Annotated in this window: 46 protein-coding genes, 4 tRNA genes and 1 riboswitch (1 of these 51 running past the window's edge); of the genes, 37 read left to right on the top strand and 13 right to left on the bottom strand. The window is 59.4% G+C overall.

Features of this window, described 5'->3' with window-relative positions:
- The 7 genes from acs to argR form a co-directional block, all read left to right on the top strand.
- On the top strand, positions 1-911 hold the end of the coding sequence (acs, locus tag KGB25_RS21145) for an acetate--CoA ligase (protein WP_008034880.1). The gene continues 1,045 nt to the left of window position 1, outside the view; only the last 911 of its 1,956 coding nucleotides appear in the window; the start codon falls outside the window, past its left edge; it ends in the stop codon at positions 909-911.
- A gap of 680 nt (positions 912-1,591) precedes the next feature.
- The gene (locus KGB25_RS21140) at positions 1,592-2,365 is read left to right on the top strand and encodes an ABC transporter substrate-binding protein (protein ID WP_008034882.1); all 774 of its coding nucleotides are present in this window, start codon (positions 1,592-1,594) and stop codon (positions 2,363-2,365) included.
- A gap of 90 nt (positions 2,366-2,455) precedes the next feature.
- Complete coding sequence (locus KGB25_RS21135) at positions 2,456-3,145, top strand: ABC transporter permease (RefSeq protein WP_223436537.1); 690 nt, start codon at positions 2,456-2,458, stop codon at positions 3,143-3,145.
- Positions 3,142-3,840 carry an ABC transporter permease gene (locus KGB25_RS21130; protein WP_223413662.1) on the top strand — a complete coding sequence of 233 codons (699 nt, stop codon included), beginning with the start codon at positions 3,142-3,144 and terminating at the stop codon, positions 3,838-3,840. The genes KGB25_RS21135 and KGB25_RS21130 overlap by 4 nt, the downstream gene beginning before the upstream one ends.
- A 1-nt stretch (position 3,841) precedes the next feature.
- On the top strand, positions 3,842-4,954 hold the full coding sequence (locus tag KGB25_RS21125; protein ID WP_192227962.1) for a M14 family metallopeptidase: 1,113 nt from the start codon (positions 3,842-3,844) through the stop codon (positions 4,952-4,954).
- Positions 4,955-4,981: 27 nt separating this feature from the next.
- Positions 4,982-5,746, top strand: a complete 765-nt coding sequence (locus tag KGB25_RS21120; RefSeq protein WP_008034888.1) for an ABC transporter ATP-binding protein — start codon at positions 4,982-4,984, stop codon at positions 5,744-5,746.
- Between the two features lie 246 nt (positions 5,747-5,992).
- Positions 5,993-6,973: a transcriptional regulator ArgR gene (gene argR / locus KGB25_RS21115; protein ID WP_008033121.1), complete on the top strand. Its 981-nt coding sequence runs from the start codon at positions 5,993-5,995 to the stop codon at positions 6,971-6,973.
- A 1-nt stretch (position 6,974) separates the two neighbouring features.
- On the opposite strand, the gene KGB25_RS21110 is transcribed toward argR, so the two are convergent.
- A complete protein-coding gene (locus KGB25_RS21110) occupies positions 6,975-11,690 on the bottom strand; it encodes a dermonecrotic toxin domain-containing protein (RefSeq protein ID WP_223436535.1) in 4,716 nt (1,571 codons plus the stop codon).
- Between the two features lie 287 nt (positions 11,691-11,977).
- On the opposite strand from KGB25_RS21110, the gene KGB25_RS21105 reads away from it, so the two are divergent.
- The 7 genes from KGB25_RS21105 (at position 11,978) to astE (ending at position 19,793) form a co-directional block, all read left to right on the top strand.
- On the top strand, positions 11,978-13,198 hold the full coding sequence (locus KGB25_RS21105) for an aspartate aminotransferase family protein (protein WP_008033117.1): 1,221 nt from the start codon (positions 11,978-11,980) through the stop codon (positions 13,196-13,198).
- Between the two features lie 196 nt (positions 13,199-13,394).
- The gene (aruF, locus tag KGB25_RS21100) at positions 13,395-14,414 is read left to right on the top strand and encodes an arginine/ornithine succinyltransferase subunit alpha (protein ID WP_008033116.1); all 1,020 of its coding nucleotides are present in this window, start codon (positions 13,395-13,397) and stop codon (positions 14,412-14,414) included.
- 71 nt (positions 14,415-14,485) lie between these two features.
- A complete protein-coding gene (gene astA, locus KGB25_RS21095) occupies positions 14,486-15,511 on the top strand; it encodes an arginine N-succinyltransferase (protein ID WP_207285408.1) in 1,026 nt (341 codons plus the stop codon).
- Positions 15,508-16,977 carry a succinylglutamate-semialdehyde dehydrogenase gene (gene astD / locus KGB25_RS21090; protein ID WP_192227969.1) on the top strand — a complete coding sequence of 490 codons (1,470 nt, stop codon included), beginning with the start codon at positions 15,508-15,510 and terminating at the stop codon, positions 16,975-16,977. The genes astA and astD overlap by 4 nt, the downstream gene beginning before the upstream one ends.
- A 138-nt stretch (positions 16,978-17,115) precedes the next feature.
- On the top strand, positions 17,116-18,462 hold the full coding sequence (gene astB / locus KGB25_RS21085) for an N-succinylarginine dihydrolase (protein WP_008033110.1): 1,347 nt from the start codon (positions 17,116-17,118) through the stop codon (positions 18,460-18,462).
- Between the two features lie 20 nt (positions 18,463-18,482).
- Positions 18,483-18,770 (top strand): hypothetical protein, encoded by a 288-nt coding sequence (locus KGB25_RS21080; RefSeq protein WP_008033108.1) that lies wholly within the window; start codon positions 18,483-18,485, stop codon positions 18,768-18,770.
- 12 nt (positions 18,771-18,782) lie between these two features.
- Positions 18,783-19,793, top strand: coding sequence for a succinylglutamate desuccinylase (gene astE, locus KGB25_RS21075; protein WP_008033106.1), 1,011 nt, complete (start codon positions 18,783-18,785; stop codon positions 19,791-19,793).
- Positions 19,794-19,914: 121 nt separating this feature from the next.
- Here astE and KGB25_RS21070 read toward each other — a convergent pair whose 3' ends face one another.
- On the bottom strand, positions 19,915-20,424 hold the full coding sequence (locus KGB25_RS21070) for a 6,7-dimethyl-8-ribityllumazine synthase (protein ID WP_223436533.1): 510 nt from the start codon (positions 20,422-20,424) through the stop codon (positions 19,915-19,917).
- 102 nt (positions 20,425-20,526) lie between these two features.
- A riboswitch (FMN riboswitch) is annotated at positions 20,527-20,698 on the bottom strand.
- 197 nt (positions 20,699-20,895) lie between these two features.
- On the opposite strand from KGB25_RS21070, the gene ltaE reads away from it, so the two are divergent.
- From ltaE to KGB25_RS21035, 7 genes are all read left to right on the top strand, one after another.
- Positions 20,896-21,900, top strand: a complete 1,005-nt coding sequence (gene ltaE, locus KGB25_RS21065) for a low-specificity L-threonine aldolase (RefSeq protein WP_223436531.1) — start codon at positions 20,896-20,898, stop codon at positions 21,898-21,900.
- Positions 21,901-22,046: 146 nt separating this feature from the next.
- Positions 22,047-24,665: an alanine--tRNA ligase gene (gene alaS / locus KGB25_RS21060; protein ID WP_223436529.1), complete on the top strand. Its 2,619-nt coding sequence runs from the start codon at positions 22,047-22,049 to the stop codon at positions 24,663-24,665.
- Between the two features lie 91 nt (positions 24,666-24,756).
- Positions 24,757-25,998, top strand: coding sequence for an aspartate kinase (locus KGB25_RS21055; RefSeq protein WP_008033100.1), 1,242 nt, complete (start codon positions 24,757-24,759; stop codon positions 25,996-25,998).
- A gap of 187 nt (positions 25,999-26,185) precedes the next feature.
- The gene (gene csrA / locus KGB25_RS21050) at positions 26,186-26,374 is read left to right on the top strand and encodes a carbon storage regulator CsrA (protein ID WP_002554426.1); all 189 of its coding nucleotides are present in this window, start codon (positions 26,186-26,188) and stop codon (positions 26,372-26,374) included.
- A 62-nt stretch (positions 26,375-26,436) separates the two neighbouring features.
- Positions 26,437-26,527, top strand: a tRNA-Ser gene (locus tag KGB25_RS21045).
- A gap of 108 nt (positions 26,528-26,635) precedes the next feature.
- Positions 26,636-26,712 (top strand) — tRNA-Arg (locus tag KGB25_RS21040).
- Between the two features lie 72 nt (positions 26,713-26,784).
- Positions 26,785-26,861, top strand: a tRNA-Arg gene (locus tag KGB25_RS21035).
- A 19-nt stretch (positions 26,862-26,880) separates the two neighbouring features.
- On the opposite strand, the gene KGB25_RS21030 is transcribed toward KGB25_RS21035, so the two are convergent.
- Positions 26,881-27,399 (bottom strand): outer membrane protein assembly factor BamE, encoded by a 519-nt coding sequence (locus KGB25_RS21030; protein WP_223436527.1) that lies wholly within the window; start codon positions 27,397-27,399, stop codon positions 26,881-26,883.
- Between the two features lie 320 nt (positions 27,400-27,719).
- Here KGB25_RS21030 and mgtE point away from each other — a divergent pair, with 320 nt between their 5' ends.
- Positions 27,720-29,162 carry a magnesium transporter gene (gene mgtE, locus KGB25_RS21025; protein ID WP_008033095.1) on the top strand — a complete coding sequence of 481 codons (1,443 nt, stop codon included), beginning with the start codon at positions 27,720-27,722 and terminating at the stop codon, positions 29,160-29,162.
- Between the two features lie 192 nt (positions 29,163-29,354).
- Here mgtE and KGB25_RS21020 read toward each other — a convergent pair whose 3' ends face one another.
- Positions 29,355-29,681 carry an Arc family DNA-binding protein gene (locus KGB25_RS21020; RefSeq protein ID WP_003178899.1) on the bottom strand — a complete coding sequence of 109 codons (327 nt, stop codon included), beginning with the start codon at positions 29,679-29,681 and terminating at the stop codon, positions 29,355-29,357.
- A 388-nt stretch (positions 29,682-30,069) separates the two neighbouring features.
- Between KGB25_RS21020 and phnN the strand changes: the two genes are divergently transcribed.
- A complete protein-coding gene (gene phnN / locus KGB25_RS21015) occupies positions 30,070-30,642 on the top strand; it encodes a phosphonate metabolism protein/1,5-bisphosphokinase (PRPP-forming) PhnN (RefSeq protein ID WP_223436525.1) in 573 nt (190 codons plus the stop codon).
- Here the strand turns inward: phnN and KGB25_RS21010 are convergent.
- Complete coding sequence (locus tag KGB25_RS21010; RefSeq protein ID WP_008038451.1) at positions 30,617-30,796, bottom strand: PA3371 family protein; 180 nt, start codon at positions 30,794-30,796, stop codon at positions 30,617-30,619. The two genes, phnN and KGB25_RS21010, sit on opposite strands and share 26 nt — an antisense overlap.
- Before the next feature lie 21 nt (positions 30,797-30,817).
- On the bottom strand, positions 30,818-31,051 hold the full coding sequence (locus tag KGB25_RS21005) for a hypothetical protein (RefSeq protein ID WP_008038450.1): 234 nt from the start codon (positions 31,049-31,051) through the stop codon (positions 30,818-30,820).
- 292 nt (positions 31,052-31,343) lie between these two features.
- Here KGB25_RS21005 and KGB25_RS21000 point away from each other — a divergent pair.
- Both KGB25_RS21000 and KGB25_RS20995 read left to right on the top strand, forming a co-directional pair.
- Positions 31,344-31,420: transfer RNA gene (locus KGB25_RS21000), tRNA-Arg, on the top strand.
- Positions 31,421-31,568: 148 nt separating this feature from the next.
- The gene (locus KGB25_RS20995) at positions 31,569-32,108 is read left to right on the top strand and encodes a hypothetical protein (RefSeq protein WP_223436523.1); all 540 of its coding nucleotides are present in this window, start codon (positions 31,569-31,571) and stop codon (positions 32,106-32,108) included.
- A 7-nt stretch (positions 32,109-32,115) separates the two neighbouring features.
- Here the strand turns inward: KGB25_RS20995 and KGB25_RS20990 are convergent, their stop codons facing one another.
- A complete protein-coding gene (locus tag KGB25_RS20990) occupies positions 32,116-36,249 on the bottom strand; it encodes a CheR family methyltransferase (RefSeq protein ID WP_223415584.1) in 4,134 nt (1,377 codons plus the stop codon).
- A 243-nt stretch (positions 36,250-36,492) separates the two neighbouring features.
- On the opposite strand from KGB25_RS20990, the gene KGB25_RS20985 reads away from it, so the two are divergent.
- The 4 genes from KGB25_RS20985 to KGB25_RS20970 all read left to right on the top strand — a co-directional run bounded on the left by KGB25_RS20985 (position 36,493) and on the right by KGB25_RS20970 (position 41,807).
- On the top strand, positions 36,493-38,097 hold the full coding sequence (locus KGB25_RS20985; protein WP_207285402.1) for a tetratricopeptide repeat-containing response regulator: 1,605 nt from the start codon (positions 36,493-36,495) through the stop codon (positions 38,095-38,097).
- On the top strand, positions 38,094-38,786 hold the full coding sequence (locus KGB25_RS20980) for a sensor histidine kinase (RefSeq protein WP_008038447.1): 693 nt from the start codon (positions 38,094-38,096) through the stop codon (positions 38,784-38,786). The genes KGB25_RS20985 and KGB25_RS20980 overlap by 4 nt, the downstream gene beginning before the upstream one ends.
- A 339-nt stretch (positions 38,787-39,125) precedes the next feature.
- Positions 39,126-40,367 carry a glutamine synthetase family protein gene (locus KGB25_RS20975; RefSeq protein WP_223436539.1) on the top strand — a complete coding sequence of 414 codons (1,242 nt, stop codon included), beginning with the start codon at positions 39,126-39,128 and terminating at the stop codon, positions 40,365-40,367.
- A gap of 69 nt (positions 40,368-40,436) precedes the next feature.
- Entirely contained in the window at positions 40,437-41,807 is a 1,371-nt protein-coding gene (locus KGB25_RS20970; RefSeq protein ID WP_223436521.1) for an MFS transporter, read from the top strand.
- Between the two features lie 62 nt (positions 41,808-41,869).
- On the opposite strand, the gene KGB25_RS20965 is transcribed toward KGB25_RS20970, so the two are convergent.
- From KGB25_RS20965 to flgA, 4 genes are all read right to left on the bottom strand, one after another.
- Positions 41,870-42,616 carry a flagellar brake protein gene (locus KGB25_RS20965; RefSeq protein ID WP_207285400.1) on the bottom strand — a complete coding sequence of 249 codons (747 nt, stop codon included), beginning with the start codon at positions 42,614-42,616 and terminating at the stop codon, positions 41,870-41,872.
- A gap of 92 nt (positions 42,617-42,708) precedes the next feature.
- Positions 42,709-43,176, bottom strand: coding sequence for a flagella synthesis protein FlgN (locus KGB25_RS20960; RefSeq protein WP_008038443.1), 468 nt, complete (start codon positions 43,174-43,176; stop codon positions 42,709-42,711).
- Between the two features lie 48 nt (positions 43,177-43,224).
- Positions 43,225-43,551, bottom strand: a complete 327-nt coding sequence (gene flgM, locus KGB25_RS20955; protein ID WP_223436519.1) for a flagellar biosynthesis anti-sigma factor FlgM — start codon at positions 43,549-43,551, stop codon at positions 43,225-43,227.
- Positions 43,552-43,718: 167 nt separating this feature from the next.
- Complete coding sequence (gene flgA / locus KGB25_RS20950; protein ID WP_207285399.1) at positions 43,719-44,480, bottom strand: flagellar basal body P-ring formation chaperone FlgA; 762 nt, start codon at positions 44,478-44,480, stop codon at positions 43,719-43,721.
- Between the two features lie 81 nt (positions 44,481-44,561).
- Between flgA and KGB25_RS20945 the strand changes: the two genes are divergently transcribed.
- The 6 genes from KGB25_RS20945 to flgE all read left to right on the top strand — a co-directional run bounded on the left by KGB25_RS20945 (position 44,562) and on the right by flgE (position 50,617).
- Positions 44,562-45,494 (top strand): chemotaxis protein CheV, encoded by a 933-nt coding sequence (locus tag KGB25_RS20945; protein WP_192227951.1) that lies wholly within the window; start codon positions 44,562-44,564, stop codon positions 45,492-45,494.
- A 46-nt stretch (positions 45,495-45,540) separates the two neighbouring features.
- A complete protein-coding gene (gene cheR, locus KGB25_RS20940; RefSeq protein ID WP_192227950.1) occupies positions 45,541-46,368 on the top strand; it encodes a protein-glutamate O-methyltransferase CheR in 828 nt (275 codons plus the stop codon).
- Between the two features lie 1,305 nt (positions 46,369-47,673).
- Positions 47,674-48,081: a flagellar basal body rod protein FlgB gene (flgB, locus tag KGB25_RS20935; protein ID WP_008041767.1), complete on the top strand. Its 408-nt coding sequence runs from the start codon at positions 47,674-47,676 to the stop codon at positions 48,079-48,081.
- Positions 48,082-48,084: 3 nt separating this feature from the next.
- The gene (gene flgC, locus KGB25_RS20930) at positions 48,085-48,528 is read left to right on the top strand and encodes a flagellar basal body rod protein FlgC (protein WP_007937507.1); all 444 of its coding nucleotides are present in this window, start codon (positions 48,085-48,087) and stop codon (positions 48,526-48,528) included.
- A gap of 15 nt (positions 48,529-48,543) precedes the next feature.
- Positions 48,544-49,266, top strand: a complete 723-nt coding sequence (flgD, locus tag KGB25_RS20925) for a flagellar hook assembly protein FlgD (protein ID WP_223436517.1) — start codon at positions 48,544-48,546, stop codon at positions 49,264-49,266.
- A 31-nt stretch (positions 49,267-49,297) separates the two neighbouring features.
- Positions 49,298-50,617, top strand: coding sequence for a flagellar hook protein FlgE (flgE, locus tag KGB25_RS20920; protein ID WP_008041765.1), 1,320 nt, complete (start codon positions 49,298-49,300; stop codon positions 50,615-50,617).
- Between the two features lie 267 nt (positions 50,618-50,884).
- On the opposite strand, the gene KGB25_RS20915 is transcribed toward flgE, so the two are convergent.
- Complete coding sequence (locus tag KGB25_RS20915; protein WP_008029373.1) at positions 50,885-53,779, bottom strand: ribonucleoside-diphosphate reductase subunit alpha; 2,895 nt, start codon at positions 53,777-53,779, stop codon at positions 50,885-50,887.
- A gap of 737 nt (positions 53,780-54,516) precedes the next feature.
- Between KGB25_RS20915 and KGB25_RS20910 the strand changes: the two genes are divergently transcribed.
- Positions 54,517-55,239: a response regulator gene (locus tag KGB25_RS20910; RefSeq protein WP_008041764.1), complete on the top strand. Its 723-nt coding sequence runs from the start codon at positions 54,517-54,519 to the stop codon at positions 55,237-55,239.
- Positions 55,236-56,846, top strand: a complete 1,611-nt coding sequence (locus KGB25_RS20905; RefSeq protein ID WP_008041763.1) for an ATP-binding protein — start codon at positions 55,236-55,238, stop codon at positions 56,844-56,846. The genes KGB25_RS20910 and KGB25_RS20905 overlap by 4 nt, the downstream gene beginning before the upstream one ends.
- A 127-nt stretch (positions 56,847-56,973) precedes the next feature.
- Here the strand turns inward: KGB25_RS20905 and KGB25_RS20900 are convergent.
- The coding region (locus KGB25_RS20900) for a 4'-phosphopantetheinyl transferase (RefSeq protein ID WP_223436515.1) at positions 56,974-57,671 on the bottom strand (698 nt) is incomplete at its 5' end.

The raw sequence follows: 57,671 nt of genomic DNA, 5'->3' as shown, positions 1-57,671 counted from the left end.
ACAAGGTCAACATCCTCTACACCGCGCCGACCGCGATCCGCGCGATGATGGCGTCGGGCAAGGCCGCTGTTGAAGGTGCTGACGGCAGCAGCTTGCGTCTGCTGGGTTCGGTCGGTGAGCCGATCAACCCGGAAGCGTGGGACTGGTACTACAAAAACGTCGGTCAATCCCGTTGCCCGATCGTCGATACCTGGTGGCAGACCGAAACCGGCGGCAACATGATGAGCCCGTTGCCAGGCGCTCATGCACTGAAGCCAGGTTCGGCGGCCCGTCCGTTCTTCGGCGTGGTGCCGGCGCTGGTGGATAACCTGGGCAACATCATCGAAGGCGTCGCCGAGGGTAACCTGGTGATTCTCGATTCGTGGCCAGGCCAGGCGCGCACGCTGTATGGCGACCATGACCGTTTCGTCGACACCTACTTCAAGACTTTCCGCGGCATGTACTTCACCGGTGACGGTGCGCGTCGTGACGAGGACGGTTACTACTGGATCACCGGCCGTGTGGACGACGTGCTCAACGTGTCCGGCCACCGTATGGGCACCGCCGAGATCGAGAGCGCGATGGTTGCGCACCCGAAAGTCGCTGAAGCCGCCGTGGTCGGTGTGCCGCACGACATCAAGGGGCAGGGCATTTATGTCTACGTCACGTTGATCGCTGGCGAAGAGACGAGCGAGCAATTGCGTCTGGAACTGAAGAACTGGGTGCGTAAAGAGATCGGCCCGATTGCTTCGCCGGATGTAATCCAGTGGGCGCCGGGGCTGCCGAAGACGCGTTCGGGCAAGATCATGCGCCGGATTCTGCGCAAGATTGCGACCGCTGAATATGATGGGTTGGGGGATATTTCGACCCTGGCCGATCCGGGTGTGGTGCAGCATTTGATTGATACGCACAAGACGATGAATGTTGCGTAAGTAGCGTTTGGCGTTATCGAAGCCCTGCCAGGTGTTGAGTCTGGTGGGGCTTTTTTATGTCTGAGGGTTTTGTGTTGGTGGCTCGGGCCTCTTCGCGGGCAAGCCTCGCTCCTACAGGGGGGGAGGTGTACCTGAATCCTGTAGGAGCGAGGCTTGCCCGCGAAGGCAATCTATCAGGCACCGAATAAACACCAGCCAATAATTATCGGCTTCCCCTGTAGTCCATTTCCCACTGTTACCCGCCACCCTTCAAGTAACTGAATGTGTAACCGCCCGCGCCGATACGGGGCATTGCGAAACGCCATAAGTCCGCATCCGTGCATTTGAGCCCCGCAAAAAAATAAGAACCCACGCTGCGCTTGCCGGATTAGAAGGCTTTGCGAATAATAGGCCCGCAATTTGCAATATAGATCGGTTAACTGTCTTTTGCTCTTGCATGAAATTGCAAGGCTGTCAACGTGCCTAAACGGCTTTCTCGGTGCTTCTGTAATTTGTTGTCGCATTGAAGAAATATCGGCTTCGGGCCTGTCGTTAGAATGCCGATCACTCGCTCGTCGTTGCTCGCGTTGAAAACAACGCCGGTTTCCCAGGACGCAGCAACCGCTTTCCGGTTTTACTCATTCGCATAATGGGCTGTTGCTCACTCTGCCGTTTTAGCCCTTTACCGATGGAGTCCCAAGATGAAGAAACTCGTGCTGCTTGGCGCCCTGGCACTGTCCGTGCTGTCCCTGCCAACCTTCGCCGATGAAAAGCCTCTGAAAATTGGCATCGAAGCGGCTTACCCTCCGTTTGCTTCCAAAGCACCGGACGGCAGCATCGTTGGTTTCGACTACGACATCGGCAACGCACTGTGCGAAGAGATGAAGGTCAAGTGCGTCTGGGTCGAGCAAGAGTTCGACGGTCTGATCCCGGCACTCAAAGTGCGCAAGATCGACGCCATCCTGTCGTCGATGTCGATCACTGAAGACCGCAAGAAGTCCGTGGACTTCACCAACAAGTACTACAACACCCCGGCTCGCCTGGTCATGAAGGCCGGCACTCAAGTCAGCGAAGGCCTGACCGAGCTGAAGGGCAAGAACATCGGCGTGCAGCGTGGTTCGATCCACGAGCGTTTCGCCCGCGAAGTCCTAGCTCCGCTGGGTGCCGAGGTCAAGCCGTACGGTTCGCAGAACGAAATTTACCTCGACGTCGCTGCCGGTCGCCTCGACGGCACCGTGGCAGACGCTACGCTGCTGAATGACGGTTTCCTGAAAACCGACGCCGGCAAAGGTTTTGCTTTCGTGGGCCCGGCCTTCACCGACGTCAAATACTTCGGCGACGGCGTAGGTATTGCTGTTCGCAAGGGTGATGCGCTGAAAGACAAGGTCAACACCGCTATCACTGCCATTCGCGAGAACGGCAAGTACAAGCAGATCCAGGACAAGTACTTCGACTTCGATATCTACGGCAAGTAACACGTCCCGGCGACAAGTCCGAATGGCGCAAGCAGCAGGATCTCTGAGGTTTGCGCCATTTTTTCATCCCAACTTTCGAGGATCTGAATCATGTTGAAAGGCTACGGGGCTGTCATCCTCGATGGCGCATGGCTGACGCTTCAGCTCGCCTTGTCGTCCATGGCCCTGGCCATCGTCCTGGGGCTGATCGGCGTTGCGCTGCGTCTGTCGCCGGTGCGTTGGCTGGCCTGGCTGGGCGATCTGTATTCCACGGTGATCCGCGGGATTCCCGATCTGGTGCTGATCCTGCTGATTTTCTACGGCGGTCAGGACCTGCTCAACCGCGTCGCACCGATGCTCGGCTATGACGATTACATCGACCTGAACCCGTTGGCCGCCGGTATCGGCACCCTGGGTTTCATCTTCGGTGCGTACCTGTCGGAAACCTTCCGTGGCGCCTTCATGGCGATTCCGAAGGGTCAGGCCGAAGCCGGTGTGGCGTACGGCATGAGCAGCTTTCAGGTGTTCTTCCGGGTGTTGGTGCCGCAGATGATTCGCCTGGCGATTCCGGGCTTTACCAACAACTGGCTGGTACTGACCAAGGCCACCGCGCTGATTTCGGTGGTGGGTCTGCAAGACATGATGTTCAAGGCCAAGCAGGCGGCAGATGCCACCCGCGAGCCTTTCACCTTCTTCCTCGCAGTGGCCGCGATGTACCTGGTGATCACCAGTGTCTCGTTGCTGGCATTGCGTCACCTTGAGAAGCGCTACTCGGTAGGCGTAAGGGCGGCTGATCTATGATCTTCGACTACAACGTCATTTGGGAGGCCCTGCCGCTGTACCTCGGCGGCCTGGTGACCACCCTCAAATTGCTCGCACTGTCATTGTTCTTCGGTTTGCTGTGCGCCTTGCCCCTGGGCTTGATGCGCGTTTCGAAGAACGCAGTCGTCAACATGACTGCCTGGCTCTATACCTACGTGATCCGCGGCACGCCGATGCTGGTGCAGCTGTTTTTGATCTACTACGGTCTGGCGCAATTCCAGGCGGTGCGGGAAAGCTTCCTGTGGCCGTGGCTGTCCAGCGCGACGTTCTGTGCGTGCCTGGCTTTCGCGATCAACACCAGCGCCTACACCGCAGAAATCATCGCCGGCAGCCTGCGCGCTACGCCGAACGGTGAGATCGAAGCAGCCAAGGCCATGGGCATGTCGCGCTTCAAGATGTACAAGCGGATTCTGTTGCCATCGGCCCTGCGCCGGGCGCTGCCGCAGTACAGCAACGAAGTGATCATGATGCTGCAGACCACCAGTCTGGCGTCCATCGTGACCCTGATCGACATCACCGGTGCCGCACGCACGGTAAACGCTCAGTTCTACTTGCCGTTCGAAGCGTACATCACGGCGGGTGTGTTCTACCTGTGCCTGACCTTCATTCTGGTGAAACTGTTCAAACTGGCCGAGCGCCGCTGGCTGGGCTACCTGGCCCCGCGGAAGCACTGATATGGAACGCATCGATCATCCATTGCCGTGGAGCCACCTGGGCAGCGAACGCCAGATTTCGGTGTTCCGCTTCGGTAGCGGCGAGCGCAAGGCCTACATCCAGGCCAGCCTCCACGCCGATGAATTGCCGGGCATGCGCACGGCCTGGGAGCTGAAAAAGCGCCTGACCGAACTCGAAGCCCAAGGCTTGCTTAACGGTGTGGTCGAACTGGTGCCGGTAGCCAACCCGCTGGGCCTCGGTCAGCTGTTGCAAGGCAGTCATCAAGGGCGTTTCGAAGCGGGCAGCGGCAAGAACTTCAACCGCGATTTCGTCGAGCTGAGCGCGCCAGTGGCCGCCCAACTCGAAGGCCATCTGGGTGACGATCCGCACGCCAACATCCGCTTGATCCGTCAGGCCATGAGCGATCACCTGGCGGCATTGCCGGAGGCGAGCAGCCAGTTGCAAGGCATGCAGCGCGTGTTGCTCAGCCATGCCTGCACTGCCGATGTGGTGCTCGATTTGCACTGCGATGCCGAAGCCGCGCTGCACATGTACGCGTTGCCGCAACACTGGCCGCAGTGGCGTTCGCTCGCCGCGCACCTGAATGTGAAAGTGGGCCTGCTGGCGGAAGATTCCGGCGGCAGTTCCTTCGACGAAGCCTGCTCGCTGCCATGGTTGCGTCTGTCCCGTCAGTTCCCGGATGCGCAGATTCCACTGGCGTGCCTGGCGACTACTATTGAATTAGGGGGGCAGGCCGATACCGCTCGCGCTGACGCCGAGGCTTACGCTGAAGGCATTCTCGCGTTCCTCGCCGAGCAAGGCTTGATCAGTGGCGAATGGCCGAAACCTGCGCAGGACGCGTGTGAAGGCATGCCGTTCGAAGGCACCGAATTGCTGTTCGCGCCGCATCCGGGCGTGATCAGTTTTCTGCGTAAACCCGGTGAGTGGATCGAAGCCGGCGACGAGATTTTTGAAGTGATCGATCCGTTATCGGATCGGGTCAGCACGGTGTGTGCTGGTACGTCCGGGGTGCTGTTTGCCATTGAACGGCTGCGTTATGCCCAACCCGGTTTCTGGCTGGCCAAGGTGGCGGGGCGCGAAGCGCTGCGTCACGGGCGCTTGCTCAACGACTGACTGACTGTTTTTGTGAGAACCGACCGCATGTACAAACTTGAAGTCCAAGACCTGCATAAACGCTATGGCAGTCACGAAGTGCTCAAGGGCGTGTCCCTGAAAGCGGCGGCTGGCGATGTGATCAGCATCATCGGCTCCAGTGGCTCCGGCAAAAGTACCTTCCTGCGCTGCATCAACCTGCTGGAGCAGCCGCACGCGGGCAAGATCCTGCTCAACAACGAAGAGCTGAAACTGGTTGCCAACAAGGACGGCGCGCTGAAAGCCGCTGACCCGAAACAGCTGCAACGCATGCGTTCGCGTCTGTCGATGGTGTTCCAGCATTTCAACCTGTGGTCGCACATGACCGCGATGGAAAACATCATGGAAGCGCCGGTCCACGTGCTCGGCATGTCCAAGGCCGAAGCCCGCGAGAAAGCCGAGCACTACCTGAACAAGGTCGGCGTGGCGCATCGTAAAGACGCTTACCCTGGCCACATGTCCGGTGGCGAGCAGCAGCGCGTGGCGATTGCCCGTGCGCTGGCGATGGAACCTGAGGTGATGCTGTTCGACGAACCGACCTCGGCCCTCGACCCGGAACTGGTCGGCGACGTGCTGAAGGTGATGCAGGCCCTGGCCCAGGAAGGCCGGACCATGGTGGTGGTGACCCACGAAATGGGCTTCGCCCGTGAAGTGTCGAACCAGCTGGTGTTCCTGCACAAAGGTGTCGTCGAAGAAAGCGGCAACCCGCGTGAGGTACTGGTCAATCCACAGTCCGAACGTCTGCAACAATTCCTCTCGGGCAGCCTGAAATAATCAAGACTGCCGTTGTGCACCGGGATAGTGCATGCTTCGCAAATTAACGGCCGCCCCCGATCCCTTGTAGGAGCCGGCTTGCCGGCGATAGCGGTGAGCCAGTTTGCATATCTGGCACAGGCATACCGCCATCGCCGGCAAGCCGAATCGTCGCACCGCGGCTCCTACAGGTTTTGAGATTTGCGTTCATTTACGGGCTAGCATTGGCCCATGCCTTCATCACTGTTTCGTTTCGGATTGCCCGCCATGACTGCCCATCGAATTGGTTTCCTGATTTGGCCCAGCACTAAAGCACTGACGCTTGCGCTGGCTGAGGAGGCCTTGCGTGTTGCCCAGCGTGTGCATCCGGACGTGGTCTACGAACTGTCGTTCCTGCAGGCCGAACCGTCGACCGAAGGCGCCTGGCAATTGCCGGGTGAACCCTGGGCCGGCAAGCTCGAAAACCTGCAGAAACTGTTCCTGCTCGCCGATGAGCCGCCGACCACATTGGCACCGGCGCTCAGCAGTGCGTTGAAACAACTGGTGCGTGCCGGTTGCGTGATCGGTGGTTTGTCCGCCGGTGTTTATCCGTTGGCGCAACTCGGTTTGCTCGACGGTTATCGCGCCGCCGTACACTGGCGCTGGCAGGACGATTTCGCCGAACGTTTCCCGAAAGTCATCGCCACCAGTCATCTGTTCGACTGGGATCGCGATCGCCTGACGGCGTGCGGTGGCCTGTCGGTACTCGACCTGTTGCTGGCGGTGCTGGCCCGTGATCACGGCGCCGAACTCGCTGGCGCCGTATCCGAAGAACTGGTGGTCGAGCGCATCCGCGAAGGCGGCGAGCGCCAACGCATTCCGCTGCAGAACCGCCTCGGTTCCAGCCATCCGAAGCTCACCCAGGCGGTGTTGCTGATGGAAGCCAACATCGAAGAGCCGCTGACCACCGACGAAATCGCCCAGCACGTGTGCGTGTCCCGTCGGCAGTTGGAGCGGATCTTCAAGCAATACCTCAACCGCGTGCCGAGCCAGTACTACCTGGAACTGCGCCTGAACAAGGCCCGGCAGATGTTGATGCAAACCAGCAAGTCGATCATCCAGATCGGCCTGTCGTGCGGCTTCTCCTCGGGGCCACATTTCTCCAGCGCCTACCGCAACTTCTTCGGCGCCACGCCGCGGGAAGATCGCAACCAGCGGCGCAGCAGCAGTCCGTTCGAGTTGTCGTCGGTGCCGTCCGAGCGCGGCTGATCTATTCGTCGATCTCGGAACCCTCAGAGGTGGATACGTTCATTTCACCTCGATTGATCACCTCTTCCACGCCAAAGTCGGCACGTGTGCGTTCGAAGTAACTGATCAGCCGCAACAGGCTTTCCTCCGTAAACGGATTGCCCCTCAGCGTAATGTTCTCGGCCACTTCCACGGGCAACTCCAACAGGTCGCTGGGTACGTTGGTGATTGCATTGCCGCTCAAGTCTGCCCAGTCCAGTTCCGCCAGTTGTAGCAGGCCATCGGGTATCTCAGTGATGCCGGTGTCGTTGAGCAGAATGGTCGCCAGGTCCGGCATCTGACTCAGGTCCGGTGTCAGCCCCAAGGGGTTGAGGCCCAGATCGAGGTATTCGAGCTGTTCCATTCCCGCCAATGCGCCGACCGACTGCACGGACAGGCCGACGCGGCAGTTGGGAATCGACAGTGACCTGAGTTGCCCCATCTTGAACACTGCATCGGGAATGTCACCGAGGTCGCAGTCGCGCAGCCTCAGGCTTCTCAGGTTCGGGAAGGATTCCAGAAAACGCCCGATGCGCGTCACGCCATCGACACTGTGCAGCTCCAGCGCCGAGACATGGCTAAAGTCAGCGCTGAGGGTCGGCAGTTCCCCGGTGATGACCGGGCGGATGGAGAGTTCATACGACGGCTCAAGCGACTCAGTGAAATCATCCAGGTCTGCGTCATGCTGCCAGCAACGTTGCAGTGCCTCTTTGAATTCATCGCGATTGGCGTGTTCGACAAACTGTTGCATGTCACTGAAGGGTTCGCCCGTTAGCGGGTGGTGCGGCGGCAGATCGGCTGTCCATGTCGTCAGATCGTTGCTCAATTGAGCCAGTTCTGCCTCCAGTTGGGTCAGCGCCTCTCGGCCCTCTTCCAGTGTGCCGGGCAGTTCGTAGACGAAGTCGCTGGCCTGCTCGACTTCCATGTTCGGGTAGAGCGCCCTGGCTCGTTCGATATCCGCCTCGGGGGCATAGACGCCCAGATCGTATGAGGTTTCGAGGTAGTGCAGCTTGACGAGTTGCCGAGCGCTGTCGACGAGCGGGTTGTCCGACAGGTGTACGCCGCGCTTGTCGTAGACCACGCTGTCGAACACCCCTTCGGGCAGCTCGGTGATCCGGTTATTGATCAGCATGAGCGTATCGAGTCTGGGGTGCGTGATAGCGCTGACGGGGATTTCAGTCAGCCCGGTTGCGCTCAGGTCCAAGTGCACGAGCTCGGTAAATGCGCCGACATCGGGTACCACATCAATCGGATTACGGAACAGGTCCAGCATCACCAGTTTGTTCAATGAGGACAGCTTCGACCACGCGTCTGCATCAATCCTGATCGCGCATTCGTTCAGCACCAATGTGTCGAGGTTGGTCATCCGTGGGATGGCGTCGGGCAGGGTGGTCAGGGAGAAGCGCCGCAAGTCGAGGCGACGAAGGTCGCTGAAATTTTGCAGGAAACCGTGAACACCTTGCTCCGCGTGACTGCCTTCGAGGGCGACCAGTGATACGTGACTGAAGTCGGCCGTCAGCACCGGCAGCTCACCCAGAATCGGCTCGGCGAACCGCAGCACATAGCGGTCACTGTGCTCCGGCGATTCGAGATCCCGTGGCGTTTGCCGACGCCAGCTCTGCTGGATCTCCTGAGCCAGCAACCGGCGGTTGTGCTGCTGGGCCTGTTGCTCCAGCTCGCTCAATGGTTGTCTGGTTTCGGGGTGGACGGTGGGGGCTTCCTTTATCCAGGTATCCAGGTCTTCATGCAGCCGTTCGAGTTCATTGCTCAGGCGCGAAAGCTCCACGCGAGCGCCATCGGGGTGGCGTTGCAAGCGGGCAACGACGACGCTGAGTTCATCCTGGGGCAGGCCTGGATAGACCTCGCGAACCCTGTCATTCAGTGTTGGGGTGGGGCGACCTGTTCGGTTGTACCCCTCCGATCCGCCGGGCAGGCGCATGGTCGCCGGGTCATAGAAGGGTTTTCGGTTGGGATGCTTCACCAGCAGCGTGCGCAATGCGGGTTTGTTCTGCGCATGCTCGGCAATGCGTTGTTTGAGTAGCTGGCCATCCTCGGTAGAAAGACCCAGTGATCTGCGCTCAGCGTCGGGCAGTGCCTGCAGGATGGCCTGATAAAAGTCGCCCGGCAGAGCCGTGTTTTCATGGACCCGATACGTGTCGTCCTCGGTGTGCACCAATGTCTTGAGGAGCGGTGCGTCGGGCTGGCCAATGCTGTCGCGCAATGTCCCCTCAGGGGAAAACTCTCTGACTTCGATGAGTAGGCGGGCAGGCCAGCCGGGCAGTGATTCAAGGCTATGCAGGGCCAGGCGATGGGTGTCCGACGTTTCCATGCCCTCCAGATAAAACCCCTCATAGGCTCTGGCGACACGCACCGCGTCCATGGCTTTCAGCGCTACATCCTTGAGGCGCTGGGGCAAGCGGCCGCTGTGCATTTGCTTCAGTTCGGTGCCGCTTGCGTTGCTCACCAGTTCTTGTGCGATGTCCGTGGGCAGTCCCTGTACTTCGCCTTGCAGTAGCAGAACGTGGCGATCATCGGTTTTTTCAAGTTCACGGTAGCGAGACTGGAACAGCGATCTGCGCTGGTTCAGCGCCTGATAGCGGTCGGGATGGTCACTGCCGGTCTGCTCGACCAGTGCCTGAATGTCGCGGTCGATCTTGAAGCGCTTGATCGTGTCGGTCAGCAGCGAAGGCGGGCGCTGATTCTCGACATGGATCTCGCGCAACACGTTGTCGTGAAAACCGCTGATCTGAAGGAGTTGCTCGCGCTCGGCAGTATTGAACGACTCGACACTTTGGCCGAGGCGGCGCAGCACGGTTTCCCGGTCCCACGTCAGCGGTCGCTCCAGCATGGTTTGCCAGGCACCGTGGTTGTTGTGTCGCAGAGCCGGCTGATAGGCGTCGGCCCGGCGCGGGTGTTGGATCTGAAAGCGGCCAGTCTTGCTGTCCGGTTTTACCGAGTAGACCTTGCCTTCAATGCGCACCAGCGTTTTGCCCTCATGCTGATACAAACCGAGAGGGTCGGGGCTGGCAGCGTCCGGCAGATTAACGGACTGTTCGTAAGGCGCGAGATCCGGTTTCCAGTATCGGGTTTTGCCTGTGGCTGTCTTGATGGGTTTGAGCGGGGAAATCAGCGTCACCGCCTCGCGAGACATAAGGCCATTGAACGCACCGGCCGCCATGACGCCGCCCACCGCGAACGTCCCGAGTTCAACCACCGTTTCGGCGATCGTCATCAAGTGTCCGAACGCTTCGGTTTTCAGGCCTTCGGCCCAGTCGATGATGCCTTCGAACGTGTCGTCGAGCACTTGGTAGGCCATGTAGGCGAGCATCAATTCGCCCAGAAACGGAACAAAGGGCAGGGCCACGAACGACGCCACTTCAAGGATCTTTTTGGCGACATTGCTGAAGGCGTCCCACGCCGCCCATCGCGCCGCGCGGTCGGCACTGGCGGTAGAAACCGCAAGGGTGCGTGCGTCATTGAGCAGTTTGTTCAATTGCTGCTGGTAGAGGTGAGTCCACAGATCGTTTCTGATCGGGCTCACCGAGAACTGCAGGTTGGGCTCGTCGATGGGGGTGTCGCGCCAGCTCGGCAGCGGATCACCGCGAAGGTGTTCATGCCAGGTCACTGTACGGAGGCGACTGTTGAGGTCGGCGAAAAAGTGGCCTCGTTCCTGATGATCGATGAACCGGCTGAAGAACGCCTGGTAAGCAGGCGAGCGCAGTTTGCGGGTCAGCTCGGTCATGAATGCCAGGGTGTCGGGGTATTGTTTGAGCGGGTGTTCCGGGTCGTCGGGGATGTAGGCGATGATTCGCGAGCGTTGGGAAGTGAGTTCAAGTCGCGGCGCGAAAATGACAATGCCGGTCAGCAATGAAGACATCAGGCTCAGGTCGTGACAGTGCAGTCGCCAGTTGTCCAGCCCCACGTTTTCGCGGCCCTCGATCATGTCGAGAATCGATTGCCCTGCATCCAGCGGCAGGTCGCCACGGACCTGGGCCAGATGCAGGGCTGATAGCAGGGCGGCCTTGTGCGTCTTGATCACGCTCGACTTCAACACGGCAGCGGCTACCGGGTTGGTGAACCCCAGGTTTTCCTTGAGGTGGGCCTCGTATCGACCGCCGATATCCAGCTCCCTGCACAACCGGGTGAAGTGCTGAATGGAGAGTTGGCGCTTGATCGCCGGCAATGTATCGAATTGCCCGGTGGACGAGGGTTCGGTGATGAACGTCGAAGCAGATTCGTAAGCCTGCGCTTCGGTTTCCGAATCCTGAAAGTTGTGCAGGGCGGCGTCGAGCAGCGAGACCGTCCAGGTGCGCGCGGCACCGGTCTTGATCGGGAACCACGGAACGGTCTGCGGGATGTACAGGCGCAGGAAGGTCGTCTTGACGTCCAGTTCCAGGCCGTATCGGGTTTTCAACGCGTCACGCAGAAGCGGTTCGGCAAAGTCCCGGGCGTTCTGCAGTTTATCCAGCATGGATTCCAGGTGGTTACGCTGGGCCAGATAGTGCGTGCTGGCCGCTTTCAATGATTGGTGCTGCTGGCGGGTTGCCCGGGCGTGCCATTCAGGGAGGTCCAGCCGCGCGCTTTTCAGTGCAGTGCGCGTAGCGGGCGATGCTGTTAATAGCCAGTCGGGCAGATTGTGGAACGCATGCTGGAAATGTGCGTCTGGCTGAGCCGTAAGCTCGGGGTCATGCTGAATCATGGCGCTAGTCCGTTAGCGTTTGGATGGAACCCAAGGAAAACAAACGATGAAGCACGGTGTGCGGTACATATTTACCGCACCGTTCGACAAGCCTGCCTATAACCTGTGCCGCCGGTTTAAACTGCGCCTTTGCGACGCTATATGTCGCATTGCCGTAAACCCGGCTGAAACCGGGGTTTGCGCTATAAGAAGTTGTCGCTTGGCGGCAAGGCCGGGCTGAAAACTGTCCTTACAATCCCCCCATCGCTCGCCAGTTTCCGGCGAGTGTTCCTCTTCAGGAGACTCCGATGTCCGTTGAGCACGCTGCGGTAGAACGCGCCGATTTCGACCAGGTAATGGTTCCCAACTATGCGCCTGCCGCCTTCATTCCTGTGCGTGGCGCCGGTTCCCGCGTATGGGACCAGTCTGGCCGCGAGCTGATCGACTTCGCCGGCGGGATTGCCGTTAACGTATTGGGCCATGCGCACCCGGCGCTGGTCGGTGCCTTGACCGAGCAGGCGAACAAGCTGTGGCACGTGTCCAACGTGTTCACCAACGAGCCTGCCCTGCGTCTGGCGCACAAGCTGATCGACGCAACCTTTGCCGAGCGTGCGTTCTTCTGCAACTCCGGCGCCGAAGCCAACGAGGCCGCTTTCAAGCTGGCCCGTCGTGTCGGCCATGATCGGTTTGGCAGCGAGAAGTACGAAATCATCGCCGCGCTCAACAGCTTCCACGGCCGTACCCTGTTCACCGTGAACGTCGGTGGCCAGTCGAAGTATTCCGACGGTTTCGGTCCGAAAATCACCGGCATCACCCACGTGCCGTACAACGATCTGGCCGCGCTGAAAGCCGCCATTTCCGACAAGACTTGCGCTGTGGTTCTGGAGCCGATCCAGGGCGAGAGCGGTGTTATCCCGGCCGAACTCGAATACCTGCAAGGCGCCCGTGACCTGTGCACCGCGCACAACGCGCTGCTGATTTTCGACGAAGTGCAGACCGGCATGGGCCGTACCGGCCATCTGTTCGCCTACCAGCATTACGGCGTGATCCCGGACATCCTGACCAGCGCGAAGAGCCTGGGCGGCGGTTTCCCGATCGCAGCCATGCTGACCACCGAAGACCTGGCCAAACACCTGGTCGTCGGCACCCACGGCACCACCTACGGCGGCAACCCGCTGGCGTGCGCCGTCGCCGAAGCGGTAATCGACGTGATCAACACCCCTGAAGTGCTGGCCGGCGTCAACGCCAAACACGACAAGTTCAAGGCTCGCCTGGAGCAGATCGGCGAGAAATACGGCCTGTTCACCAAGGTTCGTGGCATGGGCCTGTTGATCGGTTGCGTGCTGAGCGAGGCCTGGAAAGGCAAGGCGAAGGACATCTTCAACGCCGCCGAGCGCGAAGGCCTGATGGTCCTGCAAGCCGGCCCGGACGTGGTGCGTTTTGCGCCAAGCCTGGTGGTTGAAGACGCCGATATCGATGCTGGCCTGGATCGTTTCGAGCGCGCTGCAGCAAAACTGACGCAAGCCTGATAGACCCTTCGACGCCTGATGATTTCAGGCGTCGAACCCAATTTTGATGCCGGCCCCGCTTTTCTGTAGGAGCGAAGCTTGCTCGCGAAGGTGTGTCAGTCGACATCACTGTGACTGACACACCTTCGCGAGCAAGCTTCGCTCCTACAAGGGGCCGGCTTATTTTCCTCAAAGAGTATGAGAAAGGAGTGACACCATGCTGGTGATGCGCCCCGCGCAAATGGCTGATCTGGGCGAGGTACAGCGTCTGGCTGCGGACAGCCCGATTGGTGTCACTTCTTTGCCGGATGACGTTGAACGCCTGAGCGACAAGATCGCCGCGAGCGAAGCCTCGTTTGCTGCAGAAGTCAGCTTCAACGGTGAAGAGAGCTATTTCTTCGTCCTCGAAGACACCGCCACCGGCAAACTGGCCGGCTGCTCGGCCATCGTCGCCTCGGCCGGTTATTCCGAGCCGTTCTACAGCTTCCGCAATGAAACCTTCGTGCACGCCTCCCGCGAGCTGAAGATTCATAACAAGATTCACGTGCTCTCCCAGTGCCACGACCTGACCGGCAACAGCTTGCTGACCAGTTTCTACGTGCAGCGCGAGTTGGTGGGTTCGCCGTGGGCCGAGCTCAACTCCCGTGGCCGCTTGCTGTTCGTGGCCAGCCATCCGGAGCGCTTTGCCGATTCCGTGGTGACCGAGATCGTCGGTTACAGCGATGAAAATGGCGACTCGCCGTTCTGGGACGCCATCGGTCGCAACTTCTTCGACCTCAACTACGCCGAAGCCGAGCGTCTGTGCGGTCTGAAGAGCCGCACGTTCCTCGCCGAGCTGATGCCGCATTACCCGATCTACGTGCCGTTGCTGCCGGACTCCGCGCAAGAAGCGATGGGCCAGGTGCACCCACGGGCGCAGATCACTTTCGACATCCTGATGCGCGAAGGCTTCGAGACCGATCACTACATCGACATTTTCGACGGCGGCCCGACGTTGCATGCGCGTGTTTCGGGGATCCGTTCGATCGCCCAGAGCCGTGTAGTGCCGGTGAAAATCGGCGAGCCGGTCAAAGGCGCAGGACGTCAGTACCTGGTGGCCAATGCGCAGTTGCAGGATTACCGCGCCGTGTTGCTCGAGCTCGATTACGCGCCGGGCAAACCCGTGACCCTGGATCTGGAAGCGGCCGAAGCCCTGGGCGTCGGTGAAGGTGCAAGCGTGCGCCTGGTGGCGGTTTAACGCCTGCTTTTCAACCTAGAAAGCAGCAAGTGTTTCGCGGGTGGCGCAAGCGGCCCGTTTGAGGAGATAGCATGATCGTTCGTCCCGTACGCAGCAGCGATTTACCCGCTCTGATCGACCTGGCCCGTAGCACCGGCACCGGCCTGACCACCTTGCCGGCCAACGAAGAGCGTCTGGCCCATCGGGTCGGCTGGGCCGAGAAGACCTTTCGCGGCGAGGCCGGGCGCGGCGATGCGGACTACCTGTTCGTCCTCGAAGACGACAACGGTCGTGTGGTGGGCATTTCCGCCATTGCCGGCGCCGTCGGCCTGCGTGAGCCCTGGTACAACTTCCGGGTCGGCCTGACGGTCAGCGCTTCGCAAGAGCTGAACATCTACCGCGAAATCCCGACGCTGTTTCTGGCCAACGACCTGACCGGCAACTCGGAATTGTGCTCGTTGTTCCTGCACGCCGATTTCCGCACCGGACTCAACGGTCGCATGCTGTCCAAGGCGCGAATGCTGTTCATCGCCGAGTTCCCGCAACTGTTCGGCAACAAGATCATTGCCGAAATGCGCGGTGTCTCCGACGAAGCAGGACGTTCGCCGTTCTGGGAAAGCCTGGGTCGACACTTCTTCAAGATGGAATTCAGCCAGGCCGATTACCTGACCGGCGTGGGCAACAAGGCGTTCATCGCCGAACTGATGCCGAAGTTCCCGCTGTACACCTGCTTCCTGTCGCCGGATGCACGTAACGTGATCGGTCAGGTTCACCCGGACACCGAGCCGGCGCTGGCCATGCTCAAGAGCGAAGGTTTCAGCTACCAGGGCTACGTCGACATTTTCGACGCCGGCCCGGCCATCGAATGCGAAACCGGCAAGATCCGCGCCGTGCGAGACAGTCAGGCGCTGGTGTTGGCCGTTGGCACGCCGGGTGACGACGCCACGCCATTCATCATTCACAACCGCAAGCGCGAAGACTGCCGGATCACTGCCGCTCCCGCACGTCTTGCCGCCGGTACGCTGGTGGTCGATCCGCTGACCGCCAAACGTCTTCAACTCAACGCCGGCGATCAAGTGCGCGCCGTTCCGTTGTCTGCTGCTCGGGAGTCGAAATAATGAATTCGCTATACATCGCAGGTGAATGGCTGGCCGGTCAGGGTGAAGCCTTCCAATCGTTGAACCCGGTGACCCAGCAAGTGCTGTGGGCCGGCGAGGGCGCTACCGCCGCTCAGGTTGAGTCCGCTGTGCAAGCCGCGCGTCAGGCGTTTCCGGGTTGGGCCCGTCGTACTTTGGAAGAACGTATTTCGGTGCTGGAAGCCTTTGCTGGCGCGCTGAAAAACAACGCTGACGAACTGGCGCGTTGCATCGGTGAAGAAACCGGTAAACCGTTGTGGGAAGCGGCAACTGAAGTGACCAGCATGGTCAACAAGATTGCGATTTCGGTGCAGAGCTACCGCGAACGCACCGGCGAGAAGAGCGGCCCGCTGGGCGACGCCACCGCCGTGTTGCGCCACAAGCCACACGGCGTGGTCGCGGTGTTCGGTCCTTACAACTTCCCAGGTCACTTGCCCAACGGTCATATCGTGCCGGCGCTGCTGGCCGGTAACAGCGTGCTGTTCAAGCCGAGCGAGCTGACCCCGAAAGTCGCCGAACTGACGGTCAAGTGCTGGATCGAAGCCGGCCTGCCAGCCGGCGTGTTGAACCTGCTGCAAGGCGCTCGCGAAACCGGTATCGCCCTGGCGGCGAACCCGGGTATCGACGGTCTGTTCTTCACCGGTTCGAGCCGCACCGGCAATCACCTGCACCAGCAGTTCGCCGGTCGTCCGGACAAGATCCTCGCGCTGGAGATGGGGGGTAATAACCCGCTGGTGGTCGATGAGGTCGCTGATCTGGATGCCGCGGTGTATACCATCATTCAGTCCGCTTTCATTTCTGCCGGTCAACGTTGCACCTGTGCCCGCCGCTTGCTGGTGCCGCAGGGCGCCTGGGGCGACACGCTCCTGGCGCGTCTGGTGGCGGTCAGCTCGACGATTGAAGTCGGTGCGTTCGATCAGCAGCCAGCGCCGTTCATGGGCTCGGTGATTTCCCTTGGCGCGGCAAAAGCGCTGATGGATGCGCAGGAACATCTGCTGGCCAATGGCGCCGTGGCGTTGCTGGAAATGACTCAGCCTGAGGCACAAGCCGCGTTGCTGACCCCAGGTATTCTGGACGTGACCGCCGTTGCCGATCGTCCTGACGAAGAGCTGTTCGGCCCGTTGCTGCAAGTGATCCGCTACGCTGATTTTGAAGCGGCCATCGCTGAAGCCAACGACACCGACTATGGCCTGGCGGCCGGTTTGCTGTCGGATTCCGAAGCGCGTTATCAGCAGTTCTGGCTGGAAAGCCGTGCCGGTATCGTCAACTGGAACAAACAGCTGACCGGTGCTGCGAGCAGCGCACCGTTCGGCGGCGTCGGCGCCTCGGGCAACCACCGCGCCAGCGCCTATTACGCGGCAGATTACTGCGCGTACCCGGTGGCCTCGCTGGAAACGCCGAGCCTGACGTTGCCAGCGGCCCTCACGCCAGGCGTGAAGATGGCGTAGCGCCCATTCGCGGGCAAGCCTCGCTCCTACGGATCCCATTGAACCTGTAGGAGCGAGGCTTGCCCGCGAAGGCCGCAACGCGGTCGTACTGAATAGTTACTGAAGCCTATAAAAACAGATTCTCGTGGAGCCTCGCTGATGAAATCCTATGAAGTCAATTTTGACGGTCTAGTGGGGCCGACCCATAACTACGGCGGCCTGTCCTACGGCAACGTCGCGTCCCAGAGCAACAGCCAGCAGTCTTCGAACCCGAAGGAAGCTGCGCTGCAAGGCCTGGCGAAAATGAAAGCGCTGATGGAAATGGGCTTTCAACAAGGCGTTCTGGCCCCGCAAGAGCGTCCTGATGTCGCCGCCCTGCGTCGCCTGGGCTTCAGCGGCACCGACGCGCAAGTGATCGAGCAGGCTGCGAAAGACGCGATGCCGTTGCTGGTCGCCAGTTGCTCGGCGTCGAGCATGTGGGTGGCCAACGCCGCCACGGTCAGCCCGAGCGCCGACACTGCCGACGGTCGCGTGCATTTCACCGCCGCCAACCTCAACTGCAAGTACCACCGCAGCATCGAGCACCCGACCACCAGCCGTGTACTGGGTGCAATGTTCGCTGATCAGAAGCACTTCGCTCACCACGCGGCGTTGCCGGCCGTGGCGCAATTCGGTGACGAAGGCGCCGCCAACCACACGCGTTTCTGCCGTGAATACGGTGAAGCCGGCGTCGAGTTCTTTGTGTTCGGTCGCAGTGCGTTCGATAACCGCTACCCGGCACCGCAGAAATACCCGGCGCGCCAGACCCTCGAAGCCTCGCAAGCTGTCGCTCGTCTGCACGGTTTGAGCGATGACGGCGTGGTCTACGCCCAGCAGAATCCTGCGGTGATCGATCAGGGCGTGTTCCACAACGACGTGATCGCGGTGGGTAACGGCGAGGTGCTGTTCTATCACGAGGACGCGTTCCTCGACACCGAACAGATGCTGGCCGAGCTGCAAAGCAAACTCGCCAAGGTCGGCGGCAAATTCCAGTCGGTGTGTGTACCGCGTTCGGCGGTTACCGTTGAAGACGCGGTGCGTTCCTACCTGTTCAACAGCCAGTTGCTGTCGCGTCCTGACGGCTCGATGCTGTTGATCGTGCCGGAAGAGTGCCGTGGCAACGAACGCGTCTGGCAGTACCTGCAAAGCCTGACCAGTTCTGGCGGCCTGATCCGCGAAGTCAAAGTCTTCGATCTGAAGCAAAGCATGCAGAACGGTGGTGGCCCGGCGTGCCTGCGCTTGCGCGTGGCACTGAATGAAACCGAACTGGCGGCCGTCAACCCAGGGGTTATCATGACGGCACCGTTGTACGGCACGCTGACCGAATGGGTCGAAAAGCACTACCGCGACCGCATGGCCGAAACCGACCTTGCGGACCCGCAATTGCTGCTTGAGTGCCGGACGGCACTGGATGAACTGACGCAAATCCTTAAACTGGGCGCGGTTTATCCATTCCAGATCAATTGAACGTCGAGAGCGTAAAACACATGAGCGATACCCTGCAGCTGATCCTTGAAGACACCGACGGCACGCAACTGGAAACTTCCTGCACCCGCGTCGCTGTCATTTGGCAAGGCAAAGAGCTGTGGATTCAGCACGATGGCCGTGGCCAATTGCTGATCGGCGTGGACGTCGAAGAAGGTGACGCTGAATACGCCAACCTGCTGCTGCGCCCATTGGCGACTAATCTGGTAAGTCTGCAACTGGAAATGGAACCGGCTGAAGTCGGCGACGAAGACCACGTGCACGGCCCGGATTGCGCCCACGACCACTAAGGAAACCGCTCTATGCTCGCCCTCGGCAAACTGCTTGAACTGACCCTCGCCGGCCGCGAACCGGCGGAGAAGACTCAACTGACTGTCGAAGGCGTGCGCATGCGCTGGTTGAGCGAAGGTGCGCTGGAAGTCCGGCCACCTGAGGCTCGCGACAATGGCCTGGACCTGCTGCTGTCAGCCGGGATCCATGGCAACGAAACAGCGCCGATCGAGTTGCTCGATCGTCTGTTGCATGACATCGCTCGCGGCGACTTGAAGCCGCGCGCACGTATTCTGTTCCTGTTCGGCAACCCGGAAGCGATTCGCAAGGGCGAGCGCTTTATCGAGCAGGACGTCAATCGTCTGTTCAACGGCCGTCACGAACAAACCAGCGGCTCCGAAGCCCTGCGCGCCTGTGAACTGGAGCGGCTGGCGGCCAGTTTCTTCAGCCTGCCGGATCGCGATCGTCTGCATTACGACCTGCACACCGCGATTCGTGGCTCGAAAATCGAGCAGTTTGCGTTGTATCCGTGGAAGGAAGATCGCCAGCATTCCCGTCAGGAACTGGCTCGCCTGCGCGCTGCCGGCATGGAAGCGGTGTTGCTGCAAAACAAGCCGTCCATCGTTTTCAGTTCCTACACCTACGACAAGCTGGGTGCCGAGTCTTTCACCCTGGAGTTGGGCAAGGCGCGGCCGTTCGGGCAGAACGACGGGGTCAACGTCTCTCTGCTGGAAACCCGTCTTAAACAGATCATCGAAGGCACCGAGCCGGAACTGACCGAAGAGGCGCTGAATGGGTTGCAGTTGTTCAGCGTGGCACGGGAAATCATCAAGCACAGCGATAGCTTCCGCTTGAACCTGCCGGCGGACATCGAGAATTTTTCGGAACTGGAAGTGGGTTATCTGCTGGCCGAAGACATCGCCCAGACGCGCTGGATCATCGAAGAAGAGGGCGCGCGGATTATCTTCCCGAACCCCAAGGTCAAGAACGGCCTGCGCGCCGGCATCCTGATCGTGCCGACCACCGACGAAAACCTGGCCTAACTGACGACGCTGACTCTGTAGGAGCGAGGCTTGCCCGCGAAAGCGATTCCAGATTCAGCGATGATGTTGAATGTTAAATCGCTTTCGCGGGCAAGCCTCGCTCCTACAGGGGGAGCGGTGTTTAGACGGCTACTGCGCGTGGCTCAGTACGACGCAACGCCCGAATCTTGCTCAGCGTATCCGCACACGTCTTCGCCGCTTCCTGGCCTTTGTGCACGAAATGTTCGAAGAAGAACTTCTGATGCTCTTCACCGGCATGGAAGTGGTGCGGGGTCAGGGACACCGAGAACACCGGCACTTCGGTTTCCAATTGAACCTGCATCAAGCCGCTGACCACAGACTGGGCGACGAATTCGTGACGGTAGATCCCGCCGTCCACCACCAGGGCAGCCGCGACAATACCGGCATAACGGCCGGTCTTGGCCAGCAACTTGGCGTGCAGGGGCATTTCAAAGGCGCCGCCGACTTCGAAGAAGTCGATGTCGGATTCGTGATAACCCTGAGCAATCATTTCTGCGACGAAGCCCTTACGGCTCTGATCGACGATTTCCTTGTGCCAGCAGGCCTGGATGAACGCAACGCGCTCGCCCTGATGGTGTTTGCTTTTGCTGTCGATTGCGGTGGGTTGCATGTTCTGACTCCTGTTTATGTATAAAACAGGGCATATGAATCGAATGGGATTTAAGGGTACGCACGCTCGCAAGAATGCCTGCGGACGACCCTTTGGCGCCAATCCCGTTCTCTCTTCATCCGGACTATGACCGTCGGCCCCGGGATCACACCGGGTCTGCTGACCTTGCCGTCAAACACCGCCGAAGCCGTGCCTGTCGCCAAGCGCTCGCGGGCTATGCGCATTGCGCGCAATTACCGCCGGTGGGGAGTTGCACCCCGCCCTGAGAACGTTTTGCCGACAGATTGTCTGGCGGCGCAGCGTTTTTAACACATATTTCTCAGCTGTGCATTGCTGCTATCTGATGATTGCTATCGACTTTTTCGCTCACTTGCTGCGTCTTTTCCTCGCCCAAGGGTTGATTATTCGTCGACATGACCGCAGTAATTCCATTCCGAAAGGGATTTTCCCCTGCTTACCGAGGCCAGATTCATGAGCGTTATCGATCTTCGCAGCGACACCGTCACTCAGCCGACTCCAGGGATGCTCGACGCGATGGCCAACGCGGCCACCGGTGACGACGTCTACGGTGAAGATCCGACGGTCAATCGTCTGGAAGCCGAGTTGGCGAAACGCCTGGGCTTTGCCGCGGCGCTGTTCGTGCCGACCGGCACCATGAGCAACCTGTTGGGCCTGATGGCGCACTGCGAGCGCGGTGACGAATACATCGTTGGCCAACAGGCGCACACGTATAAGTACGAAGGTGGCGGCGCGGCGGTGCTCGGTTCGATTCAGCCGCAACCGCTGGAAGTGCAGTCCGACGGCTCGCTGGACCTGGCTCAGGTGGCTGCCGCGATCAAACCGGACGATTTCCATTTCGCCCGCACCCGCTTGCTGGCGCTGGAAAACACCATGCAGGGCAAGGTGCTGCCGCTGGAGTATCTGGCCCGGGCGCGCAGTTTCACTCGCGAACACGGGTTGCAACTGCACCTCGACGGCGCTCGTCTGTACAACGCGGCAGTCAAACTGGGTGTTGATGCCCGGGAAATCACCCAGCATTTCGATTCGGTGTCGGTCTGCCTGTCCAAGGGGCTGGGCGCGCCGATCGGTTCGGTGTTGTGCGGCTCGGTCGAGTTGATCGGCAAGGCGCGCCGTCTGCGCAAGATGGTCGGCGGCGGCATGCGTCAGGCCGGGATTCTGGCGGCAGCGGGGCTGTACGCACTGGATAACAACGTCCAGCGTCTGGCCGACGATCATGCCAACGCGCAATTCCTCGCGGACGGACTGCGAAAAGCCGGTTACGAAGTCGAACCGGTGCAAACCAACATGGTTTATGTGCAGATGGGCGACAAGGCCGAGGCGATCAAGGCGTTTGCCGCTGAGCGCGGGATCAAACTCAGCGCCGCCGGTCGTCTTAGAATGGTCACGCACATGGACGTGAGCCGCGCGCAAATCGAGCAAGTCATCGCGACATTCGTCGAGTTTTCGCGCAACTGACAGCGTTAGCCGTCCAATTGACCGTTTCTATCGTATAAACACGCTGTACCCCGCGCGCTGGGCCGATATAATGCGGCCCTTTGCCGTCGCTTCGTCTGTTGACGTTTCGCACAGGCCTTTGGCCGCAGCCTCCGTGGAAGAACCTAATGAAAAGCGCAGAAATCCGTGAAGCCTTCCTTCGCTTCTTCGAAGAGCAAGGCCACACTCGTGTAGCCTCCAGCTCTTTGATTCCGGGCAACGACCCAACCCTGCTGTTCACTAACGCGGGGATGAACCAGTTCAAGGACTGTTTCCTGGGCCAGGAAAAACGTGCGTACACCCGTGCGACCAGCAGCCAGAAATGCGTGCGTGCCGGTGGCAAGAACAGTGACCTGGAAAACGTCGGTTATACCGCTCGTCACCACACCTTCTTCGAAATGCTGGGTAACTTCAGCTTCGGTGACTATTTCAAGCACGACGCAATCACCTACGCCTGGACCTTCCTGACCGGCGTCCTGAAGCTGCCCAAGGAAAAACTCTGGGTAACGGTCTATGCCTCGGATGACGAAGCCTATGACATCTGGACCCAGCAGATCGGTGTGCCAGTCGAGCGCATGATCCGCATCGGCGACAACAAAGGCGCGCCTTACGCCTCTGACAACTTCTGGACCATGGGCGATACCGGCCCGTGCGGTCCTTGCACCGAGATTTTCTACGATCACGGCGCCGATATCTGGGGCGGCCCACCGGGCTCGCCGGAAGAAGACGGCGACCGTTACATCGAGATCTGGAACAACGTGTTCATGCAGTTCAACCGCACCGCCGATGGCGTGTTGCATCCGCTGCCAGCACCGTCGGTCGACACCGGCATGGGCCTGGAGCGGATCAGTGCGGTGATGCAGCACGTTCATTCCAACTATGAAATCGACCTGTTCAAGAACCTGCTGAGCGCATCGGCCAAGGCCATTGGCTGCACCAATGACGATCAGTCTTCGCTGAAGGTTGTGTCCGATCACATCCGTTCGTGCGGTTTCCTGATTGCCGACGGCGTGATCCCGTCCAACGAAGGTCGCGGTTACGTCCTGCGCCGGATCATTCGTCGTGCGTGCCGTCACGGTAACAAGCTGGGCGCGACCGGCAGCTTCTTCTACAAGATCGTCGCGGCGCTGGTTGCCGAGATGGGCGAAGCGTTCCCGGAACTGCAGAAGCAACAAGCCAACATCGAGCGCGTGCTCAAGGCCGAAGAAGAGCAGTTCTCCAAGACCCTGGAGCACGGCCTGAAGATTCTCGAGCAGGATCTGCTGGAACTCAAAGGCACCGTGGTGCCGGGCGACGTGGTGTTCAAACTCTACGACACCTACGGTTTCCCGATGGACCTGACCGCGGACATCGCTCGCGAGCGCAACCTGACCGTCGACGAAGCCGGCTTCGAACGCGAAATGGAAGCCCAGCGCGTCCGTGCCCGTTCCGCCAGTTCGTTCGGTCTGGACTACAACACGCTGGTCAAGGTTGACGTGGCCACCGAATTCACCGGCTACAAGGCCACCAGTGGTTCGGCGAAAATTGTCGCTATCTATAAAGAAGGCAAGTCCGTCGACGTCTTGAGTGAAGGCGAAGAGGGCGTGATCGTTCTCGATCAGACCCCGTTCTACGCTGAATCCGGCGGTCAGGTTGGCGACTGCGGTTACCTGCAATCGAACATCGGCCGTTTCGACGTGCGCGACACCACCAAGACCGGTGGCGCGTTCCTGCACCACGGTGTGCAGGCATTGGGCAGCCTGACTATCGGATCGCCGGTCGAGACCCACGTCGAAGCCGACGTGCGCCACGCGACTTCGCTGAACCACTCGGCCACTCACTTGCTGCACGCTGCATTGCGTCAGGTGCTGGGCGATCACGTTCAGCAGAAAGGTTCGTTGGTCGACAGTCAGCGCCTGCGCTTTGACTTCAGCCACTTCGAAGCCATCAAGCCTGAGCAACTGAAGGCGCTGGAAGACATCGTCAACGCCGAGATTCGCAAGAACACGGCTGTTGAAACCGAAGAAACCGATATCGAAACCGCCAAGCAAAAAGGCGCCATGGCGCTGTTTGGCGAGAAGTATGGCGACAACGTGCGCGTACTGAGCATGGGCGGCGATTTCTCCGTCGAGCTGTGCGGCGGGATCCACGCCAACCGTACCGGCGACATCGGCCTGCTGAAAATCATCAGCGAAGGCGGTGTGGCTTCCGGTGTGCGTCGTATCGAAGCGGTCACCGGCGCTGCGGCGCTGGCATACTTGAACGCTGCCGAAGAACAACTCAAGGAAGCGGCCAACCTGGTCAAGGGCAGCCGCGACAACCTGATCGACAAGCTGTCGGCTGTGCTGGAGCGCAACCGTCTGCTGGAGAAGCAACTCGAGCAGTTGCAGGCCAAGGCTGCCAGCGCGGCGGGCGACGATCTGTCGGCTTCCGCCCTGGACGTCAAAGGCGTGAAAGTACTGGCCGTGCGTCTGGACGGTCAGGATGGCAAGGCGCTGCTGGCGCTGGTCGATCAACTGAAAAACAAACTCGGCCGCGCAGTGATCCTGCTCGGCAGTGTCCATGAGGAAAAGGTCGTTCTGGTTGCAGGCGTAACCAAAGACCTGACTGGCCAACTCAAAGCCGGTGATTTGATGAAGCAAGCCGCTGCGGCAGTGGGCGGGAAGGGCGGTGGTCGTCCAGACATGGCGCAGGGCGGTGGTACTGACGCTGGCGCACTGGATGCGGCATTGGCCCTGACTGTTCCATTTGTAGAGCAGGGTTTATAAGGCAGTGTGTCCGGCCCACAGTCTAGTGGTGGGCCGGAACGCTGTTTGAGTGATTATTTGGGCGCCCTTCATGGGCAGAGGCGGCTTTGAAATGGCTTTGATCGTACAGAAATTTGGAGGCACCTCGGTCGGCACTGTCGAGAGAATCGAGCAGGTCGCCGACAAGGTTAAGAAATTCCGCGATGCCGGCGATGACCTGGTGGTTGTGCTGTCTGCAATGAGCGGCGAAACCAACCGTCTGATCGATCTGGCCAAGCAAATCAGTGGCGACGGCCAGCCGGTTCCGCGTGAGCTGGATGTGATCGTCTCCACCGGTGAGCAGGTGACGATTGCCCTGTTGGCCATGGCGCTGATCAAGCGCGGCGTGCCAGCGGTGTCCTACACCGGCAATCAGGTACGGATTCTGACGGATAGCGCGCACAATAAAGCGCGTATCTTGCAGATTGATGACCAGAAGATTCGCGGTGATCTGAAAGCAGGTCGTGTGGTGGTTGTCGCCGGTTTCCAGGGCGTCGACGAGCACGGCAACATCACCACCCTCGGTCGTGGCGGTTCCGACACCACCGGCGTGGCGCTGGCGGCAGCCTTGAAGGCTGACGAATGCCAGATCTACACCGACGTCGACGGCGTCTACACCACCGACCCGCGTGTGGTGTCCGTGGCCCAGCGCCTGGACAAGATTACCTTCGAAGAGATGCTGGAAATGGCCAGCCTCGGTTCCAAGGTGTTGCAGATCCGTGCGGTGGAATTCGCCGGCAAGTACAACGTTCCGCTGCGCGTACTGCACAGCTTCAAGGAGGGTCCGGGCACCCTCATTACTATTGATGAAGAGGAAACCATGGAACAGCCGATCATTTCCGGCATCGCTTTCAACCGCGATGAAGCCAAGCTGACCATCCGTGGCGTGCCAGACACCCCGGGCGTTGCATTCAAGATTCTCGGCCCGATCAGCGCCGCGAACATCGAAGTCGACATGATCGTGCAGAACGTTGCGCACGATAACACCACCGACTTCACCTTCACCGTACACCGCAACGACTTCCAGGCCGCGCAAACCGTGCTGGAAAACACCGCTCGCGAGATCGGTGCCCGTGAAGTCGTTGGCGACATCAAGATCGCCAAGGTCTCGATCGTTGGTGTCGGCATGCGCTCCCACGCAGGTGTGGCCAGCCGCATGTTCGAATCCCTGGCGAAAGAAAGCATCAACATCCAGATGATCTCGACTTCGGAAATCAAGGTTTCCGTGGTGATCGAAGAGAAGTACCTGGAACTGGCTGTGCGCGCCCTGCACACGGCTTTCGAACTGGACGCGCCGGCCCGAACGGGCGAGTGATGCGTTTGCCGAAGGGCGCGGTCTGACCGCGCCCTTTTGTTTTTTTGAATGGTGCGGCTCGAAGCTGTTCTTTTGCCCGCGCTAGTCAATACTCAGGCATGTAGGGCTGCGATCTTTCAGGTTGTAGGTCGAGTGCCTTTTTTTTGCAGACTGTTGTCCCTGAAATGAAATGCGTGAGGAGAAAGGTATGCTGATTCTGACTCGTCGGTGCGCAGAAAGCCTGATTATTGGTGATGGAGAAATCACCGTGACCGTGCTCGGCGTTAAAGGAAATCAAGTGCGTATCGGTGTCAACGCCCCGAAAGAGGTTGCGGTCCACCGTGAGGAAATTTACCTGCGTATAAAGAAAGAGAAGGACGAAGAACCAAGCCATTAATTTTTATCGTTTTTTATGTTTGCAAACGGGGAAGAAGCTGGTTAATATACGCCCCGTGTTGCGGAGAGCTGGCCGAGTGGCCGAAGGCGCTCCCCTGCTAAGGGAGTACACCTCAAAAGGGTGTCGGGGGTTCGAATCCCCCGTTCTCCGCCATTATTTGCGTAGTACGTTGTAATCTGGCTTCTTCGGTAAGTTGTTGAAATTACTAGAAAAAAGCGCTTTACAAAAAGATTCGACGGCCTATAATGCGCGGCAACAAATGCACTCGTAGCTCAGCTGGATAGAGTACTCGGCTACGAACCGAGCGGTCACAGGTTCGAATCCTGTCGAGTGCACCATTTAAGAGTTGTTTGCAGTGATGTGAGCTACTCTGTTTCAACCAGTTGTGATCTGGTCTAAAAACACAAATTGCACTCGTAGCTCAGCTGGATAGAGTACTCGGCTACGAACCGAGCGGTCACAGGTTCGAATCCTGTCGAGTGCACCAAACAACAAAAAGCCCGCGTTTAACGCGGGCTTTTTGCCGTCTGGGATTTGGCTTTTCCTCTGGTACATCCTCTCTCATCGAATTCGACGTGTGCGCTACGACCTCGCTTGGTGTCGTATCGGTAACTCGTGGCCGAATTCCGAATACTGATCTTGTCTGGCTTGCCGAGGGCGCTTTCGACGTCTTGCCGGGTCATGCCGGCGACAATCCGTTGATTGATGATTGCTTCCCTGCGTTCCCTGGCATCGATCTGGTTTCCACAGTTGTCCTCTGCCTGGCCGACGACCGTTGGCTCCCTCCTTTTGATATTCATACGTGATGTTTCACGAAAGTCCGCTTCCGGCATCAGCGACACCGTGCTGCCGGGGGTAAACGTGCGCACTTCCTGGAGCGAAAGGCTTTCTCCGGCCGTACAACTCAGCGTGGTGAAGGTGATGCGGCCGTTTGCTGCCTCGCAGCGGTGAACGGTTGAGGCAAGTACCACGGGCGGCAGGCAGAGCAGGGCGATCAGCAGAAAATAACAGGCATTCAATGGCATCAAACGTCCTCCATGACGGTCTGACTCAAGGGTAGCCGCTACATTTTTCAGCGCTGGTGTGTTTTCTTTTCAGAATGAGTCGTCGCATTTTCACGGATCAGGACGGCGCTCAGGTTTGTCTCGCAAGCGCTTGTTTCAGCCGCGATTTTTTAACATTTAAAACCGTTGGGCGGTGTATCATTGCGCCCGTCAGCCCCGCCGGGGCTTGTGGAATACCTCCATGGACTTACCCAGTAGTAATTCAGTAAACCGCTTTTCCAATCATGAATTGACTGATTGATCCTTCCGGCGTGCCCCGCTGCTGGGAGTGGAGTTCGCCTATGTCCGAAGTTGAAGTAAAGAAAACGCAAGAAAGCCTGCAGGACCGCCTCGCTCAAGTGATTGAGCTGTTGCAGCGTCAGCGGGTGGTCGAAGACCTGACTCATCGCCAGGAAGGTCCGCATCACGACCGGGTCGAAAACCTGGTTCACCGGCAAAACCTCGTCGAGCTGCAGCGCAAGCTCGACGACCTGCACTCCGCCGACGTTGCCTACATCCTTGAAGCCTTGCCGCTGGACGATCGTCTGACGCTCTGGCAATTGGTCAAGGCTGACCGCGACGGCGACATCCTGCTCGAAGTGTCCGACTCGGTACGTGAAACCCTGATCGCCGACATGGACGATCACGAGCTCCTGGCAGCGGCCAAGGACATGGATGCCGACGAACTGGCTGACCTGGCCTCCGAGCTGCCGCGAGACGTCGTCCACGAGCTGATGGAAACCCTCGACGGTCAACAGCGTGAGCGCGTTCGCTCCGCGTTGTCCTATGACGAGGAGCAGGTCGGTGCGCTGATGGACTTCGAGATGGTGACGATCCGTGAGGATGTCAGTCTTGAAGTGGTGTTGCGTTACCTGCGTCGGCTCAAGGAGCTACCGGGCCATACCGACAAACTGTTTGTGGTCGATTACGACGGCGTGCTCAAGGGCGTGCTGCCGATCAAGCGTTTGCTGGTCAACGACCCGGAAAAACAAGTATCGGAAGTCATGGCCAGCGACCCGGTGAGTTTTCACCCGGACGAAGACGCCTACGATGCTGCACAAGCGTTCGAACGTTACGACTTGATCTCGGCCCCGGTGGTCGACAAGAACGGCAAGCTGATCGGCCGTCTGACCATCGATGAAATGGTCGACCTGATTCGTGAAGAGAGCGAAAACGAAGTTCTCAACATGGCGGGTCTGCGTGAAGAGGAAGATATTTTCGCGTCAGTCTGGAAATCCCTGCGCAACCGCTGGGCCTGGCTGGCAATCAACCTGATTACCGCCTTTATTGCCTCTCGCGTGATCGGATTGTTCGAAGGTTCGATCGAGAAGCTGGTGGCGCTCGCGGCATTGATGCCGATCGTGGCGGGCATCGGTGGCAACTCGGGTAACCAGACCATCACCATGATCGTTCGCGCCATGGCGCTGGACCAGGTGAGTACCGGCAATACCTCGCGTCTGATGCGCAAGGAGCTGGCCGTCGGTTTGATCAACGGTTTGGTCTGGGGTGGGGTGATTGGTGCGGTGGCCTACCTGCTTTACGGCAGTTGGTCCCTTGGTGTGGTGATGACCGCTGCCATGACGCTCAACCTGTTGCTCGCGGCGTTGATGGGGGTGTTGATCCCCATGACACTGGCGAAGATGGGGCGCGATCCGGCAATGGGCGCCAGCGTGATGATTACGGCCATGACCGACAGCGGTGGTTTCTTCATCTTCCTCGGGCTGGCGACCATCTTCCTGCTCTGATTGCCCTCTGCCTGCAGCCCGCAAATCAGCTCGTAGGAGCCAGGCTTGCCGGCGAAGGCGATCTCAGGGCCGCCTTCGCCGGCAAGCCTGGCTCCTACGAGAGCAATTAACCCGCCAATCGGCGGGTTTTTTGTGCCTGAATTTCAGGCAAAAAAAAGCCAGCGATTAAGCTGGCTTGAGCGTTCGGATGAATCAGGAGGCGTCTGCGGCCATTTCGGCGTCGTGGGCAATCAGCGAAACGAGTGCGTTCTGCTGACGGTGGGAGAGTTGGCGGAAGCGCTGCAGCAGTTCGCGTTCGTGCAGTGACAGCTCCGGGCTGTCCAGTCGCATGCTCAACTCTTCACCCAGTGCGCCTTCCTGAATGAGACTCTGCTCAAGGCGCGCAATGATTTCGGAGTTCATGCTGCGATGATGATTGCGAGCCACCTCGGCAATGCGTTCACGCATTCCGTCTGGCAGACGTACGACGAACTTGTCAGCCGTACGGCTGGAATAAATTGCCTGTTTCAATGGGCGCATATATTTAACCGGTTAGTTCAGGGGAGCGGTTCTCGGGATTGGCCGCGCGATGTCTGATAGGACAAGGACTCTGGCCAAATGTTCAACCTGAATTGATAGAGGCTCGCATCATGCCTCAAAGAAGCCAGATCATTGGCGTCAATTCTGTGACAAATATTGAACTGGATAAAGGCGTTATGCCAGCACCAATTATCAGAAATGCGGACTGGTTTGAAAAGACTACCCATGTCCGTATCGCTGACCGCGTCCTATTGCACGACAGGAGATGTCCTGGGACGCCTGAAGGTGCATGCTGTGCGGATTTCGATCACGATTCCTTACTTCGTACAGAATAGTGGCAATTGGCCGATTTACTAGTGGCAACCACGACATGGGGGGCTAATTCAGGATGGATGGCAGACTGATTTACCTGATGGGGCCTTCCGGATCCGGCAAGGACAGTCTCATCGAGGCCGCTCGTGCGCCTTTGCAGGCGATCAACTGCGAAGTGGTGCGTCGGATCATTACGCGTTCAGCCGAATCCTTGGGCGAGGATGCCATCGGTGTTTCCCGTGAAGAGTTCGCGCGCCGCAAAGAAGAGGGCGACTTCGCGCTGTATTGGCATGCCAATGGCCTGGATTACGGTATTCCTGTCGTGATCGATCAATGGCTCAAGGAGGGCAGGGATGTCCTGATCAACGGCTCCCGCGGGCACTTGGCTCAGGCGCTACGCCGCTATCCGGCGCTGGTGCCGATTCTGTTGACGGTCAAGGAGGACGTGCTGCGAGAGCGCTTGTTGCGGCGCGGGCGTGAAAGTCTGGCGGAGATTGAGGCGAGATTAAGCAGAAATGAACTGTTCACGGCGGACGCCTCAGTCGGTGAGACGCTAATCCACCGGCTCGACAATTCAGGCGAACTTTCGGACACAGTGACCGACCTGTTGAAGCTGCTACAAGTCAGCGCAACACCGGATCAAACTTGATCTTGCGGCCCGCGACCAGCGCCAGCACAAACAAAGCACTGAAAACGCCGCAGGCAATCAATGGCAGGGTGACGACTGCGTCCTCTACCAGTGATAAATGAAGAATGCCGCTGAGCAGGGCGAGGACGAAAAATCCTGCGGCTGATTTGGACATGCTGTGCTCCTGATGGGTTGTTCAAAATACCAGGCGTTCTGAAGACTGCGCTGGCAGCAGGACATTTTCCTGACTCACTTCTTGACCGACAAAACCCTGCTGATTACCCAACACCGCCAATTGAGGTGCCTTCTGTACCTGGAGGTAATGAGGCATTCGTTGGGCAACCGGCTCGGCACCGCTCTGCGGGGCAAAATGAAAACCCAAAAAAATCGCCAGAGCGATCGCGTTCGAGAGTAAAAGGGCGCGGTTCATGAGGGCTGACCTCCGTTGTTCTTTGAGAACAGCTGAAGCAGCCGACGTGCCAAGAGTCTAACGGCTATTAAATCCTTTAAAAACAAAGAATTAAGATAATCGTGCAAGGTGGTCTCATTGCAATTTGCAATGATGGCTTTTTGCGGTGATGCAATTTGCACGGTCAACAAATCCCGTGCTGTAGAGGGGCATCTGCCTACACTTAAAAAGCCTACGGACGACATGACAAAATCAGACCCGCCCGTTAACATGCACGCCGTCCATCGCATCGCATTTCTCGCGTGCGACTTGTGTCTCAGTAGCTCAATTGGATAGAGCATCCCCCTCCTAAGGGGAAGGTTGGCAGTTCGAACCTGCCCTGGGACACCATCAATTTCCAGCCCTGTGGCTGTCAAAAAAGCCCCGCCAGGATCTCGTATCCGGCGGGGCTTTTTCGTCTGCGATCACCTGACGACCAACATTTGATAGACGCGCATTGCTGTGCCTTACTCCAAAGACCACACAGGGAGCGAAATCGATGCGACGCAGGGGCGCCCAATTCTGGTTGTGGACCAACACGCGATTGCCTCTGCACACCCACGAAGAAGTGCTGGGCAGTGGCGTGCAAATCGAGGTGCATGCGCGGATCAGTGTTGAAGGGGTTACCCAGATTTTTGTAGGTGTCTACGGCGCTGATGGCTGGCCGATTCGCGAGGAGCATCATGACCTCAAGGCGGGTGAGCATTACTGCGCCGCATTGAAGTGGGGTACCCAGCGGGCGAGGGAGATTGTCGCGGACACCCAGGAGTTCGTCGCGCCGCACCGGGTGCAACTGACGTTGAGTCCGGTGATTACCGATGAGTCGGTCGTCGCGTTGCGCCGGATGGAGATGACCGAGCGTGAACGCTTGAAGCTCAGGTCTGCCGATGCCTGGTCAGAGTACCTGGACGCCAAGGAGGCCATGCTCGCCTTGATGCGTTCCACCAAGGTTGACCCTATGGTCTGGGCCGATCACAAGGAGCGGCTCAGGCAGGCGATCGATCGGCGCGCCTGCGTGCAGCGCGACTATCTGAACTGAGCGCGCTTCAGCGCTGGTTGCGCAGCGTCTCGATGGTCTGGATCAGGTCATCGTAGGACACCGGTTTGCCAACATGCTGGTCAAAGCCCGACTGTCGTGATTTCTGAATGTCGCTGTGCGCCCCGTAGCCGGTCAGGGCGATGGCCGGTACATCCTTCGCGAGCGGCAACTCACGCAGTGCGCTCATCAACTCGTGGCCATTCATGACCGGCATGCCGAGGTCGGAAATGATCAGGTCGAATCGGGTACTTTTCGCCGCGTCCAGCGCCGCCACCGGGCGGTCAAAGGCAATCACTTGCGCATCTTCCATCTCCAGCAGCATTTTCAGGGTTTCCAGCACGTCCGCGGAATCGTCCACCAATAGAATCGTCAGTCCGCTCAGTCTGCCGCAGGCCTCTTCGGTCTGGGCAGCGGCTTGCGCTTCGCCGGCGGTTTTGGCCAATGGCAGGTAGACGGTGAACGTGCAGCCTGTGCCTACACCGGCCGAACTCACCTCGACTGCACCGCGTTGCGCCTCGGTCAACTGACGGACCAGTGACAAACCAATCCCGAGCCCTTCACGGTTATGGGTGGCATGTTGTTTTTCAGCCTGGCCGAACAGGTCGAACACGTGATCGAGGTTTTCCGGGGCAATGCCGACGCCATTGTCTTTGATGTCGAGCCGCGCCATGTCCCCGGCCTGGCTGGCGATCAATTGCACACGCCCCTTGGCCGGGGTGAATTTCAGTGCATTGTTCACCAGGTTCCAGATGATTTGCTCCAGCCGTGTCGGGTCGGCCTGGACCATCAACGCATCGGACGGCACCAGCAGTTCGACCGTGACGTCATGCTGGTCATTGAGCACGACAGTGTGGACATCGCGCAGCACGCTGGCGAGGTCGACGGCGACCGTTTGCAGCTTGAGCTTGCCGGTGCGGACCCGGGCGACATCCAGCAGATCGTCGATGATCCGTGCCTGGCTGGTGACCGCGTCGCAGATGGTATTTACCGCCCTGGCCGCCGGTGCCAGCGACTTGGTCACCGGCAAGCGCCGCAGCAATTCTGCGTTGAGCTGGATCAGGTTCAGCGGGTGCTTGAGCTCGTGGGACATGACCGCAAAGAACTCGTCCTTGAGGTTGTTGGTGTTACGAGTCTCGGCCAGTTCCTGGCTCTGTTCTTCGTGCTGGCGTTTATGGCCGGTCAGGTCACGGGCAATTTTCACGTAGCCCTGCAGGTTATCGCCGCTGAGCAGAGTCACTTCGCCGCTGCAAAAGAAGCGGCTGCCATCCTTGCGCAAATGCCAGCGTTCATCGTCGCTGCGGCCGTGGTTGCGCACCGTCAGCAGCTCGTTTTCCGGCACGCCCGCCGCGCGGTCCTCCGCAGAGAAGATGAAGTCATAGTAGGCGCCCTCGGCCTCGGCCTTGCTGTAGCCGAAGATCAACTCCGCGCCTTTGTTCCAGGTGGTGATCACCCCTTGTTCATCGAGCGTGATGATCGCGTAGTCGCGGGTGCTTTCAGCGACCAGGCGCATGCGCTCCTCGCCCAGGCGCAGCTCTTCTTCGGCCGCCCGACGCTTGGTGATGTCGATGAAGGTCAGCACGGTGCCGTCGATGTGGTCTTCGCTGGAGCGGTAGGGCAGCAGGCGGGCGATGTACCAGCGGTTGTCGGTGCTGCTGACTTCACGTTCGATCATGTTCAGCGATTCGAACACCAGCGCTGCGTCACCGGCCAGGTTGTCGTAATGCAGGCGGTGGGTGATGTCGAGCAGGGAGCGCCCGGTGTCCACCGGCAGCATGCTGAAAATGTCGGTGGCGCGCGGGGTGAACCACTTGATGCGCATGCTGCGGTCGACAAACACCGTGGCGATGTCGGTGGAGGCGATCAGGTTGGTCAGGTAGTCGTTGATCTTGTCGGTTTCTTCGACCTTGGTTTTCAGTTCGAAATTGACCGTCAGCAACTCTTCGTTGATGGATTGCAGCTCTTCTTTACTGGTCTCCAGCTCTTCGGTGGCCGAGCGCAGTTCTTCGTTGATCGCCTGCATTTCTTCGTTGGAGGCCTTGAGCTCTTCGCTGGAGACTTCCGATTGTTCGATGGTGTCCTGCAAATGCAGCTTGGTGCGTTGCAGTTCGCGTTCGAGGTTGGACAGCACCTGGTTTTCGTTCTGCAGCACGGTGGTCGCCGCCAGTTCTGAAGGATCGACTTCGACCTCCTCGAAAATCACCAGCACGTACTCGCTGTCCGAGCCTTCATCCTTGTAGGGATGAGCGACCAGATCGATCAGATAACGGCGCTCATCACGCTTGATCGACACCTCGCGGGATTTGACTGACAGGCTGCTCTGCTGAACCTGGAACAACGTGGTGCGCAGTTCCAGGCGCAGCTCGGGAAGGATCAACGTCAGTAAATTGCGCGACATCTCACCACCGACGTGCCGCAGGAAACGCCCGGCACTTTCACTCATGTGCAGAATGTCGGCGTTGGCGTCGACGATCACGCTCGGTGGCGCGGACTGTTCGAGGGCGCGTTGATGGATGTCGGCGAAAGAGGTTTTGCGCTGCACACCGCTGTGCGTCGGCTGCTGGGAAATGTTGGTCCGCACGTAGCCTCCACGCGGCATGGTCGGCGTGCGACGGCTGTTGGCCGTACCGGTCTTGGCGCGGAAGATCCGGTTGCGTTTGTCCACTGGGGCGAACAGTTCGTGGCAGGCGTCCGCGCTCTCGGAGGAGCCGAGAAACAGGAACCCGCCGGGGCGCAGGGCAAAGTGGAACATTTGCAGGATTTCACGCTGCACTTCGCGATCGAGATAGATCAGCAGGTTGCGGCACACGATCAGGTCGATCTGCGAGAACGGCGGATCGGACAGCAGGCTGTGTTTGGCGAACAGGACTTTTTCGCGGATTTCCTTGCGAATCCGGTAATGGTCATCTTCCTTGAGGAAGTAATGTCGCAGTCGCGTGGGCGGCACGTCGGTGACGATGGCTTGCGGGTACAGCCCGGCCCGGCCGACGCTGATGGCGCGCTCGTCAATGTCAGTGGCAAACAGTTGCAGCGATGCCGCACTGGCGTCCAGTTGCAGTTGATCGCTGAGCAACATCGCCAGGCTGTAGGCTTCTTCGCCGGTGGAACAACCCGCGGACCAGACACGAATTTCTTCTTTCTCGGGTTGCGCCGACACGGCGGCACTGACCAGTTGCGGCACGACATCGCGCTCCAGCGCTTCGAAGGCCTCGCGATCGCGGAAGAAGTTGGTCACGCCGATCAGCATGTCGCCGAGCAGGGCCTTGGTTTCTTCGGGATTGTTTTGCAGGTAATGGAAATAGGACGCCAGATCCGGTTGAGACGTGACCTGCATCCGCCGTTCGATCCGGCGCAACACGGTGGCGCGTTTGTAGTGTTTGAAATCATGGCCGGTGCCGGTACGCAGCTGGATCAGAATGTCGTGCAGCATTTGCTCCGCCACCAGCGCTTCGCGTTCGGAGATGGCGACAATGGTCTGCGGTTCGGGGTCGTTGGCAATGGGCAAGCTGATTTCCTGAGAGTTACGCCACAGCTCCAGCAGTTTTTGCGGCATTTCAACGACCGGCAGAACCAGGTCAACCATGCGGGTATCGATGGCGGCGCGGGGCATGCCGTCGAATTCGGCGTCTTCCGGTGCCTGCGCCAGCGTGACGCCGCCCTGTTCCTTGATGCGCGAAAGACCGACGGCACCGTCGGAGCCGGTGCCCGACAGCACCAGGCAGAACGCTCGTTCCCGATGGACATCGGCCAGGTCGCGGAAGAACAGATCGATCGAGGCGTGCCGGGATTCCCGGGTATCGCTGGTGCTGACCTCAAGAAAACCATCGTTCATCGACAGGCGTTGTGCCGGTGAAATGACGTACACATGGTTTTTCTCGATGGACACCCTTTCAGTGACTTGCAGAACCGGCATCGCGGTCGATTCCTGGACGATCCTGTCGGCAATGCTCTGGTGATCGGGGGAGAGGTGAAGAATGATCACGAACGCCATGCCGTTGTCCTGCGGCATGTTTTCGAAGAACAGCTTGATGGCTTGCAGCCCACCTGCCGACGCGCCAATTCCCACCACCGGAAAATCCAGGGTACTGGGGATCAGGGTCTTTCGCTCATTGGAGTTCACTGAGCGATTGGGGGTGGTGGTCATAACTTATGCCTGTGCCGACGACGGGAGCGTCTGGGTCTGAAAGAGGGGTAGCAGACGCGTTGCAATAAATCAGGATAATCCCGTTTTTCAATAACGCCTTCAAATATTTAGCCCGCATTCGCGGCCCTTTTAAATTTGGACTCCAGCGGCGCAAATGCATTCCAATTCTTCAAGTGAATGGCCCTGCTGGCCGATAACCCGGACAGTCATGATCTTCTTCTTAAAATTGCCTGGAAATCTTCGATGCTGTCGTATCACCAAAAGCGTTTTTTGATCGTCGATGATTTCTCGGATTTCCGCAGTTCCGTCAGGTCCATGCTGCGTGAGCTGGGCGTCAAGGACGTGGACACCGCCGACACCGGCGAGCAGGCGCTGCGCATGTGTTCGCAGAAGTCCTACGATTTCATCCTGCAGGATTTCCACCTCGGCGATGGCAAGAAGAACGGTCAGCAGGTTCTCGAAGACCTGATGGTCGAGAAGCTGATCAGCCACGAATCCGTGTTTGTCATGGTCACCGCCGAGACCAGCCAGGCGATGGTGCTCAGCGCCCTGGAACACGAGCCCGATGCTTACCTGACCAAACCCTTCAACCGTTCCGGCCTGGCCCAGCGCCTGGAGCGTCTGGAGCAGCGCAAGACCTTGCTCAAGCCGATCCTGCAGGCGCTCGATCGCGGTAAACCGGTTGAAGTGCTCAATGCCTGCATCGCCTTGTGCAAGCAGGACATCCGCTACTCGCCGCTGTGTTTGCGCTACCGCGCCGATGCCTTGCGCGACTTGAATCAGAACGAAGCGCTGGAGCGACTCTACGACAGCATCATTGCCGACCGGCCTTTGCCGTGGGCGTTTGCCGGGCTGGGCCAGTTGCTGTTCAAGCGGGGTCAGGTCAGCCAGGCCAAGGGCGTCTACGAAAAAGCGTTGAAAGTGTTCCCGATGATGCCGGCGCTCTATGACGGCATGGCCGATGTGCTGGTCGCCGAGGGCGACACCAAGGCTGCGCAACAGGTGTTGGAGGAGGCGATTCGTTTGTCGCCGCTGGCCGTACGCCGGCAAGCGCTGCTGGGTAAGCTGGCGATGACCAACGAAGATTTCGATACCGCGTCCAAAGCTTACCGTCAGGCCGTCAGCCAAGGTGCCCAGTCACGTTTCAAGGACGCCGAAAGCAACCTCGGCCTCGCCCATGCGTTGATCAGCAAGGGCAGCGAAAAGGGCCTGGACACCCGGACCCGGCTGGAAATCAACACCACGCTGAGTGCCGTGGCCAAGGAAAACCCTTCCGACCCGGGCCTGCAGATTCGTGCGCGGCTGATGAAGGCCACCAGCCTGTTGCTCAACGACGCCGAAACCGCGGAAAAGCTCACCGAGCAGGCGATGTTGCGCCTCGATGGCATGGAGCAATTCATGAGTGCCGAAGCCGCGCTGCTGGTGGCCAAGCAACTTCAAATGCTTGGGCAGGCTGACGCCGGTAAGTCGATGCTGAAAAACTGCGCAGAAATCTACGGCGACGATCCGACGGTGATGCAGGGTATCGCCAAGCTGACCGACGACCCGAGCATCCTCAACTCCGGCAACGATGCGGCGGAACTCAACCGTCAAGGCGTGCGGGTGTACAAGACCGGCAACCTGGTGGAGGCGCGGGCGGTGTTCCGCAAAGCCCTGGCGTTGCAACCGAAGAACATCAGTATTGCGTTGAACATGGCGCAATCGCTGCTGCATGGCACCGACACCAGCGCGCCATCGGCGGAGCTTGAAGAATGTCGCGCCTGCCTGAAAACGGTCGGCCTGATGCCCGACACCGATGCGCGATATGCGCGTTATCAGAAACTGAAAATCAAGGCGTTCAGCGGATGAACCAAGACAACCCGGCACTGGATTTCTCCACGGTGATTGCTTCCACCGTGCACGACATGAAGAACTCTCTGGCGATGCTGATGCAGGCCCACAGCCAATGGCTGGCGCGCTTGCCCGATCCGGAGCGGCACACCCCGGAGCAGGGCGTGATCGAGTTCGAGTTCGCCCACCTCAACGGCATGCTGGTGCAGTTGTTGGGGCTGTACAAACTCGGGGTCAACCAGATGCCGTTGCAGCCGGCTTACCACGAACTGGATGACTTCATCGAAGCGCAACTGGCCTGCCATCAGGACGTGTTCGCCAGTCGCGGCATCATGGCGACCTATGAAGTGGACCCGCTGAGCCCGTTGGGTTTTTTCGACCGTGAGCTGATTGCGTCGGTGCTGGCCAACAGCATCAACAACGCCATCCGTTACGCCCGTCACGCATTGTTGATCACGGTGAGCGACGAGGCTGGGCAATTGGTGTTGACCATCAACGACGATGGCGAGGGTTATCCGGCCGAGATGATCGAGCGTCAGGCCGATTACGTGCAGGGCATCAACCACAGCAGCGGCAGCACCGGCCTGGGCCTGTATTTCGCCGGACGGATTGCCGCGTTGCATCAGCGCAACGGGATCGGTGGGCGCACAGAAATCAGCAACGGCGGCCCGTTGGGCGGTGGAGTGTTCAGCCTCTATCTCCCCTGAAAACACCGCATCCCCCTGTAGGAGCTGGCTTGCCAGCGATGAGGGCTTTGAATTCTGCGGCGTTCTTACGAACGCCATCGCCGGCAAGCCGGCTCCTACAAGGATTGCGGTGACGGTTATTTCGGCGTTGTCGTCCGCCATGACGTTTTTGTTTGTCGCTGCTTGATATTCCGAACACGCGGAGCCTATTTTGTACGGTCGCCGTTCGCGGCTTGCACAACTACAAAGGATTGCGTCATGACAACCGGTGGCCAGCGCTCACTCGCGCAGCGATTGACGGGCATTGATGAGATTGAATGTGTTACGCCGGATTTGAACGGCGTGCCCCGTGGCAAGGTCATGACGGCCGAAGGCTTTCTTGAGGGGCGGCGTTTGCAGATGGCGCGGGGTGTGCTGCTGCAATGCATCATGGGCGGATATCCGCCAGCGCGTTTTTACGGCAGTGATGACGGCGACCTGGCGCTGGTCCCCGACCCTGCGCAGATCCACCGCTTGCCCTGGAGCAAACAGCCGCGTGCCTTGGCCATTTGCGATGCGGACGAACTGACCGGCGAAAGCTCCCCTCTGTCGACTCGCGGTCAACTCAAAGCAGTTATCGCGCGTTACGCCGCCCTTGGGCTGGCGCCGGTGGTGGCCACTGAGCTTGAGTTTTTTGTCTTCGCACCCAACACCGACCCGACGCAACCGTTCCAGCCGCCGGTAGGCCTGGACGGGCGGCGCGAGGACGGTCATTCGGCGTTCAGTGTCAGTTCCAATAACGGCTTGCGGCCGTTTTTCAGTGAAGTCTATGAGTGCATGGCGGCCCTCGGTTTGCCGCGCGATACGTTCATGCACGAGATGGGCGTCAGTCAGTTCGAGATCAACCTGCTGCACGGCGATCCCTTGTTGCTGGCCGACCAGACATTGCTGTTCAAGCATTTGCTTAAAGAAGTGGCACTCAAGCATGGGCTGACGGTGGTCTGCATGGCCAAGCCACTGGCGCACACGCCGGGCAGTTCGATGCATATTCACCAGAGCATCGTCGAGATCGCCACCGGGCGTAACGTCTTCAGCGACGAGGCCGGTGAGCCGACGGCGACCTTCCGTCACTTCATCGGTGGACAGCAGGCCGGCATGGCGGATTTCACGGCATTATTTGCACCGAACGTTAACTCCTATCAGCGCTTGTGCCATCCGTTCGCATCACCGAATAATGCCTGCTGGTCCCACGACAATCGGGCGGCCGGTTTGCGCATCCCGGCCAGCTCGCCGGTGGCGCGTCGGGTGGAAAATCGCCTGCCGGGGGCTGATGCCAACCCGTATCTGGCGATTGCAGCGAGCCTGGCGGCAGGGTTGTATGGCATTGAAAACAGGTTGGAGCCGAGTGAAGCGATCCAGGGCGAATTCGAGGTGCCGGATAATCTTTCGTTGCCGTGTACCTTGCATGCCGCGCTCGAGCGTCTGAAACGTAGCCAATTGGCGAAGGAACTGTTCGGCAAGGAGTTCATCGAAGGCTACGTCGCTTCGAAGACCATGGAGTTGACCAGCTTCTTTGATGAAATTACGCCCTGGGAGCGCCGTGTTTTAGCCGCCCAGGCCTGACGAACCTTCGTCTTCGGGCTATCTTTCGGATAGCCCGTTTCTTACCGCAAGGAGCCGCTCGGAACGCCGATGCGCCAAATCTGGAAACCCTTTCGAGCGCTGTATTTCGCCTCGCTGATGATGTTGATCGGCTCCGGCTTGCTGAGTACTTACCTGGGCTTGCGCCTGGCGGCCGACCATGTCGACAGCCTGTGGGTCGGTGCGTTGATGGCGGCCAACTATTTCGGCCTGGTGCTGGGGGGCAAGATCGGTCACCGGTTGATAGCCCGGGTCGGGCATATCCGGGCTTATTCGGCCTGCGCCGGGATTGTCGGCGCGGCGGTGCTGGGCCATGGTCTGGTGGACTGGCTGCCGGCGTGGATATTCCTGCGGGTCATCGTCGGTCTCGGCATGATGTGCCAGTACATGGTCATCGAAAGCTGGCTCAATGAGCAGGCCGAAGCCTCGCAGCGCGGCACGGTGTTCAGCGGTTACATGATCGCTTCTTATCTTGGCCTGGTGCTGGGGCAGCTGATTCTGGTCATGCACCCGGGCCTCGGTCTGGAGCTGTTGATGCTGGTCGCCCTGTGCTTTGCCCTGTGCCTGGTGCCGGTGGCCCTGACACGGCGGATTCACCCGGCGCCGCTGCATCCGGCGCCGATGGAGCCGCGCTTCTTTATCAAGCGCGTGCCGCAGTCGTTGAGTACGGTGCTGGGGGCGGGGCTGATCATCGGCTCGTTCTACGGTCTGGCGCCGCTGTATGCCTCGCAGCAAGGGTTGTCCACGGAGCAGGTCGGTCTGTTCATGGGTAGCTGCATTTTTGCCGGCCTGTTGGTGCAGTGGCCGTTGGGCTGGTTGTCCGACCGTTATGACCGGGCGCTGTTGATCCGCTGTTTTGCGCTGGTACTGGCCCTCGCCGCGTTGCCGCTGGCGATCATGAAGCAGGTGCCGCTGGAGGTGTTGTTCATCACCGGTTTTATCTGCTCGCTGGTGAAGTTTTGCCTGTACCCGCTGGCGGTCGCGTTTTCCAATGATCACGTCGAGGCTGATCGGCGGGTGTCACTGACGGCGATGTTGCTGGTGACCTACGGTGTTGGCGCGAGTATCGGACCGTTGGTCGCCGGGGTACTGATGAAGATGTTCGGCAGTCAGATGCTCTACGCCTTCTTCAGTTTCTTTGCGTTGGTGCTGGTGTGGCGGATCCGCCCGAAAGCGGTGACCAACCTGCATCAGGTGGACGACGCGCCGCTGCATCACGTCGCCATGCCGGACAGCATGTCGAGTTCGCCGCTGGTGGCTTGCCTTGATCCACGGGTCGATGAGCAAGTGGTGCAGGACCAGATGCAGAGCCCGGCCAATCCTGATCCGGCTCCTGAGTCGGAGGCCGAGACACCCACCACTCCACCTCCGGAGGACCCTGACGCGGGCCGCGAGCAAAGCTTCACCGAGGCCAGGCCTTAAATCGGGGCATAAAAAACGGGCAGTCACCGCAAGGGACTGCCCGTTTTTTATGGGTGCTTGAATTACAGGTCGTCTTTGTCGAAACGTCGTGCTTCGCGCTGAAGTTGGTAGACGAAACGCTCGACCTGACGCTGCACCAGGCCGCTCATGTTATGAAAGCGGATGCCGGCGAAGGTGGTGGAGATTCTTTCTTCGAAGTGCAGATAACGCAGTTCGACCGGTGCCGTCATTTTGCCAAAGGGCAGGGCGGCGGCGAAGCGGTCGTAGACCTGGCCCAATTGCAGGCTGCCGGTGATGTCGCCTTCAAAGCGCAGCTTGCAGCCGGTGGCGGAGATGTCCAACAGCTTGCCGCTGATCGGCGCCTTGAGCTTTTCACCGTCCAGATCGACGTTGACCAGTTGGGCCAGCTTCAAGGCTGCGCGGAAGGCATTGCGGCGCTGGTGATAAACCACTTCATTCGGCAGCGGGCCACGATAGCAGCGGCTGTCACCGGACTCGTCGATGGTCAGTTGACCGTTGCTTTCCCAGGCAATGCGCACGCCTTCGTGAAAGCCTTCGACCTTGAACGGTTCGCCGGCCAGCATGAAGCGCTCACCGTCACGCGGGATCATTTCGTCGAGCGCGATGGTGCCGCGCTCGCGGTCCACGTCCACCAGATAGCTCTGGAAGCGCTGGGTGCGCTCATGAAAGGTGATGATCAGCGGATCATGGCTTTCTTGCAGTTGGCGCAGGTTGCCGGAGATTTCCAACGGTGTGGTAAGCACCTTGGGTGGCTGCGGGGCATCTTCCGCGGTTAAGGCATTGGACACGGTTCATCAATCTCCAGACAAAATATGACTACGGCTGGCCAGTATATTGCCAGCATGTTGCGAGTCTTGATAGGGCGCGGTCATTTGCGGGCTCAAGCCTGACTGAGCGGGCGCGGCTTCGCAAGCTTGGCGGTTGATCCGCGGGCGTCATAAAGCGCTGGCGGTTCACCGCCGGTCAGGATTTTCAGCTGATTGGCCGTGGCGGCCTGCTGGACCAGGATGGACTGGCCATTATTGGCGTTCGCCGCCTGGCATTGAGCCAGTAGATCGGTCAGCACATCGCTCTGGGCCAGCAACTGCTCGCCAATGCTCGAATGGCTGGCGAGTTGCTCCAGGCCGTTGCGATTGGTCGGCAGGTTGAGGCTGGCGAGGATTTCGCTGCGCTTGCGGCCATGCTGTTCAAGCAGAATGATCAATGCCTGTTTCTGCGCCAGAATCTCTTCGAGCAGTGGCATGTCCCGACCGTGCAAGGCGAGGGACTCGGTTTGCAGTAACTCAAGCAAGTGTTGCGCTGGAGCAAAGTCGTCGGTGATCAGTTGCAGTAAATTAGTGTCTTGCATGGCTGGCCTTGGGTTTTAAGCGTCCAAAAGCCTGGCGCGGGCCGTAGCCTAGCGCTGGGCTTCGAAGTTGAGCAGTTTGCTGGCTACACGGCTGCTGTCGACTTTATAGCTGCCATCGGCAATCGCTGCTTTCAACTCGGCCACACGGGCGTTGTCGACGGCAGGCTGATCGCGCAGCTTGTCAGTGACCTGTTGCAACTGTTGAGCCTCATTGCTGAGGTGTACCGATTCCCCGCTTTTGATGGCAGTGGCCTGTTCGGCCGGGGTATTCAGCGGCGCGGATTTGCCGGCTTCGGCAGGTTCCTTGGCAACGCTGGTACGTGTACTGCCCGTAAGTGGCGAGGAGCTGTTCAAACGGCTGAAATCGATGACCATGGTAAAAAACCTCTGAGTATTTGGACGCTTGCCATGTTTTCGGCTCTCCCTGTGAAAACTTTAGACCCATTTATCAAATGGGCCCGCATGCGCCAGCACTTCTCCTGCATGCGGCACAGTTTAGGGAACAGCCTCGGGCAACGCCACATCTTCACGAACAGAGAATCCTACATGGACACTTCCACCTGACCTGGCGCGGTAACCTGCGCCTTGATGACCCGTTTGGAATTGAGGTTTTTCACCCGTATCTGCTCGGCCATGCCGCCGTTGGACAGGGCCTCGCCGGGCATTCGCACGCTGAGCGTACCACTGCGGGCGGTAATCACCACCTGATCGCCTTTGCTAATGACTTCCGCCTGTTCGAGATGAACCAGGGTAATCACCTGGTCGGTGACCATTGGTCGGGTAAGTCGCTGGCCGATCGCCTGGTCTACGGATGTGAAGTAGCCCTGGCCGATCAGGCTGATGTCACGCTCGCGCAGCGTCACGTCATCGGGCTCGACAATCCCTGCGCGACGCAGGGGTCGGGTGACGGTCACAACGTCGCGAAACAGCCGGACTTGAGCGGGTACGAAGACTGTCCAGGGTGATGCCCCCTCGCAGCGAACCTTGACCGTGACCCGGCCCAGCGGCTTGGCCGGACTCTCGAGGCTGGCTGTCAATTCCTTGTCGCACATGGGCATGCGCAGTCGCTGGTCGAGCTGGTTGACCTGGATTTCGTAGCGACCTTCCGTTTGACTGGTAGCCAGATAGTCTTCTACGGTGAATTCAAGAAAGCCCTGGGTGACGCCGATAAGCATGTCAGGCAAGGTAACTGCGTCAGCAAAGGCAGGGCTGCCAGCGTTGAACAGGCAAACGGCCGACACTGCACAGAGCAATCTGCGGATAGGTGATGTCAGGCGTCGGAAAAATGTCGGTTCTGTGTTCATAAAAGTTAAAAAGCAAGCGCCGTGCCGTTTAGTGATGAATGTGCGTCGCAACACACTTAGCGTTGGTGTAGGAGTCTGGGCATGGCTGGTGTAATGGATTCGGTAAACCAGCGCACGCAACTGGTAGGGCAGAATCGCCTGGAGCTGTTGTTGTTCCGTCTCGACGGCCAGCAGCTGTACGGGATCAACGTGTTCAAGGTTCGCGAGGTGCTGCAATGCCCCAAGCTGACCCTGATGCCCAAGTCCAGTCCTGTCGTGTGCGGTGTGGCAAATATCCGGGGGGCGACCATTCCGATCCTTGATCTGGCAATGGCGACCGGTTCCGGGGCGCTAAAAGATCAAAGCAATCCGTTCGTAATCATCACGGAGTACAACACCAAGACCCAGGGTTTCCTGGTGCGCTCGGTGGAACGCATCGTCAACATGAACTGGGAGGAGATTCATCCGCCTCCCAAGGGCACCGGACGCGATCATTACCTGACGGCTGTGACTCGGGTCGACAATCAGTTAGTCGAAATCATCGACGTCGAGAAGATCCTGGCGGAAGTGGCGCCGACACCGGAAGCGATTTCCGTCGGCGTGGTCGATGTCGAAACCCAGCACAAGGCGCTGTCGCTGCGGGTGCTGACGGTCGATGACTCGTCGGTGGCGCGTAAGCAGGTCACGCGTTGCCTGCAAACGGTCGGTGTCGAAGTGGTGGCGTTGAACGACGGACGGCAAGCGCTGGAATACCTGCGCAAACTGGCCGATGAGGGTAAGAAGCCGGAAGAAGAGTTCCTGATGATGATCTCCGACATCGAGATGCCGGAGATGGACGGGTACACCCTGACGGCCGAGATCCGCAACGACCCTCGCATGCAAAAGCTTCATATCATCCTGCATACTTCGTTGTCGGGTGTGTTCAATCAGGCGATGGTCAAGAAAGTCGGTGCCGATGACTTCCTGGCCAAATTCCGTCCTGATGACCTGGCATCCCGGGTAGTTGACCGGATCAAAGCAGCAGACATCAGCTAGGGGCCTTTTGCCCCTGGTGATTAACACGATTTAAGAGGCGGCATCTTTGTCTACGGGTAATTTGGATTTCGAACAGTTCCGGGTCTTCCTGGAAAAAGCCTGTGGCATTTTGCTCGGTGAAAACAAGCAGTACCTGGTCTCGAGCCGTCTCAACAAACTGATGGAACAGCAAGGCATCAAGTCCCTGGGTGAGCTGGTTCAGCGCATCCAGACCCAGCCGCGCAGCGGTTTGCGTGAGTTGGTGGTCGATGCCATGACGACCAACGAAACCCTGTGGTTTCGTGACACCTATCCGTTTGAAGTCTTGAAGAACAAGGTACTGCCCGAAGCGATCAAGGCGGCTCCGGGGCAACGCTTGCGAATCTGGTCGGCGGCCTGCTCGTCGGGTCAGGAACCGTATTCGCTGTCGATGTCCATCGACGAGTTCGAGCGGGTCAATATGGGCCAGTTGAAGATGGGTGTGCAGATCGTTGCCACTGACCTGTCCGGCACCATGCTGACCAACTGCAAGACTGGCGAGTACGACAGCCTGGCCATCGGCCGCGGGTTGTCGCCCGAGCGTCTTCAACGTTATTTCGACCCGAAAGGGCCGGGGCGCTGGGCCATCAAGGCGCCGATCAAGAGTCGGGTGGAGTTTCGCTCGTTCAACCTGCTGGACAGCTACGCGAGCCTCGGCAAGTTCGACATCGTGTTCTGCCGCAATGTGCTGATCTACTTCTCCGCCGAGGTGAAGAAAGACATCCTGTTGCGCATCCACAGCACGTTGAAGCCTGGCGGTTATCTGTTCCTTGGCGCGTCCGAAGCGCTGAACGGTTTGCCGGATCATTACCAGATGGTCCAGTGCAGCCCGGGGATCATTTACCAGGCTAAGTGATGGGTTGGTGGTGGTTTGAAAAACGGGAGTCCTTGGGGGCTCCCGTTTTTTTTTGTCTGCTGTGTTGGTGTGTATATCCGTTTCTGGGGTTATGGCGGCTGGCGGTTTCGCCCTTACGGCGAGTCACTTGGAAGAGCCCCAAGTAACCAAGGGCTCTTGCCCCTTTCGTTCGGTGGCTCGCTAATGCTCGCCATGCCCTCGCTCCGGTCCTGCTCCGTGGGCCCGCCGCCATCGGCCATCCATGGCCGGGGGCGGCTAACCCGGCATCCATGCCGGGTTGCCCACTGCGCAGAACCTGCGCTCGGCCTCTCGAGGGGGCGCTCAGATCAAAAGCGAAAGGCGAGCTAACGCTCGGCCTGATGAGTGGTGGGAATCAAAAGCGTACGTGCCCCCTGTAGGAGCCGGCTTGCCGGCGAAAGTCGTCTAGACACCGCGTTCATTCAGACAGCCCGCGTTATCGTTGACCTCCATCGCTGGCAAGCCAGCTCCTACAATTTTGAATCGTGTGAACCCAATCCCCTGTAGGAGCCGGCTTGCCGGCGAAAATCGTCGGGGCAGCGCGTTCATTCAGACAGCCCGCGTTATCGTTAACCTCCATCGCTGGCAAGCCAGCTCCTACAGTTTTGAATCGTGTGAACCCAATCCATTGTAGGAGCCGGCTTGCTGCGGGCGGCGTTCCGACGATAGCGGTGGGTCGGCGACACATGTATCGCCTGAAAGGACGCCATCGCCAGCAAGCCGGCTCCTACAGGGGGTCGGTGTTCAAGTCCGGAACGAGTGAGCGCAGTAGAGAAGGAGAGCGCGCACGACTGAGAGCCAGGTCGGCTTTCAGGCCGCCTCGGCGGCTGTGGCGGTAGTCGCCCCCTCGAGAGGCCGAGTGGAGGTTCTGCGCAGTGGGCAACCCGGCATGGATGCCGGGTTAGCCGCCCCCGGCCATGGATGGCCGATGGCGGCGGGCCCACGGAGCAGGACCGGAGCGAGGGCATGCCGAGCCTAGGCGAGGCACCGAACGAAAGGGGCAAAAGCGCTTTGGTTACTTTCGCGCTTTTCGAAAGTGACTCGCCGTAAGGGCGAAACCAATAGCCGCCGTTACCCCCAAAACGGATATGTACACAAACCCACAACCCAAGAGCCCAAAACCGAAAGCGGCAGAAAAGCGGCAGACGGCGGAAACCCGTTGCCGCTTTTCTGGCATTGCCGCCTTGCCCAAGCCCGCAAAGCCCCGGTTTACGGGCTTTTTTGAATTGGCACGCCGCTTGCTATATCCATCGTACGAAAAATCAGGTCACCCGAAGGTTTCCCGACATGAGCATCAGCTTCGATAAAGCGCTCGGTATCCACGAACAAGCCCTGGGCTTCCGCGCCCAGCGTGCCGAAGTCCTGGCCAACAACATCGCCAACGCCGACACCCCGAACTACAAGGCTCGGGATCTGGACTTCTCGAAAGTGCTCGCCGAGCAGAACGAGAAAACCAAGAGCGGCACATTCGCCTTGAACATGACCAACAACCGTCATATCGAAGCCGAAGGCATGGGCAATGGCGACGAGTCGCTGCTGTATCGCACGCCGATGCAACCGTCGATTGACCAGAACACCGTGGACGCCCAGCTGGAACAGTCGAACTACGCGGAAAACGCGATCAACTTCCAGGCCAGCTTCACCTTGCTCAACAGCAAATTCAAAGGGCTGATGTCAGCCATTCGCGGAGAGTAAGACATGTCTCTATCCAGTGTTTTCAACATTGCCGGTAGCGGCATGAGCGCGCAAACCACGCGCTTGAACACCGTGGCCTCGAACATCGCCAACGCCGAGACCGTCTCGTCGAGCATCGACCAGACCTATCGCGCACGTCATCCGGTGTTCGCCACCATGTTCCAGGGCGGGCAGAGCGGCGGCAGCGATTCGTTGTTCCAGAACCAGGACGCGGCCGGTCAGGGCGTGCAAGTGCTGGGCGTGGTCGAAGACCAGAGCAATCTGGAAGCGCGCTATGAGCCGAACCACCCGGCGGCCGACGCCAAGGGCTACGTCTACTACCCGAACGTCAACGTGGTTGAAGAAATGGCCGACATGATTTCCGCGAGCCGTTCGTTCCAGACCAACGCCGAAATGATGAACACCGCCAAAACCATGATGCAGAAGGTCCTGACCCTCGGTCAGTGATAAGGGGCGACTCAGATGAGTGTTACCGATACCACCAGCGGCATTAGCCTCAAAGACATCCTGGCCAACTCTTCGATCAAGACCAACACCAGTGCCGACGGCCTGGCGTCCGCCACCAACAGCGCCACCGGCAAAAAGGCCCTGGGCAAGGACGCGTTCCTGCAGTTGCTGGTGACACAGCTGAAGAACCAGAACCCGCTGGAGCCGCAGGACAACGGCGAGTTCGTTGCCCAGTTGGCGCAGTTCAGCAGCCTGGAAGGCATCACCACGCTCAACACCACCGTGAGTGGCCTGGCCAGCAATTACAACTCGTCCCAGGCCCTGCAGGCTTCGTCGCTGGTCGGGCGTTCGGTCATCGCGCCGAGCGAGAAGGCCGTGGTCGATACCTCCAAGAGCTTCAACGGGACCATCGCGGTTCCGGCCTCGGTGGACCCGGTGAAAGTGAAGATTACCGACGCCGATGGCAAGGTCATCCGCACCATCGACCTGGGCAGCCAAAAAGCCGGCAGCGCCAGTTTCATCTGGGACGGCAAGAACGATGCAGGCGAAGTGGCCAAGGCGGGTACGTACACCTTCGGCGCCACCGCAACTTACGACGGCAAGGCGACTTCGCTGGTGACGTACCTGCCGGCGACTGTCAGCAGCGTGACCATCAGCCAGACCGGCGGTGAGTTGATGCTCAATCTCGCCGGTGGGGGCAGCATCGCCCTGTCCAAAGTACAAACAATTGGTATGTAGAGCCGACTAACACGGCACAAAGGAGTGGAATATGTCTTTCAATATCGGCCTTAGCGGTCTCTATGCAGCCAACAAACAACTGGACGTGACCGGCAACAACATCGCCAACGTCGCGACCACCGGTTTCAAATCGTCCCGTGCGGAATTCTCGGACGTTTACTCGGCCACCAAGCTGGGTTCCGGCAGCAAAACCATTGGTAACGGCGTGCGCCTGGCCAACGTTTCCCAACAGTTCACCCAGGGCGACGTCAACAACACCGGCAACGTGCTGGACATGGGCATCAACGGTTCCGGCTTCTTCGTGCTGAACGACAACGGCTCGCTGTCCTATACCCGTGCCGGTACGTTCAAGGTCGACAAGGACGGTTACGTCACCAACACCGACGGCACTTCGCGTCTGCAAGGTTACGGCGTGGACGCCAACGGCAAGATCATCAACGGCGTGTTGACCGACCTGCGTATCGATACTTCGAACCTGGCGCCAAAAAACACCTCCACGGTGTCGTCGACGATCAACCTGAACTCCACCGCACCGGTTATCGATCAGGTTGCCACCCCGTTTGATTCGACCAAAGAAGCCACCTTCACCAAACAGTTCAGTACCCCGATTTATGACACTCAGGGTAACAAGCACGTCATGGACCAATACATGGTCAAGACCGGGGCGAACACCTGGAAAACCTACACCCTGATTGATGGTCGCAACCCGAATGGCACCGACCCTAGTCCTACCGCGGTTCCGTTGAACCTGCCGGTCGCTTCGACCATGGTGTTCGATACCTCGGGCAATCTGGTTTCGGTTACCACTCCGGCCGTTCCGACGCCGATCGTCAGCCCTGACCTGAGGGTCACCGGCTGGATTCCCGGTGACGTGAAAAATGGCGTGTGGACAGCGAACGGCGCTACTTCCGGCGTCGTTACGGTCTCCATGGCCAAAACCTCGCAATACAATGCTGACACCGCACGTTCGATTCCTACGCAGAACGGCTACGCCACCGGCCAGATCACCAACCTGACCATCGATGGTAGCGGTATCATGCTGGCCAACTTCAGCAACAGCCAGACCAAGGCCATCGGCCAGATCTCGCTCGCCAGCTTCACCAACGAGCAAGGTCTGCAGCCAGTAGGCGGCACCAGCTGGAAAGAAACCTACGCGTCGGGTATCCCGGGCTACGATGCGCCGAACACCGGCACCTTGGGCGAGATCCACTCCAACTCCCTGGAAGAGTCCAACGTCAACCTGACCAGCGAACTGGTCGACCTGATCAAGGCGCAGAGCAACTACCAGGCGAACGCCAAGACCATCTCGACTCAAAGCACCATCATGCAGACCATCATTCAGATGACCTGATGCTGGATAGCGCTGCATAAAAAGCCCCTCGTAAGAGGGGTTTTTTTATGGCTGGGATTTTGTGTTGTCAGGGAGGGCCTCTTCGCGGGCAAGCCTCGCTCCTACAGGTTTAATTGCGAACAACATCGAACTTGTAGGAGCGAGGCTTGCCCGCGAAGGCGTCATACCAGTCACCACATTTCCATGGGCAAAAGAAAACCCCCGACCAATCCAGAGGACCGATCGGGGGTTGTCGGGTAAGCGCCTTTCAGCGCCTACCGGCTCAGCTTATTGGCAAGCTTCGCAATCCGGCTCGTCGATGGCGCAAGCCTTCGGCACTGGAGCAGGACCGGCAGGAGCTGCCAGGACCGAATCTTCACCGTGGTTGCCGCCGCTGGAAACAGCGTTCAGCTTGCCGGTGTTGATGGTCGACTTCTCGGTGCTGGTCGCGGCCAGGGCACGGAGGTAGTAAGTGGTTTTCAGACCACGGTACCAGGCCATGCGGTAGGTCACGTCCAGCTTCTTGCCCGAGGCGCCGGCGATGTACAGGTTCAGCGACTGAGCCTGGTCGATCCACTTCTGACGACGGCTTGCCGCGTCGACGATCCACTTGGTGTCCACTTCGAAGGCAGTCGCGTAGAGCTCTTTGAGTTCTTGCGGGATGCGCTCGATCTGCTGCACCGAACCGTCGTAGTACTTCAGGTCGTTGATCATGACCGAGTCCCACAGACCGCGAGCCTTCAGGTCGCGAACCAGGTACGGGTTGATCACGGTGAATTCGCCCGACAGGTTCGATTTCACGTAGAGGTTCTGGTAGGTCGGTTCGATCGACTGCGAGACGCCAGTGATGTTGGCGATGGTCGCGGTCGGTGCGATGGCCATGATATTGGAGTTACGAATGCCTTTCTGTACACGGGCGCGAACCGGTGCCCAGTCCAGGGATTCGTTCAGGTCAACGTCGATGTACTTCTGGCCGCGCTGCTCGATCAGGATCTGTTGCGAATCCAGCGGCAGGATGCCTTTGGACCACAGCGAACCCTGGAACGTCTCGTATGCGCCGCGCTCGTCGGCCAGGTCGCAGGAAGCCTGGATCGCGTAGTAGCTGACCGCTTCCATCGACTTGTCGGCGAACTCGACGGCAGCGTCGGAACCGTAAGGAATGTGCTGCAGGTACAAAGCGTCCTGGAAGCCCATGATGCCCAGGCCGACCGGACGGTGCTTGAAGTTGGAGTTCTTCGCTTGCGGCACCGAGTAGTAGTTGATGTCGATAACGTTATCGAGCATGCGAACAGCGGTGTTCACGGTGCGTTCCAGCTTGGCGGTGTCCAGCTTGCCGTTGACGATGTGGTTCGGCAGGTTGATCGAGCCCAGGTTGCAAACGGCGATCTCGTCCTTGTTGGTGTTCAAGGTGATCTCGGTGCACAGGTTCGAGCTGTGGACCACGCCAACGTGCTGCTGCGGGCTGCGCAGGTTGCACGGGTCTTTGAAGGTCAGCCATGGGTGGCCGGTTTCAAACAGCATGGACAGCATTTTGCGCCACAGGTCTTTGGCCTGGATGGTCTTGAACAGCTTGACCTTGCCCGGGTACTCGGTCAGGGCTTCGTAGTACTCGTAACGCTCTTCGAAAGCCTTGCCGGTCAGGTCGTGCAGGTCCGGTACTTCGGACGGCGAGAACAGGGTCCACTTGCCGTCATCGAAGACGCGCTTCATGAACAGGTCAGGGATCCAGTTGGCGGTGTTCATGTCGTGGGTACGACGACGATCATCACCGGTGTTCTTGCGGAGTTCGATGAACTCCTCGATGTCCATGTGCCAGGTTTCCAGGTAGGCACATACAGCGCCTTTGCGCTTGCCACCCTGGTTAACGGCAACGGCGGTGTCGTTGACGACTTTCAGGAATGGAACCACGCCCTGGGATTTGCCGTTGGTGCCCTTGATGTACGAACCGAGTGCACGAACCGGGGTCCAGTCGTTGCCCAGGCCGCCGGCGAATTTCGACAACATGGCGTTGTCGTGGATCGCGTGGTAGATGCCCGACAGGTCATCCGGCACGGTGGTCAGGTAGCAGCTGGACAGCTGTGGACGCAGGGTACCGGCGTTGAACAGGGTCGGAGTCGACGACATGTAGTCGAAGGACGACAACAGGTTGTAGAACTCGATCGCACGGTCTTCTTTCTGCTTCTCTTCGATCGCCAGGCCCATGGCCACGCGCATGAAGAAGATTTGCGGCAGTTCGAAGCGGATACCGTCCTTGTGGATGAAGTAACGGTCGTACAGGGTTTGCAGGCCCAGGTAAGTGAACTGCTGATCGCGCTCGTGGTTGATCGCCTTGCCGAGTTTTTCCAGGTCGAAGGTGGCCAGGACCGGGTTCAGCAATTCGAATTCGATACCCTTGGCGATGTACGCAGGCAATGCCTTGGCGTACAGGTCGACCATTTCGTGGTGGGTCGCGCTTTCGGCAACGTTCAGGAAGCTCAGGCCTTCGGCACGCAGGGTGTCCATCAGCAGGCGGGCGGTCACGAACGAGTAGTTCGGCTCACGCTCGACCAGGGTACGAGCGGTCATCACCAGAGCGGTGTTGACGTCGGTCAGGGCCACGCCGTCGTACAGGTTTTTCAGGGTTTCGCGCTGGATCAGGTCGCCGTCGACTTCTTCCAGGCCTTCGCACGCTTCGGTGACGATGGTGTTCAGGCGACCCATGTCCAGCGGTGCAAAAGTGCCGTCGGCGCGGGTGATGCGGATCGACGGGTGAGCGTTGACCGCTTCTTCTGCCGGAGCGTGGGCAGCGCGTTGTTTCGAACGACCGTCGCGGTAGATCACGTAGTCGCGAGCCACTTTCTGCTCACCGGCACGCATCAGGGCCAGTTCGACCTGGTCCTGGATTTCTTCGATGTGGATGGTGCCGCCCGACGGCATGCGACGCTTGAAGGTCGCGGTGACCTGTTCGGTCAGGCGGGCCACGGTGTCATGGATTCGCGACGAAGCGGCAGCGGTGCCGCCTTCAACTGCGAGAAACGCTTTGGTGATCGCGACGGTGATCTTGTCATCGGTGTAAGGAACGACAGTGCCGTTACGCTTGATCACGCGCAGTTGGCCAGGCGCGGTGGCGGACAGATCCGAAGTCGAATCAGCGGCCTGCGGCAAAGTGCCCTGCGGGTTCTCGCGAGTTGTGTCGGTTTGCATGGGGGGTTGTCTCCACATTCTCTATGTTTGTTTGGGCACCATCACGGTGCCCACCGTTCCGTCCTGAAGCACTACAACCGGCTGGGCCGGGCATACCAACTTCGGGACAGATCAGGAAGGGGGCTGTTGGGGCGCCGCTTCCATGCCGAAGTCTTTGGTCCCAGGCCTTGAGCCTGACACCAGGATCCTTTTGGGTGACAGTAATCGACTGCAACACCCGTACCGTTAACGCCGTTTCCGGCTCAAAAACAGTAGCCATCCGCACGCGCGGTTTGGTCTTTCGAAAATACGTTTGGTTCAACCGGAAAGAGGCAATAAAAGCGCTTGAAATCGGTGTCCGGTTTGTGTTTGGTTTTTGGCGTAAAACCCTACATGTAGGGTTTTTTTCGCGCCGGGGTACAAGATAATGCGTTTCGGAGGGTGTTGCAACGTACTACCTGTGGATAAACCTGTGCGTAAATTGTGTGTGAAAGGTGGAACGAGCGTGTAGGCCGCGACCTAGCTGGAGCGGACTGTTTTTCGCTGATTTTCAGCGATTGAAAACAGTCATTCGGATTTTTAAGGGCGCGAACCCTATCACAAAAAACCGGGTTGTCCGAACGCATTTGCCGGCTTGTGTTCTCGGCGGGCGACGTTTATACAATCGGCCGATGGTTACGCATTCTTATCCTCCCCAATCATTACAAAAAGACGGGCGGATCCTTCCTTATTAGTGTTGTTGGCAAGCAGAGGTCACCGTGGAGCAAGAAGCCTGGCAGGTATTGATAGTGGAAGACGACCAGCGTCTGGCCGAACTGACCCGCGAATACCTGGAGGCCAATGGCCTGCGTGTGTCGATCGAAGGCAACGGCGCCCTGGCGGCCGCACGCATCATCAAGGAGAAACCGGACCTGGTGATCCTCGACCTGATGCTGCCGGGCGAAGACGGCCTGAGCATTTGCCGCAAGGTCCGTGACAAATACGACGGGCCGATCCTGATGCTCACCGCGCGTACCGACGACACCGATCAGATCCTCGGCCTCGACCTGGGCGCCGACGATTACGTCTGCAAACCGGTTCGCCCACGCCTGCTGCTTGCCCGCATCCAGGCCCTGTTGCGGCGCAGTGAAGCGCCTGAACCCGTCCCGGAAAAACAACGGCGCCTGCAATTCGGCCCGCTGGTGGTGGACAACGCCTTGCGTGAAGCCTGGCTGCATGACAACGGCATCGAGCTGACCAGCGCCGAGTTCGACCTGCTGTGGCTGTTGGTGGCCAATGCCGGGCGCATCCTCTCTCGTGAAGAGATTTTCACCGCACTGCGCGGCATCGGCTATGACGGCCAGGACCGCTCCATCGACGTGCGCATCTCGCGCATCCGGCCGAAGATCGGCGATGACCCGGATCATCCGCGCCTGATCAAGACCATCCGCAGCAAAGGCTACCTGTTCGTGCCGGAAGCCTGCGTAGATCCGTCGCTGTGAACTCGATCTTCCTGCGCATCTATGGCGGCATGTGCGCGGCGCTGATTCTGGTGGCGGTGCTCGGCGTGCTGGCCCTGCACATGCTCAACCAGGTGCGCAGCGAGCAATACCGCGAGCGCCTGGCCCATGGCACGTTCTCGCTGATGGCCGACAACCTGCAACCGATGAACGAAACCCAGCGTCACCGCGCCTTGCTGGTGTGGGAACGCCTGCTCGGGATTCCGTTGGCGCTGAAGACCTTCGCCCAGACCGACCTCGACCTGACTCAGCGCACCCGCGTGCTGCGCGGTCAGGCACTGGTGGAGCAGACCGGTCCGCATGCAGCGAAGGTCTATCGACTGATCAGCGACAAGGAGCAGTTGGTGCTCACGGGGGAAGTGCAGCAGATCAGCGAGCAACTGGCCCGCGCAACTATTTACCTGCTCGCCGATGAGCTGGTGCGCGTGCCGGTGGCCGAGCAGCCCAAGCGTCTGGCGCAGTTGAAAGAAGACAAGGGGTTTGGTTTCGACTTGCGGCTGGTCACGGTCGGCGAAGCGGACATGGACGAAGACCAGAGCCGTCGGGTGGCCGAAGGCGATACGGTAATGGCGCTGGGCAAGGGCGGCGATTCGATCCGGGTGTTTGCCGGCATGGTCGGCACGCCGTGGGTGCTGGAAATCGGTCCGCTGTATCAGATGAATCCTTACCCGCCGGAGTGGCTGGTGCTGATCGCGGCGCTGGGCTTGAGCCTGATCGGGTTGATCGTCTATCTCTTGGTGCGGCAACTGGAGCGTCGTTTGCGCGGGCTCGAAGCGGCCGCCACGCGCATCGCCAAAGGCAGCCTGGAAACCCGCGTGCCGGCGCGCGGCGCCGACTCGGTGGGACGCCTGGCCTCGGCGTTCAACGGCATGGCCGAGCACTTGCAGCAGTTGCTGGCGATCCAGCGTGAACTGGTACGCGCGGTGTCCCACGAATTGCGCACGCCGGTGGCGCGGCTGCGTTTCGGCCTGGAGATGATCGGCTCGGCCACCACGCCGCAGGCGCTGGAGAAGTACCGCGAGGGCATGGATCACGACATTGAAGACCTTGATCGGCTGGTGGACGAGATGCTCACTTACGCGCGGCTGGAACAGGGTTCGCCCGCGCTGAATTTCCAGCGGATCGACCTGGATGCGCTGGTCAATCAAGTGATCGAAGAATTGGCGCCCTTGCGCGCCGACGTCACGGTGCAGCGCGGTCTGTGCCTCTCGGCCGCCGATTGCGATGATGCCTGGGTCGAGGCCGAACCCCGTTACCTGCACCGGGCGATCCAGAACCTGGTGAGCAACGCCATGCGCCATGCCTCATCGCGGGTGACCGTCAGCTATCAGGTCGGGCAGCAGCGTTGTCGGGTGGACATCGAGGACGACGGGCCGGGTGTGCCGGAATCCGCGTGGGAGAAAATCTTTACACCGTTCCTGCGTCTCGATGACAGCCGAACCCGTGCTTCGGGCGGGCATGGGTTGGGGCTGTCGATCGTGCGGCGGATCATCCATTGGCATGACGGGCGAGCGTTGATCAGCAAGAGCAAGAGCCTGGGTGGGGCGTGTTTCAGTTTGAGTTGGCCGCGCAATCAGGAGAAGCGTTGAGATTGGCGGTGAATGGTCTGCCGCCATCGCGAGCAGGCTCGCTCCCACAGGGGATTTTCGGTGTGGCATAGATCCAGTGTGGGAGCGAGCCTGCTCGCGATGAGGCCCGAACCGACGCCGTAAATCTTCAGGCCTTGATACTCACCAAACTCAACAACTGCCCATCCTTCACCCCGAACTGCGCATCCAGCTCGGTGCCATGGCGCCATTCACTGGAAAGATCCGTCAGCAATCGCAACCGCACCTCACCCGCTTCGGACCACTCCAGCACCTCGGCATGCTCGAAGTAGAAGCGCTGCTGAACAATCGGATACAGCGCCTTGAACAGACTCTCCTTCACCGAAAACGTCAGCGTCACCAGCAGCGCCAGTTGATCGCGATGGCCTGCCGCCATGCGTTGTAACTCCGGCGGGGTGAGAATTTCCCCGGCCAGGCGCTCGGCCCGTTCAGGGTTGAGCAGGTTTTCCAGGTCCATCCCCAGGCCGCGCCAGTGGGTTTTCTGCGCGACAATCGCCGCAGCGCGGCCGGTGCTGTGGGTGATCGAGCCGCAGATGTGCGCGGGCCAGACCGGTGCCCGGTCTTCGCCAATGGCCGGGGTAAAATTCAGCCCTTCCAAGCGCTGCAACGCGGCGCGAGCGCAAACCCGGCCGGCGAGAAACTCGGCCTGACGTTTGGCCACCGAACGCCGGATGGTCGCGGGCGGCTCGATGGCGCTGCGCTGAAAGTCATCGGCGGCCAGTTGCGAGGTGTTGAAGTGCGTGCTCAGCAGCACCGTATCGGGCAATACGAACGGCAGCGGCCAATGGGCATCGAGTGGGGTGCAGC

Origin of the sequence: Pseudomonas sp. BF-RE-21, assembly GCF_019947305.1 — a bacterium.
GTDB classification, from domain to species: domain Bacteria; phylum Pseudomonadota; class Gammaproteobacteria; order Pseudomonadales; family Pseudomonadaceae; genus Aquipseudomonas; species Aquipseudomonas migulae.
This window is presented reverse-complemented; position numbering and strand designations above follow the sequence as displayed.

Coding starts and splice junctions, on each gene's coding strand:
- argR (WP_008033121.1), top strand. CDS start 5,993: ATGACTGCCCATCGAATTGGTTTCCTGATTTGGCCCAGCACTAAAGCA.
- aruF (WP_008033116.1), top strand. CDS start 13,395: ATGCTGGTGATGCGCCCCGCGCAAATGGCTGATCTGGGCGAGGTACAG.
- flgB (WP_008041767.1), top strand. CDS start 47,674: ATGAGCATCAGCTTCGATAAAGCGCTCGGTATCCACGAACAAGCCCTG.
- KGB25_RS21020 (WP_003178899.1), bottom strand. CDS start 29,681: ATGCGCCCATTGAAACAGGCAATTTATTCCAGCCGTACGGCTGACAAG.
- astE (WP_008033106.1), top strand. CDS start 18,783: ATGCTCGCCCTCGGCAAACTGCTTGAACTGACCCTCGCCGGCCGCGAA.
- KGB25_RS21055 (WP_008033100.1), top strand. CDS start 24,757: ATGGCTTTGATCGTACAGAAATTTGGAGGCACCTCGGTCGGCACTGTC.
- KGB25_RS20990 (WP_223415584.1), bottom strand. CDS start 36,249: ATGACCACCACCCCCAATCGCTCAGTGAACTCCAATGAGCGAAAGACC.
- KGB25_RS21080 (WP_008033108.1), top strand. CDS start 18,483: ATGAGCGATACCCTGCAGCTGATCCTTGAAGACACCGACGGCACGCAA.
- astA (WP_207285408.1), top strand. CDS start 14,486: ATGATCGTTCGTCCCGTACGCAGCAGCGATTTACCCGCTCTGATCGAC.
- astB (WP_008033110.1), top strand. CDS start 17,116: ATGAAATCCTATGAAGTCAATTTTGACGGTCTAGTGGGGCCGACCCAT.
- alaS (WP_223436529.1), top strand. CDS start 22,047: ATGAAAAGCGCAGAAATCCGTGAAGCCTTCCTTCGCTTCTTCGAAGAG.
- mgtE (WP_008033095.1), top strand. CDS start 27,720: ATGTCCGAAGTTGAAGTAAAGAAAACGCAAGAAAGCCTGCAGGACCGC.
- KGB25_RS20995 (WP_223436523.1), top strand. CDS start 31,569: ATGCGACGCAGGGGCGCCCAATTCTGGTTGTGGACCAACACGCGATTG.
- KGB25_RS20975 (WP_223436539.1), top strand. CDS start 39,126: ATGACGGCCGAAGGCTTTCTTGAGGGGCGGCGTTTGCAGATGGCGCGG.
- phnN (WP_223436525.1), top strand. CDS start 30,070: ATGGATGGCAGACTGATTTACCTGATGGGGCCTTCCGGATCCGGCAAG.
- KGB25_RS21070 (WP_223436533.1), bottom strand. CDS start 20,424: ATGCAACCCACCGCAATCGACAGCAAAAGCAAACACCATCAGGGCGAG.
- KGB25_RS21125 (WP_192227962.1), top strand. CDS start 3,842: ATGGAACGCATCGATCATCCATTGCCGTGGAGCCACCTGGGCAGCGAA.
- KGB25_RS20970 (WP_223436521.1), top strand. CDS start 40,437: ATGCGCCAAATCTGGAAACCCTTTCGAGCGCTGTATTTCGCCTCGCTG.
- KGB25_RS21010 (WP_008038451.1), bottom strand. CDS start 30,796: ATGTCCAAATCAGCCGCAGGATTTTTCGTCCTCGCCCTGCTCAGCGGC.
- KGB25_RS21140 (WP_008034882.1), top strand. CDS start 1,592: ATGAAGAAACTCGTGCTGCTTGGCGCCCTGGCACTGTCCGTGCTGTCC.
- KGB25_RS21005 (WP_008038450.1), bottom strand. CDS start 31,051: ATGAACCGCGCCCTTTTACTCTCGAACGCGATCGCTCTGGCGATTTTT.
- KGB25_RS21130 (WP_223413662.1), top strand. CDS start 3,142: ATGATCTTCGACTACAACGTCATTTGGGAGGCCCTGCCGCTGTACCTC.
- flgD (WP_223436517.1), top strand. CDS start 48,544: ATGAGTGTTACCGATACCACCAGCGGCATTAGCCTCAAAGACATCCTG.
- KGB25_RS20915 (WP_008029373.1), bottom strand. CDS start 53,779: ATGCAAACCGACACAACTCGCGAGAACCCGCAGGGCACTTTGCCGCAG.
- KGB25_RS20960 (WP_008038443.1), bottom strand. CDS start 43,176: ATGCAAGACACTAATTTACTGCAACTGATCACCGACGACTTTGCTCCA.
- KGB25_RS21105 (WP_008033117.1), top strand. CDS start 11,978: ATGTCCGTTGAGCACGCTGCGGTAGAACGCGCCGATTTCGACCAGGTA.
- KGB25_RS20980 (WP_008038447.1), top strand. CDS start 38,094: ATGAACCAAGACAACCCGGCACTGGATTTCTCCACGGTGATTGCTTCC.
- flgM (WP_223436519.1), bottom strand. CDS start 43,551: ATGGTCATCGATTTCAGCCGTTTGAACAGCTCCTCGCCACTTACGGGC.
- KGB25_RS21110 (WP_223436535.1), bottom strand. CDS start 11,690: ATGATTCAGCATGACCCCGAGCTTACGGCTCAGCCAGACGCACATTTC.
- ltaE (WP_223436531.1), top strand. CDS start 20,896: ATGAGCGTTATCGATCTTCGCAGCGACACCGTCACTCAGCCGACTCCA.
- KGB25_RS21030 (WP_223436527.1), bottom strand. CDS start 27,399: ATGCCATTGAATGCCTGTTATTTTCTGCTGATCGCCCTGCTCTGCCTG.
- KGB25_RS20945 (WP_192227951.1), top strand. CDS start 44,562: ATGGCTGGTGTAATGGATTCGGTAAACCAGCGCACGCAACTGGTAGGG.
- KGB25_RS20985 (WP_207285402.1), top strand. CDS start 36,493: ATGCTGTCGTATCACCAAAAGCGTTTTTTGATCGTCGATGATTTCTCG.
- csrA (WP_002554426.1), top strand. CDS start 26,186: ATGCTGATTCTGACTCGTCGGTGCGCAGAAAGCCTGATTATTGGTGAT.
- KGB25_RS21135 (WP_223436537.1), top strand. CDS start 2,456: ATGTTGAAAGGCTACGGGGCTGTCATCCTCGATGGCGCATGGCTGACG.
- flgE (WP_008041765.1), top strand. CDS start 49,298: ATGTCTTTCAATATCGGCCTTAGCGGTCTCTATGCAGCCAACAAACAA.
- KGB25_RS21120 (WP_008034888.1), top strand. CDS start 4,982: ATGTACAAACTTGAAGTCCAAGACCTGCATAAACGCTATGGCAGTCAC.
- flgC (WP_007937507.1), top strand. CDS start 48,085: ATGTCTCTATCCAGTGTTTTCAACATTGCCGGTAGCGGCATGAGCGCG.
- flgA (WP_207285399.1), bottom strand. CDS start 44,480: ATGAACACAGAACCGACATTTTTCCGACGCCTGACATCACCTATCCGC.